At 71.3% G+C, this 45,039-nt stretch carries 36 protein-coding genes; 16 read left to right on the plus strand and 20 right to left on the minus strand.

The features are described 5' to 3' along the window. The 3 genes from ACWGKQ_RS42170 to ACWGKQ_RS42180 form a co-directional block, all read right to left on the minus strand. The coding region (locus tag ACWGKQ_RS42170; RefSeq protein ID WP_453297342.1) for a GvpL/GvpF family gas vesicle protein at positions 1-461 on the minus strand (461 nt) is incomplete at its 3' end. Between the two features lie 38 nt (positions 462-499). Next, a complete protein-coding gene (locus ACWGKQ_RS42175; protein WP_453297343.1) occupies positions 500-2,347 on the minus strand; it encodes a transketolase in 1,848 nt (615 codons plus the stop codon). Between the two features lie 268 nt (positions 2,348-2,615). Further along, positions 2,616-3,074: a phage holin family protein gene (locus ACWGKQ_RS42180; RefSeq protein ID WP_453297344.1), complete on the minus strand. Its 459-nt coding sequence runs from the start codon at positions 3,072-3,074 to the stop codon at positions 2,616-2,618. Between the two features lie 88 nt (positions 3,075-3,162). Here ACWGKQ_RS42180 and ACWGKQ_RS42185 point away from each other — a divergent pair, with 88 nt between their 5' ends. Then, positions 3,163-3,513, plus strand: coding sequence for a VOC family protein (locus ACWGKQ_RS42185; protein WP_453297345.1), 351 nt, complete (start codon positions 3,163-3,165; stop codon positions 3,511-3,513). Positions 3,514-3,526: 13 nt separating this feature from the next. Here ACWGKQ_RS42185 and ACWGKQ_RS42190 read toward each other — a convergent pair whose 3' ends face one another. The 6 genes from ACWGKQ_RS42190 to ACWGKQ_RS42215 all read right to left on the minus strand — a co-directional run bounded on the left by ACWGKQ_RS42190 (position 3,527) and on the right by ACWGKQ_RS42215 (position 11,232). Next, positions 3,527-5,443, minus strand: a complete 1,917-nt coding sequence (locus ACWGKQ_RS42190; RefSeq protein WP_453297346.1) for a DUF5107 domain-containing protein — start codon at positions 5,441-5,443, stop codon at positions 3,527-3,529. Positions 5,444-5,500: 57 nt separating this feature from the next. Further along, complete coding sequence (locus ACWGKQ_RS42195) at positions 5,501-6,064, minus strand: GNAT family N-acetyltransferase (protein WP_453297347.1); 564 nt, start codon at positions 6,062-6,064, stop codon at positions 5,501-5,503. 99 nt (positions 6,065-6,163) lie between these two features. Further along, the gene (locus tag ACWGKQ_RS42200; RefSeq protein ID WP_453297348.1) at positions 6,164-7,105 is read right to left on the minus strand and encodes a S66 peptidase family protein; all 942 of its coding nucleotides are present in this window, start codon (positions 7,103-7,105) and stop codon (positions 6,164-6,166) included. 5 nt (positions 7,106-7,110) lie between these two features. Next, positions 7,111-9,045: a S9 family peptidase gene (locus ACWGKQ_RS42205; protein WP_453297349.1), complete on the minus strand. Its 1,935-nt coding sequence runs from the start codon at positions 9,043-9,045 to the stop codon at positions 7,111-7,113. Between the two features lie 56 nt (positions 9,046-9,101). Continuing rightward, the gene (locus ACWGKQ_RS42210) at positions 9,102-10,406 is read right to left on the minus strand and encodes a M20/M25/M40 family metallo-hydrolase (RefSeq protein WP_453297350.1); all 1,305 of its coding nucleotides are present in this window, start codon (positions 10,404-10,406) and stop codon (positions 9,102-9,104) included. After that, a complete protein-coding gene (locus ACWGKQ_RS42215; protein ID WP_453297351.1) occupies positions 10,399-11,232 on the minus strand; it encodes a M55 family metallopeptidase in 834 nt (277 codons plus the stop codon). Before ACWGKQ_RS42215 ends, ACWGKQ_RS42210 begins: the two co-directional genes overlap by 8 nt. Positions 11,233-11,517: 285 nt before the next feature. On the opposite strand from ACWGKQ_RS42215, the gene ACWGKQ_RS42220 reads away from it, so the two are divergent. From ACWGKQ_RS42220 to ACWGKQ_RS42230, 3 genes are read left to right on the plus strand one after another with little or no spacing between them, the layout of a single operon-like run. Then, positions 11,518-11,745: a ferredoxin gene (locus ACWGKQ_RS42220; RefSeq protein WP_453297352.1), complete on the plus strand. Its 228-nt coding sequence runs from the start codon at positions 11,518-11,520 to the stop codon at positions 11,743-11,745. Beyond that, the gene (locus ACWGKQ_RS42225) at positions 11,742-13,136 is read left to right on the plus strand and encodes an NAD(P)/FAD-dependent oxidoreductase (RefSeq protein WP_453297353.1); all 1,395 of its coding nucleotides are present in this window, start codon (positions 11,742-11,744) and stop codon (positions 13,134-13,136) included. The genes ACWGKQ_RS42220 and ACWGKQ_RS42225 overlap by 4 nt, the downstream gene beginning before the upstream one ends. Before the next feature lie 13 nt (positions 13,137-13,149). Continuing rightward, a complete protein-coding gene (locus ACWGKQ_RS42230; RefSeq protein WP_453297354.1) occupies positions 13,150-14,370 on the plus strand; it encodes a cytochrome P450 in 1,221 nt (406 codons plus the stop codon). A 194-nt stretch (positions 14,371-14,564) separates the two neighbouring features. Here the strand turns inward: ACWGKQ_RS42230 and ACWGKQ_RS42235 are convergent, their stop codons facing one another. The 10 genes from ACWGKQ_RS42235 to ACWGKQ_RS42280 all read right to left on the minus strand — a co-directional run bounded on the left by ACWGKQ_RS42235 (position 14,565) and on the right by ACWGKQ_RS42280 (position 29,378). Then, entirely contained in the window at positions 14,565-15,593 is a 1,029-nt protein-coding gene (locus tag ACWGKQ_RS42235; RefSeq protein ID WP_453297372.1) for a cytochrome d ubiquinol oxidase subunit II, read from the minus strand. 11 nt (positions 15,594-15,604) lie between these two features. Beyond that, positions 15,605-17,077, minus strand: a complete 1,473-nt coding sequence (locus ACWGKQ_RS42240; RefSeq protein ID WP_453297355.1) for a cytochrome ubiquinol oxidase subunit I — start codon at positions 17,075-17,077, stop codon at positions 15,605-15,607. Between the two features lie 60 nt (positions 17,078-17,137). Beyond that, the gene (locus ACWGKQ_RS42245; RefSeq protein ID WP_453297373.1) at positions 17,138-17,932 is read right to left on the minus strand and encodes an SDR family oxidoreductase; all 795 of its coding nucleotides are present in this window, start codon (positions 17,930-17,932) and stop codon (positions 17,138-17,140) included. A gap of 185 nt (positions 17,933-18,117) precedes the next feature. Continuing rightward, positions 18,118-19,938 carry a glycoside hydrolase family 15 protein gene (locus tag ACWGKQ_RS42250; RefSeq protein WP_453297356.1) on the minus strand — a complete coding sequence of 607 codons (1,821 nt, stop codon included), beginning with the start codon at positions 19,936-19,938 and terminating at the stop codon, positions 18,118-18,120. Positions 19,939-19,993: 55 nt separating this feature from the next. Then, the gene (locus tag ACWGKQ_RS42255) at positions 19,994-21,580 is read right to left on the minus strand and encodes a GMC oxidoreductase (RefSeq protein ID WP_453297357.1); all 1,587 of its coding nucleotides are present in this window, start codon (positions 21,578-21,580) and stop codon (positions 19,994-19,996) included. Positions 21,581-21,755: 175 nt separating this feature from the next. Then, positions 21,756-22,685, minus strand: a complete 930-nt coding sequence (locus tag ACWGKQ_RS42260) for a cyclase family protein (protein ID WP_453297358.1) — start codon at positions 22,683-22,685, stop codon at positions 21,756-21,758. Between the two features lie 162 nt (positions 22,686-22,847). Further along, the gene (locus ACWGKQ_RS42265; RefSeq protein ID WP_453297359.1) at positions 22,848-23,573 is read right to left on the minus strand and encodes a class I SAM-dependent methyltransferase; all 726 of its coding nucleotides are present in this window, start codon (positions 23,571-23,573) and stop codon (positions 22,848-22,850) included. Between the two features lie 153 nt (positions 23,574-23,726). Next, a complete protein-coding gene (locus ACWGKQ_RS42270; protein WP_453297360.1) occupies positions 23,727-26,174 on the minus strand; it encodes an ATP-binding SpoIIE family protein phosphatase in 2,448 nt (815 codons plus the stop codon). Positions 26,175-26,388: 214 nt separating this feature from the next. Beyond that, entirely contained in the window at positions 26,389-28,779 is a 2,391-nt protein-coding gene (locus tag ACWGKQ_RS42275) for an MFS transporter (RefSeq protein ID WP_453297361.1), read from the minus strand. Between the two features lie 155 nt (positions 28,780-28,934). After that, on the minus strand, positions 28,935-29,378 hold the full coding sequence (locus tag ACWGKQ_RS42280; RefSeq protein WP_453297362.1) for an SRPBCC family protein: 444 nt from the start codon (positions 29,376-29,378) through the stop codon (positions 28,935-28,937). A 181-nt stretch (positions 29,379-29,559) separates the two neighbouring features. Here ACWGKQ_RS42280 and ACWGKQ_RS42285 point away from each other — a divergent pair, with 181 nt between their 5' ends. The 3 genes from ACWGKQ_RS42285 to ACWGKQ_RS42295 all read left to right on the plus strand — a co-directional run bounded on the left by ACWGKQ_RS42285 (position 29,560) and on the right by ACWGKQ_RS42295 (position 32,933). Further along, complete coding sequence (locus tag ACWGKQ_RS42285; protein ID WP_453297363.1) at positions 29,560-30,600, plus strand: Rv2578c family radical SAM protein; 1,041 nt, start codon at positions 29,560-29,562, stop codon at positions 30,598-30,600. Between the two features lie 155 nt (positions 30,601-30,755). Continuing rightward, a complete protein-coding gene (locus ACWGKQ_RS42290; RefSeq protein WP_453297364.1) occupies positions 30,756-32,324 on the plus strand; it encodes an alpha/beta hydrolase in 1,569 nt (522 codons plus the stop codon). A 57-nt stretch (positions 32,325-32,381) separates the two neighbouring features. Beyond that, a complete protein-coding gene (locus ACWGKQ_RS42295) occupies positions 32,382-32,933 on the plus strand; it encodes an N-acetyltransferase family protein (protein ID WP_453297365.1) in 552 nt (183 codons plus the stop codon). On the opposite strand, the gene ACWGKQ_RS42300 is transcribed toward ACWGKQ_RS42295, so the two are convergent. After that, complete coding sequence (locus tag ACWGKQ_RS42300; protein WP_453297366.1) at positions 32,920-33,495, minus strand: adenylosuccinate lyase; 576 nt, start codon at positions 33,493-33,495, stop codon at positions 32,920-32,922. The genes ACWGKQ_RS42295 and ACWGKQ_RS42300 overlap by 14 nt on opposite strands. Positions 33,496-33,875: 380 nt before the next feature. Here ACWGKQ_RS42300 and ACWGKQ_RS42305 point away from each other — a divergent pair, with 380 nt between their 5' ends. The 9 genes from ACWGKQ_RS42305 (at position 33,876) to pssA (ending at position 44,994) form a co-directional block, all read left to right on the plus strand. Further along, the gene (locus tag ACWGKQ_RS42305; RefSeq protein WP_453297367.1) at positions 33,876-35,681 is read left to right on the plus strand and encodes a 3-hydroxyacyl-CoA dehydrogenase family protein; all 1,806 of its coding nucleotides are present in this window, start codon (positions 33,876-33,878) and stop codon (positions 35,679-35,681) included. A gap of 118 nt (positions 35,682-35,799) precedes the next feature. Further along, positions 35,800-36,633: a TetR family transcriptional regulator gene (locus tag ACWGKQ_RS42310; protein ID WP_453297368.1), complete on the plus strand. Its 834-nt coding sequence runs from the start codon at positions 35,800-35,802 to the stop codon at positions 36,631-36,633. 589 nt (positions 36,634-37,222) lie between these two features. Further along, positions 37,223-38,566, plus strand: coding sequence for a crotonyl-CoA carboxylase/reductase (gene ccrA, locus ACWGKQ_RS42315; RefSeq protein ID WP_351707624.1), 1,344 nt, complete (start codon positions 37,223-37,225; stop codon positions 38,564-38,566). A gap of 17 nt (positions 38,567-38,583) precedes the next feature. Beyond that, positions 38,584-40,632, plus strand: a complete 2,049-nt coding sequence (locus tag ACWGKQ_RS42320; RefSeq protein ID WP_453297369.1) for a protein meaA — start codon at positions 38,584-38,586, stop codon at positions 40,630-40,632. Then, entirely contained in the window at positions 40,629-41,594 is a 966-nt protein-coding gene (locus tag ACWGKQ_RS42325; protein WP_453297370.1) for an HpcH/HpaI aldolase/citrate lyase family protein, read from the plus strand. Before ACWGKQ_RS42320 ends, ACWGKQ_RS42325 begins: the two co-directional genes overlap by 4 nt. Positions 41,595-41,599: 5 nt before the next feature. Continuing rightward, positions 41,600-42,112, plus strand: coding sequence for a MaoC family dehydratase (locus ACWGKQ_RS42330; protein ID WP_062667068.1), 513 nt, complete (start codon positions 41,600-41,602; stop codon positions 42,110-42,112). A gap of 3 nt (positions 42,113-42,115) precedes the next feature. Further along, positions 42,116-43,321: an acyl-CoA dehydrogenase family protein gene (locus ACWGKQ_RS42335; protein WP_453297371.1), complete on the plus strand. Its 1,206-nt coding sequence runs from the start codon at positions 42,116-42,118 to the stop codon at positions 43,319-43,321. A 169-nt stretch (positions 43,322-43,490) separates the two neighbouring features. After that, entirely contained in the window at positions 43,491-44,147 is a 657-nt protein-coding gene (locus ACWGKQ_RS42340) for a phosphatidylserine decarboxylase (protein WP_384039766.1), read from the plus strand. Between the two features lie 22 nt (positions 44,148-44,169). Continuing rightward, positions 44,170-44,994 carry a CDP-diacylglycerol--serine O-phosphatidyltransferase gene (gene pssA, locus ACWGKQ_RS42345; RefSeq protein ID WP_383699807.1) on the plus strand — a complete coding sequence of 275 codons (825 nt, stop codon included), beginning with the start codon at positions 44,170-44,172 and terminating at the stop codon, positions 44,992-44,994. Positions 44,995-45,039: the final 45 nt, after the last annotated feature.

Below are 45,039 nucleotides of genomic sequence, written 5' to 3' on the forward strand. Positions count from 1 at the left end.
GAGTGTCGTATATTTCGTCCATTTCCCGCGGGCCCCGGGGGCGCCCGGGCTGTTTGGTGGGCCTGATACATGGGCCCCCACCAACACCCCCGGCCTTCGAGCCGGTCGAGGGTCTGGAGGAAGTAGGCCTCGCGGGCCTCCATCATGGTCCGTACGCCGCTGTCGTCCCGGAACACCGTGGCCGGCCCGAGCGGGACCGGCGTGGTGACCGTGGTGAGGGCGTCGACCACGCCCTGATGGGCACGGGCGGTCGCGGCCAGCCACTCCGGATCCGCCAGACGGTTCCGCAGCGGCTCCTCGGCGAAGTCCCCCTCCGGGACCGTGCTGACGACGGCGACCAGGCCATGGTGCCTGACCAACCCCGCCGGGGCGCCGGCCACGCCGGTGAGCTGGGCCTGAAGGGCCGCCGCGAACGGACGGCAGACGGCGTACACGTACCGGAGCCCGCCATGTGCTGTCATCTGTCCTCCTCCTGACCCTGCGGCCGGCGTCCTGCGTCTCAGCGCACGACGGCCTCCTCCACCAGCAGTCGCCCGGCGGCCGCGATCGCGTCGGCGTCGATCCCCGCCGCGTGCAGCTGCTGGTCGGGCGCCGCCGAACCCGGCATGGTACGCACGGCGAGCCGGACCAGCCGCGGTACGGGCCTGCCGTCGGCGAACGCCTCCGCGACCGCGTCGCCGAGCCCGCCCTCCGCACGGTGGTCCTCGACGGTGAGCAGACAGCCGGTCTCCTCGGCGGCGCGGCGCAGCGTCTGCCGGTCGACGGGCTTGACGGAGTACAGGTCGACGACCCGGATCCGGATGCCGTCCTCGGCGAGCGCGTCGGCGGCCTTGAGCGCCTCGTGCAGGGTGACCCCGGCGGCGACCACGGTCAGCCGGTCCTCCTCGGAGGAGCGCAGCACCTTGCTGCCGCCGACCGGGAACTCCTCGTCCGGGCCGTAGATCACCGGGCTCGCACCGCGCGAGGTGCGCAGATAGCGGATGCCGTCGAGCCCGGCCATGGCCGCGACGAGCCTGGCGGTCTGGTTGGCGTCGCACGGGTAGAGCACGGTCGAGCCGTACAGCGCGCGGAACATCGCCAGGTCCTCCAGGCCCATCTGGGAGGGCCCGTCCTGCCCGATGGCCACACCCGCGTGCGAGCCGACCAGGTTGATCCCGCTGCCGCTGACGGAGGCCATGCGCAGGAAGTCACAGGCCCGGGTGAGGAAGGCGGCGAAGGTGGACGCGTACGGCACCCAGCCGCGCGCGGCCATGCCCACGGCGCCGGCGACGAGTTGCTGTTCGGCGATGTAGAACTCGAAGTAGCGGTCAGGGTGTTCCTTCCCGAAGAGCTCGGTACGGGTGGAGTCGCCGACCTCGCCGTCCAGCGCGACGACGTCGGCCCGGGCGTGGCCGAGCGCGACGAGCGCCTTGCCGAAGGCGTCCCGGGTGGCGACCTCGTCGCCCTGGTCGTAGCGCGGGAGTTCGAGTGCGCCGGTGGACACGGAGTGCAGCGCGCGGGCCGCCGGCGGCTCCTGCACATGAACGTGCAGGTCCCGCACTCCGCCGAGTTCGGCGATGGCCTCCTCGGGGTGCGGCAGCGGCTTGCCGTGCATACCCTCACGGTCCTCGACGGCGGCGACGCCCCTGCCCTTGCGGGTGCGGGCGAGGATCACGGTGGGCTGTCCGGCGGTGGCCGCGGCCTCGCCGCAGGCGCGGTCGACGGCGTCCACGTCGTGCCCGTCGATCTCCAAGGTGTGCCAGCCGAAGGCCTGGAAGCGGCGGGCGTAGGCGTCGAGGTCGTGGCCGTGCCGAGTGGGACCGCGCTGGCCGAGCCGGTTGACGTCCACGATCGCGGTGAGGTTGTCGAGGTGCTCGTACCCGGCGTGCTCGGCGGCCTCCCACACGGAGCCCTCCGCCAGCTCGCTGTCCCCGCACAGCACCCAGACCCGGTAGCGGCCGTGCTCCAGCCGCTTCCCGGACAGCGCGACCCCGACACCGACCGGCAGACCCTGCCCCAGGGAGCCGGTGGCGGTCTCCACCCACGGCACCCGGCGCGGGGTGGGATGTCCCTCCAGATGGCTGCCCAGCTTGCGGAAGGTGAGCAGTTCGGCGTCGTCGATGGCACCGGCCGCCTTGTAGGCGGCGTACAGCAGCGGCGAGGCGTGGCCCTTGGAGAGGATGAACCGGTCGTTGCCGGGGTGGTCGGGCCGCTCGAAGTCGTAGCGCAGATGACGGGCGAGCAGCACCGCCATCAGATCGGCGGCGGACATCGAAGAGGTCGGATGTCCGGACTCGGCCGCAGCGGCCGCCCGCACGCTGTCCACGCGCAACTGCTGGGCGAGTTCGACGAGTTCGGCGGTGTTCATGAGGCTCCTTCCGGGAGACGGTCCGCGAGGGATCGGGCGCGGTCACAGTCCGGGGTCGACGCGCCACGGTGTGCCTCCGGGAACACGCCGAGCCCCAGGGCCTCCCAGGTAACCGTAGGCTCGCCCCCGAAACACCGCGCGTCGAAAGACCTCCCGTCAAAGCGCCGCCCGCACAAGCGCGCCCCATGGGGGCGCGGGGAACTGCGCGACCAGCCCCCACCGGCCCGCGGCAGGCGACGACCGCAACGGAAACGGCGCTGACCGCAGGTCAACCCCGGTGATGAGGCGACTCCGGATCCGCACCCGGCATACCTGGCGCCCCCGGCGCCCCAGGCGGAGCCGCCGGCATGGGCGGATACGGCAACCCCAGCCCCAGCCCCCCGGGCGGCCCCGCAGGCGCCGTCCCCCCGACGACCCGGCGCGGTGCACGCGGCCTCCTCGGCCGCCCCGCCTGCCTCAGCGCACAGGCGACCACCCCCAGAATCACCGAGGTGACCAGCGCCGCGGCCCACCCCGGCAGCAGGATCGCCCACGCCAGCCCCACGGCCAGCGCCACGGCGGCCCCGGCGTACAGGGCGACCGCGCCGGACGCGCCGTACAGCACGGCGGCCCGCCGCCGCTTCCGGCCCTGCTCGCGCAGCTCGTCCCGGACGGTTTCGCGCGCGACCTGCGCCAGCTCGTCGACGAGGTCCTTGTCCAGATGTTCGAGATGATCCAGGTGTTCCATATCGTGCGGGTACCCGCACCGGAAATGCCATAACAGGAGATCACCGGAGGTGACACCATCCCGGCCCGCGGCAACTAGGCTCGTGCCCATGGAGATTCTGGGCGCCTCCCTGCGCATCTGCGTCGACGACATCGATACCGCGATCCCGTTCTACGAACGCCTCTCCGGCGGCAGAGCCCTCCGTTTCGAACGCGGCGGCGTCCAGGTCGCCGCGGTCGGCTCCTTCCTCCTGATGAGTGGACCGGAGGCGGAGCTGGAGGTGCTGCGCAAGGTGGCCGCGACGATCGCGGTGAAGGACGTCGACGCGGCCCGCCGGCTGCTGGACGAGCTCGGCGCCCGGGTCATCGCGGGGCCGGTGGCCACGCCCGTCGGCCGCAATCTGATCGCGATGCACCCGGACGGTTCGGTGTTCGAGTACGTCGACCAGCGCCAGGACTGATCAAGGACACAGATCAAAGGCTCTGCGGCCGCATCCCGAAGTCGTACCGGGCGGGCAGCGGCTCGTCGGCGAGCCGCGCCCACAGCCGGCCGATCGCCTCCGAGCCCTCCCGCAGGTCGGCGACCTCGAACCCGGCGTCGAACACGGCACGGGCCGCGGTCCGCCGGCCCTCCGCGAGGAGCAGTTCCGCTTCCAGGAGCCGGAAGCGGCCGCGCTCCCGGGTCGCGGGCAGCAGGGTCTCCCAGACGGCGCGGGCGTCCGCGACCCGCCGTACCCGCAGCAGTGCCTCGACGGTCTCGCGGCCGAGCGCCGCGCAGGCCGCGGTCCACGCCTCGCCGTCGTCGCGGCGCTCCCGGCACAGGTCGTCGAAGGCGTCGGCGTACCGCTCGGCGGCCCGCTCGTGGTGCCCGTACTCCTGGTCGGCGACGGCGAGACAGCGCAGCAGCGGCCAGAGGGACGGGGCGAGCGGGAGGGCCCGCTCCCAGCTGCGGACGGCCTGGGCGCGGTCGCCGGCGTGCCACTGGGCGACGCCGAGGTGGTACTCGGTGTGCGGGGTGGCGGGGGCCGTCTCCAGCATGTCGCGCCAGTGCGGGGCGACCAGGGTCGGTCCGGGCGGCCGTACCCGGCGGGGTTCGGGCAACGTGCCGGTGCGCAGCAGTTCCCGCCAGGGGGCCTGTTCCTCGGTCAGCGTCGGCTCGGCGAACGGCGTGCCGGGCAGCTTCCAGTCGGCGCGCAGCACTTCGAGGGCGCCCCAGCCCGAGCCGGTGGCGAGGAGTTCGCCGGGTTCGATGTCGGCGTACGGCTTCCAGGCGGCGTGCGCGGCATCGAACTCGGCGCGCGACAGGGCGAGTTCGAGCTCATTCTCGACGCTCTGCGGCGCTGCCGACAGCGGTCCGTACGCCTCCAGCCAGGACACCTCGCTCTCCGCGTCGAGGCGAACGTGTTCCAGCTGGGTGCGGGCCAGTCCGGCCTGGATCTCGCGGTAGCCGCCGGTGCCGGTGCCGCAGAGCCACTCCTGCCAGCGCCGGCCGCCGGGCCCCGCGCCCCACACGAACTGCTTCCGGCCGCGCAGTTCGTCGGTCGAGGTCTGCACCAGGCCGTGGCCGTCGGCGTCGAACGCGGCGATCCAGCGGCGCCGTCCGTCCGGGATGTCGTAGAACCAGTCGGCCGGGTACGGCTGTTGCGCGTCGTGGGCCGGGACGGGCGACCGGCGCAGCCGCCGCTCGTACCCGAACTCCCAGGCCTCCTCGGCCGGGACGACGACCCGGCGGTCCTGCGGTACGGCCGTGTTGGACCACCAGTAGACCGGCACCGGGTGTTCGTGCGGGTTGCGGACGCGGACGCCGGCGTACAGGAAGTCGGAACCGTCCGGCAGCCAGAGGTCGACCTGGAAGGGCAGGTCGCGCAGCCGCTCCCACTCCCAGAGCCGGAGCATCTCGCCGCCGTCGGGGGCGGGGACGCGGGCCGCGTGGAGCGGGGCGCAGGAGAGGGTGGTGTGGCCGGTGGCGCCGATGTTCCACTCGATGCCGCCGGCGTACCAGGCGCCGTTGAGGGCGAGGTCGGCGGGCTGGAACACCGGGTTGCGGTACAGGAGTTCGCGGCCGGTGGGCAGGTGGACGAGGGAGGCGATCCGGCCGCCGAGGCCGGGCAGCACGGTGGCGCGCAGCCGGTCGTTCTCGATCACGAGGGCGTCGAGATCGCGGGGTGTGCGCGCTCTGCCGTAGCCGTCGCGGACCCGGACCGGGAGGAGGCTGCGCAGCGGTTCGTAGCCGAGCTGGCGGGCCATGTCCCGCGGCAGGTCCTCCCGGTCGCGCTCGTCGACGTGGTGGATCTCTTCCAGGGGGCGGAGCGGCGGCAGCGGGTTGTCCGGGCCCAACTCCGCCGCGGGCAGGGTCAGTACCTCACGTCGGATCCTCGTCACGATCACCATGGAACCCGGCACCGGGTGAGCTGGCCAGGGGAGCTGCCGGTCAGGATTGCGCAAAGGTCAGCCGGTGGACCGCATCTCCGCCGTGATCGCCCAGCGTTCGTGGTCCCGCCAGGCCCCGTCGATGTAGATCATGTTCGGTGAGAAGCCCTCCAGCCGGAACCCGGCACCGCGGGCGAGCGCGATGGACGCGGCGTTGCCGGGCTGGGCATTGATCTCCAGCCGGTGCAGCCGCATCGGCCCGAAGGCGTAGTCCACGACCAGGCCCATCGCCTCGCGCATCAGCCCGCGCCCGGCGGCGTGCGCGAACACGCCGTAGCCGAGCGCACCGCACTGGAAGCCGCCCTCGACGATGTTGTTGATGTTGATGAACCCGGCGATCGCCCCGTCGTGCTCCCCGGTCCCCTTCTCGCAGACCAGGAACCCGGCCTTGCTGCGGTCCTCGATCAGCCGCCCCGCGTAGCCGGCGTAGGCCGCGTCCGTGGTGGGCGGGAACAGCCAGGGCTGGTGGAGGTCCTTGCTCTCCCTGGTCCGGGCGATGAACTCGGCGCCGTCCTCGTAGGTGAAGTGGCGGATGCCCACGCGGGGGCCCTCGGCGAGATAGCGGGAAGCGGTGTGCGGCATCCCGTCACCCTACGCGGGGCTGGCTCGGGAGTTTCACGAAATACGACCCGCAGGTCCGGAGGGCCGCGCCCGGCGGGCAGCGACCCTCCGGGTGGGCGCTCAGCGCAGGGCCGGTTCCAGCAGCGTCAGTGTGCCCGTGTCCGCGTCCAGCTCCGCGGCCACGCCGAGCGGGACGGTCAGGGCCGCCTCGCAGTGCCCGAACCCGAACTCCTCCAGCACCGGGACGCCGAGGCCGCCGAGCCGGTCGAGGAGCATCGCCCGTACCTGATCGTAGGGCCCGCACCGGTCCCAGGAGCCGAGCAGGATCCCGGCGACGCCGTCGAGCCAGCCGGACCGCAGCAGCTGGGTGATGCTCCGGTCGAGGCTGTACGGCGCCTCGCCGACGTCCTCCAGAAGGAGCAGACCGCCCCGGGCACCGGTGTGGGTGTGCGGGGTGCCGACGCCCGTGGCGAGCAGCCGCAGGCAGCCGCCGACGGTGACGCCCCTGGCGCGGCCGCCCACCAGCGCGGCGCCCCGGGAGGGGACGGTACGGACCGTCTCCGGGGCGAAGAGGGTGGCCCGCAGGTGGTCCTGTGCCTCGGTGCTCTTGACGAAGTCGGCGCCCGCGGCCACCGGCCCGTACAGGGTGGCGAGCCCGAGCCGGGTCGCGAACGCCTCGTGCAGTACGGTCGCGTCGCTGAAGCCGACGAACACCTTCGGGCCGGCCGCCCGCATCGCCTCCCAGTCGAGCAGGTCGACGAGGCGCTGTGCGCCGTAGCCGCCGCGCGCGCAGAGCACGGCGGACACGGACGGGTCGCACCAGGCCCGCTGGAGATCGGCCGCGCGGTCGGCGTCGGAGCCCGCGAGGTACCCCAGCTCACCGTCCGTGGCGAGCACATGGGGTGCCACCACCGGGTCGAGGTCCCAGCCGCGCAGGATGTCGAGGCCGGCCTGGAGCCGCTCCTCGACCACCGGCCCGCTCGTCGCCACCACGGCGACCCGGGCTCCGGCGGAGAGCCTCGGCGGTCTGGTCCGTGCGGTCACTTCGGTCGATACGGCCACTTCGGTCACTTCACCAGTTCCAGCTCGGGGATTCCGGGCACGTCGAGCCCGAACACCTGAGCGTAGAGGGCGAGCTCGGACTCCAGGGCTCGGACCAGGGTGTCCGCGCGCCGGAAGCCGTGGCCCTCGCCCGCGAAGGTGAGGTAGGCGTGCGGTACCGGGCGGCCGTCGAGCCGGGCGAGGAAGCGTTCGCACTGCGCGGGCGGGCAGATCACGTCGTCCAGCCCCTGGAGCAGCAGGAAGGGCGCGGTGAGCCGGTCGGCGTGCTCGCTGGGCGACCGCTCGACGTACCGCTCGGGCACCTCGGCCAGCGGTCCGATCAGGGACTCCAGGTACTGGGACTCGAAGTCGTGGGTCTCCCCCGCGCCCCAGCTGGTGAGGTCGAGGACGGGGTAGGAGATGGTGCCGCAGGCGTAGACGTCGGTGCCGGTCAGGGAGGCGGCGGCGGTCCAGCCGCCGGCGCTGCCGCCGCGGATCGCGAGCCGGGCCCGGTCGGCGGTGCCCTCCTCGGCGAGGGCGAGCGCGACGGCCGCGCAGTCCTCGACGTCGACCACGCCCCACTGCTCGCGCAGCCGCTCCCGGTACTCCCGCCCGTATCCGGTGGAGCCGCCGTAGTTGACCTCGGCGACCCCGATGCCCCGAGAGGTGAAGTAGGCGATCGCGAGGTCGAGGACGAGCGGAGTCCTGCTGGTGGGGCCGCCGTGCGCCCAGACGACGAACGGCGGCAGCTCGCCCTCGGGGGCGGTGTGGCCGGGGTGGTGGGGCGGGTAGATGTGGGCGTGCACCTCGCGGCCGCCGGGACCGGCGAAGGTGCGGACCTGCGGCTCGGGGTAGTGGGCGGGGTCGACCGGGTCCTGGTGCGGGGTGCCGACGACCCGGGTGCGGCCGGAGGAGGTGTCGAGTTCGACGACCTCGTGGGCGGTGCGCGGGCCGGCGCCGACGGCGAGGACACGGGTGCCGTGCACGGCGAGGGTGGCGGAGAACTCGGTCCACGGTCCGGCGGCGTCGGCGGTCTCGCCGGTTTCCGGGTCGAGTATCCCGAGTGCCAGCGGCCCGCGCCCGTGGAGGACGGCGATCAAGCCGTTGTCCAGCGGCGCGAACCAGTTCTGGCCGAGCCGCCAGAGCGGCCCCGCGAACTCCTCGTCGCGCGGGCACAGCGGTTCGTCGTCGCGGTAGAGGTTCCACCAGCCGCTGCGGTCGCTGGTGTACAGCAGCCGGTCGTCCGCGGACCACTCCACCTGTGCGACGGCCTCCGTGGGACCGCCGGCCACGGTGCGGACCGAGTGCAGGACACCGTCCGCGCCGACCTCGCCGACCAGCAGTTCGGTGCCGTCCCAGGGCATCCGCGGATGGTCCCAGGCGAGCCAGGCGGCCCGGCGCCCGTCGTGCGTCAGGCGCGGTCCGGTGACGAACCGGTGCCGTCCGTCGGTGAGTTCGCGTACGGCGGCCCGGTCGTCGGCGGCCGAGCCGTCCAGCGGTACGGCGGCGAGCACCCGCCGGACGTCGGTGGGTGCGGCGCCCGTGAACTCCTCCAGGACGCACCAGACTTCGCCCCGGTCGAGCAGCAACTGCGGGTCGGCCCAGCGACGTCCGGGCGGGGTCAGCGGCCGGGGTGCCTCGCCGGGCCGGTACAGGTACAGCCGCTGGTCGTCGAAGTGGACGAAGACCAGCAGGGGTTGACCGCCGTCGTCGGGTACGGCACCGGTCCAGGGCCGTCCGCCGTACTCGATGACCCGGCTGCGGACGTTCCACGGCGCGGGCAGCACGGACTCCCCGGTGCTGCCGCGTACCAGGGTCCTGCGGCCGCCCTCCGCCGGCCGGGGCTCGGTCCACCAGGGCTCGTCGCCGACGAAGCCCACCCATTCGGCGAAGCCGTCGTGCGCGGCGGCCAGGGCCGCGTCGATGGGTGAGGGCCAGGAGCCGTACGCCTTCGTCTCCACGTTCTCTCCTACTCGCCGATGCCGTGCCGCTCTGTGCTACTCCGTACTACTCCGTGCTATGCCGTGCGCAGGAAGCGCTCCAGGACCCGGACGCCGAAGTGCAGGGCCTCGACGGGGACGCGTTCGTCGACGCCGTGGAACAGGGCCTGGTAGTCCAGGTCCTCGGGGAGCTTGAGCGGGGCGAATCCGTAGCCGGTGATGCCGAGCCGGGAGAACTGCTTGGCGTCGGTGCCGCCCGACATGCAGTACGGCACCACGTGCCCGTCGGGGGCGAACTCCTCGACGGCGGCCCGCATCCGGGCGTACGTCGGTGCGTCCAGCGGTGCCTGGAGGGCGACCTCGCGGTGGTGGAACTCCCAGTCGACGTCGGGGCCGGTGAGGTGGTCGAGGGTGGCGCGGAACTCGTCCTCGGTGCCGTACAGATAGCGTCCGTCGACGAAGGCGACGGCTTCGCCGGGGATGACGTTGACCTTGTAACCGGCGTTGAGCATGGTCGGGTTGGCGCTGTTGCGGATGGTGGCCTCGACCAGCCCGGCGGCCGGGCCGAGCTTGTCGAGGAGCACGTCGACCTCGGCGAGGTCGGGTTCGATGCCGTAGAGCGCGGCGAGTTCGGTGAGGGCGGCGGTGACCGTCGGGGTGAGCCGCAGCGGCCACCGGTGCTCGCCGATGCGGGTGACGGCCGCGGCGAGGCGGGTGACCGCGTTCTCCTTGTTGACCTTGGAGCCGTGTCCGGCCCGGCCGCGTGCGGTGAGCTTGAGCCAGGCGGTGCCGCGCTCCCCGGCGGCGATGGGGTAGAGGTGCCGTCCGGTGCCGTCGTGGAAGGTGAAGGCGCCGGACTCGCCGACGCCCTCGGTGCAGCCCTCGAACAGTTCGGGGTGGTGGTCGGCGAGGAACCCGGAGCCGTCCTCGGCGCTGGCCTCCTCGTCGGCGGTGAAGGCGACGACGATGTCCCGGCGCGGCCGTACCCCCTCCCGGGCCCAGGCCCGCACCACCGCCAGGATCATCGCGTCCATGTTCTTCATGTCGACGGCGCCCCGCCCCCACACGACCCCGTCGCGGATCTCCCCGGAGAACGGGTCGACGCTCCAGTCGGCGGCCTGGGCGGGTACGACGTCGAGGTGGCCGTGGACAAGGAGCGCGTCGGCGGCGGGGTCGGTGCCCTCGATGCGGGCGACGACGTTGGTGCGCCCCGCGGTCCGCTCGAGAAGGATCGGCTCCAGGCCCGCCTCGGCGAGCCGCTCGGCCGCGTACTCGGCGGCGGGCCGCTCCCGGCAGTCGCCGCCGCCGAAGTTGCTGGTGTCGATCCGGATCAGCTCGGAGGTGAACCGGACGACCTCGTCCAGTGCCTGCTGGTCAGCCATACTGCTCCTCCACCGCGGCGGAGACGATCGTGGTGACCGCCTTGAAGGTGCGGATGCCGTCGTACATGGTCCCCTCGGTGTACGCCACCTTCCGCTCGCCGACCTGCTCCACGCCGGGGACGACGGTGGCGGCCAGGGCGAGGTGCTCGGCGTCGACCTCCAGGGCGATGGTGAACGGTCCGCCGGCCACGGGTTCGTGGCGCACCGCGAGCCGGGCCGCGTCCTTGGCGGCGGCGCGGATGTCGGCGGCGGTCCGGGCGGGGGTCCGGCACACGGCCGCGTACCGCGACACGTGGTCCTTGACGGCGACCTTGAACGCCTCCGGCGCGTAGCCGAGGGCGTCCTCGCAGGCCAGGTCGTCGCCGGTGACGAGGACGACCGGGACGCCGTACTCGGCGACGACGTGCGCGTTGAGCAGGCCCTCGCTGGCGCGGACGTCGTTCAGCCAGACGCCGGTGACGGAGTTGGGCAGGTAGGTGTGGGCGAGGACGCCCTCCATGCCGGCGCCGGTGTGGTAGCCGACGAAGGCGACGCCGTCGACGTCGCCGTGCTGGACGCCCTCGACCATGGACAGCGTCTTGTGACGGCCGGTGATCATCTCGGCGCGGTCGTCGAGCTGCTCCAGGAGCAGGTTGCGCATGCTCCAGTGGGCCTCGTTGATGAGGACCTCGTCGGCGCCGCCGTCGTAGAAACCGAGGACGGCGGCGTTGACGTCGGAGGTGAACATCGGCCGGCACCGCTCCCACTGCGGCGCGCCGGGCAGCACGTCGCCCGGCCAGGTCACCCCGGTGGCGCCCTCCATGTCGGCGCTGATGAGGATCTTCATGGTGCCTCACGTTACGCGTCGGCAAGGGAACTTCCTACAAGGCCGCGAGGAGGTTGCCCCCTCTGCCGGGACGGCTTCGGTACCAGATCGGCAGGACACTCCTTCCCCGGGTGCCGGTGAGGTACCCAGGGCCTAGGCTTTTGACTGCGAGGTCACGTTCTCCGGGCGGTTTCGCAGACCGCGGTCGCGTCATTCGCGACGATCCGTTCTTTCTGTGGAGACCCGACGAGCCTCCCTTCGCCCAGGCTTCAGGATCCACAGCTCGCAGTCCCTGTGGAGGTCGGGATGAGAATTGTCGTGGACCTTTCCCGATGTGAGGGGTATGCGCAGTGCGCGTTCCTCGCTCCGGACGCGTTCCGGATGCACGGCGAGGAAGCGCTGATGTACGACCCGAGCCCCGACGACGCCCAACGCGACCGGGTGCTGCGCGCCGCGGCCGCCTGCCCCGTCCAGGCGATCCTGGTCGACCGGCTGGAGGAGCAGAACGCACCGGCGGAGGCGTCGTCGTCATGACCAGCGCCGACAACCTGCAAGCGTTCAAACGCGACGGCCGCATCGTGATCGTCGGTGCGTCGCTCGCGGGACTGCGGGCGGCGGAAGCTCTGCGCGGCGAGGGGTTCACCGGGTCGTTGACCATGATCGGTGACGAGCTGGGCGAGCCCTATGACCGGCCTCCCCTGTCCAAGCAGGTCCTGACCGGGTGGGTGCCGGCCGGAGACACCACGCTGCCGCGGCGCCGTGACATCAACGCGGAGTGGCTGCTCGGCGTGCCCGCCACCGGGCTGGACCTGGCGGCCGACCAGGTGCGACTCGCCGACGGACGCGAGATTCCCTTCGACCGGGTACTGATCTCCACCGGCGTACGGGCCCGGCCCTGGTTCGTCGAGTCCGAGGCGGCCCTGGACGGTGTGTTCGTCGTGCGGACCCGTGAGCATGCCGAGGGCCTGCAGCGGGCGCTGGCCGCCGGGCCCTCCCGGGTGCTGGTGATCGGTGCCGGCTTCACCGGCTCCGAGATCGCCTCCATCTGCCGCGAGCGGAACATCCCGGTGACCGTCGCCGAACTCGCGCCGGCCCCGCTGGTCGGGGCCCTCGGCGCCATGATCGGCGAGGTCGCGGCCGACATGCAGCGCGCCCACGGCGTCGACCTGCGCTGCGGCGTCAAGGTGACCCGGCTGGAAGGGGACGCACAGGGGCACCTCCGCCGCGCGCACTTCGACGACGGCAGCACGGTCGACGCGGACGTGGCGGTGGTGGCACTGGGCGGGATCCGCAACACCGAGTGGCTGCGGGGCTCGGGCCTGGCGGCCGGCGTCTGGGGAATCGCCTGTGACACGGGATGCCGCGCCCTCACCCTCGACGGCCTGATCACCGACGACGTCTTCGTCGCCGGAGACGTGGCGCGTTGCCCGAACCCCGTCTACGAGTACCGGCTCATCTCGCTGGAGCACTGGGCGAACGCCGTGGAGCAGGCCGAGGTCGCGGCGCACAACATGGTCAGCGGCCAGGCGGACCGCTGGCCCCATCTGTCCATCCCGCTGTTCTGGTCGATCCAGTTCGGCGTCAACATAAAGTCCGTCGGCGTGCCGACCTTCGCCGACGAGGTGGCCGTCACCCAGGGGTCGGTGTCCGACCACCGCTTCGTCGCCGCGTACGGCTATCAGGGCCGCGTCACCGCCGCGGTGAGCTTCAACAACGCGAAGTGGCTGGACCACTACCGGCGGTTGATCGAGACGGCCGCTCCGTTCCCGCCGCCCTGCCCCACACCGGACCAGCCCGTCGACATGAAACCGGTGCCGGTCGACTTCCCCGGCCCCACCCTGCTCGCCCAGGGCGCCACCGTGGTCGTCACCGGTCACGACCCGGGTGAGCGGCGCGTCACGGCCGCGCAGCAGCACCGCCGGTAGGAGGGAAGGCGAGATGACCACGACCGAGATGCCCGACACACTGCACCGGATCCTCGACTACTCCTCCCGGGCCGACCCGTATCCGCTCTACGCCGAGCTGCGCAGGACACCGGTGGCCCGGCAGGAGGACGGCAGTTACGTCGTCAGCACCTACCGCGAGATCGCGGACCTGCTGCACGATCCGCATCTGAGCTCCGACGTGCGCAATCTGTCGCGGCCGATGTCCGTGGCTCAGGGCGAGAGCACGCCCGCGTTCATCAACATGGACCCGCCCGACCACGACCGCCTGCGGCGGATGGCGATGCGGCACTTCGGCCCCCCGCACACCCCGGGGCTGGTGACGAGCCTGGAGCCCGCGCTGTCCGAGACCGTGGGCGGTCTCATCGACGACTTCGCGGGCAAGGAGCGGATCGACATCGTCGACGACTTCGCCTACCCGTTCCCCGTCGCCGTGATCTGCCGCCTGCTCGGCGTGCCGCGCGAGGACGAACCGAGGTTCAGCGTCTGGGTGAACGACGTCGTCAACTCGATCGACTACGACCCCAGGACCGACCCGAAGGAGAAACTCGACAGGGGTGTGCAGGCCCGCAAGGACCTGCGTGAGTACCTCGGCGGGCTGCTGGAGCAACGCCATGGCAAGCCGGGCGACGACCTGTTGTCACGGCTGGCCCACGACGACGGGCCGGACGGGCAGATGGCCGACGAGGAGATCGTCGCCACCGCCAACCTGCTGCTGATCGCCGGCCACGAGACCACCGTCAACCTGATCACCAACGGCATGCTGACGCTGCTGCGCCACCCGCAGGTGCTGCGGCGGCTGCGCGACGACCCGGACCTGGTCGTGCCGCTGGTCGAGGAACTGCTGCGCTACGAGCCCCCGGTGCACATCATTCCCTGGCGGGCGGCGTACAGCGACATCCCCGTCGCCGACACCGTCATCCCCAAGGGCTCGCAGATCATGCTGATGCTCGCCTCGGGCAGCCGCGATCCGAACCGGTTCCGGGATCCCGACCGCTTCGACCCCGATCGCCCGGAGAACCAGCACCTCGGCTTCGGCAGCGGCATCCATCTGTGCTTCGGCGGCCCGCTGGCCCGGCGGGAGGCCCAGATCGCGCTGACCGAGCTGGTACGCCGCCTGGACCGGCCCGGACTGGTCGCCGACCCGCCGCCGTACCGGCGCAGCCCCGTGCTTCGGGGTCCGATCCATCTGCAGATCGAGCAGGCCGCCGCTTGACCAGTACGGTCGGCGGTTCACGAGTGGTGATCGTGATCGGCGTGTCGTCGTCCGGCAAGTCGTCCACCTCGCCCTGGATCCGCTGGAGGCCGACGAGCCGGGCGTCACCATCGACGCGTCCGGCGACCGGGAGCAGGTCCCGGCGACGGCGCTGCGTGCGGTGACCGAGGCTCACCGGTGGTTCGCCGCCAGGGTCACCCCTCCTCACCCGTCGTGCCGCCGCGCCGCAGCTCGGCGTCGGTGAGCTCCTCCAGCACACCATGGGTGTCCAGCCAGTAGAGCAGGGCGACCGCGGGAAAGATCAGCACGACGGCGACGAGGGTGACGAGACCGAGCCAGCGCAGAGTCGTGTGCGCGCCCGCTCCGTCGGCGACGGTGAGCGAGGTCGGGATCAGGTAGGGGCGCTGGGCCATGCCCCAGGCGAGGACGGCCGACGCCACCACGCCGACGGCCGTGACCCGCGACCAGTGCGCGGAGGGGCGGGTGAGCAGCCATCCGGTGGCGAGCGTGGCCAGTGCCGACACGATCACGAAGACGAGCCCCACGCCGTGGGTGAGCCCGTGCCACACATGGGGGGCGTCCCCGTGCGTGACGACCAGGGTGATCACGGCGAGTACGGCGACGACCGCCAGGGCCGCCAGGGCCCGCCGCCGGAAGTGGCCGTCGAGGTCCGGCGCGGCGAAGCGCCGGGCGTCCGCGGCCAGGAACACGGCACCGAGCAGGGCCGTGGTCGCCACGGCGAGCAGGCCGAACAGCAGCGAGGTGGGGTTGGCCCAGGCGTCCGTCGACGCCGTCGTGGCCGCGGTCACCCGGCCGGAGGCCACTCCCCCGGCCGCGGCGCCCAGGAAGAACGGCGTGAGCAGCGAGGAGACGGCGAACATCGCACCGTACAGACGCCGGCCGGCCAGCCTGGTCAGGGGCCTGCGCAGGGCGAAGCCGGCCCCGCGGAGCACCGTGCCGACGGCGGCGAGCGCCAGCGGCAGCCACATCGCCGTGAACACCCGCTGGAAGAACCCGGGGAAGCCCGTCCACATGATGACCAGTACGAAGATCAGCCAGACGTTGTTGACCTCCCAGACCGGAGCCATCGCCTGGTCGATCAGCCGACGCGCGCGCCTGCCGCGTTCCGCCCCGCCCGCGGTCAGGTCCCAGAATCCGGCTCCGTAGTCGGTGCCCCCGCCGCAGGCGTAGGCGGCGACCGCGAGCAGCAGTACGACCGCCATGACTCCGGCGATCACCTCCGGCCTCCGGTGGACGAGGCGCCTGCGTCGCCCCCGGACCCGGCCGTGGAGCGCGGCCCGTACGGCGTGTCCGTCTCCGGTGCCTCCTGCGGAGCCGGGGCCTGCGGTCCGCCGCCCTCGTCGGCGAGCCGCCACCGCGTGCGCATCTTGAGCAGCACCACCAGGAACGACCCGAAGACGACGACGTACACCACGACCACCAGCCCGAACATGATCCACAGGCTGGTCGCACGGGTGGTCGTCACCGCTTGCGCGACGCGCATGTTCTGGTACACGATCCACGGCTGGCGCCCCACCTCGGTGGTGATCCAGCCGCATTCGACGGCGGCGACGGCGGCCACGCCCGCGCACGCGGCACCGCGGTAGAACCACGGGGAGACCGGCAGCCGACGGCGGCGCAGCCATACCAGGGCGTACCAGAGCGCGAGCAGGAGCAGCAGCGAGCCCAGGCCGACCATGGTGTCGAACGCGAAGTGGGTGATGGTGGCCTCGGCGGTCGTCGGCCGGTCGCCGGCCGGCACCGCCGTGAGGCCGGTGACCTTGGTGTCCGGGCGGAAACCGGCGAGGATCGAGTCGAGTTGGGGGATCCTGATACCGCCGCGGATCGTCCCGTCCGGCTGGAGCCGGCCGAACAGGTACTCCGGGACATGGGTGTCGGTCTTCCAGACGATCTCCGTGGCCGCGAACTTCACCGGCTGCTTCTGGAAGACCTGCCGGGCGATGGAGTCACCGAGCATGAACTGCACCGGTGTGCACACCGCGGCCAGCGTGAAGGGGATCGTGAAACCGAGGCGGTGGTACCGGTCCCGGCGTCCGCGCAGCCATCCGACGGCGTAGACGCCGGCCACGACATAGCCCGCCGTCACGAACATCGCCATGACGAAGTGCCAGTACTGCGGGCCGAACATGGGGGTGAAGACCGCCTTCCAGATCTTCACGTCGACCGGGTTGCCTGCGGAGTCGAGGGTGAAGCCCCGCGGGGTGTTCATCCACGAGTTGGCGGCCAGGATGCCGAAGGCGCCGAGCAGGGCCGCGAGGGGCAGGGGCAGTGCGAGCAGGAAGTGGGTGCGGGCGGGCAGCCGTCGCCAGCCGTAGAGGTAGACGGCGATGAGGACGGCCTCCAGGAAGAAGGCCCAGGCCTCGACCCCGAAGCCGATGCCGAAGACGTCGCCCCAGCGGCCCATCATGCCCGGCCACAGCAGCCCGAACTCGAAGGAGAGCACGGTGCCGGTGACGACGCCGATGGCGAACTGGACCGCCATCACCGCCGACCAGCGGCGCGCCAGCAGCAGCGCGGTCTCGTCACCGCGGCGCAGGCCGTAGCCGTGCATGATCAGTGTGATCAGCGGCAGCGCCACGCCCAGCGGTACCAGGATGATGTGGGAGGCGAGGGTGAAGGCCATCTGGGATCTGGCCGGGAGCATCTGCGCCGGCGTGTCCGCCAGCAGCGTGACCGTGAAGTGCATGGGCGTCTCTCGGTGGGCCGACGGCTGGGCCGGCAGATGGGCCGACGGGAACGGGGCGGGTCAGCCGCCGGTGGCGAAGCCGGGGAAGAGGGTCATCCCGCCGTCCACGTAGAGGGTGGTGCCCACGACGTAGTCCATGAGGTCGGAGGCGATGCCGACGACCGCGTAGGCGATGTCCTCGGGGTCGCCGACCCGGTCGTAGGGGATCAGCCGCAGGAGGTCCTTCTGGGCCTCCGGGGTCTCCCAGGCGCTGCGGTTGATGGGGGTCTTGATGGCCCCGGGGGCGACCGCGTTCACCCGGATCTTCTTCGGGGCGAGTTCCTGGGCGAGGGTCTCCATCATCATCTGGACGCCGCCCTTGGAGGAGGCGTAGTTCACGTGTCCGGCCCACGGGATGATCTGGTGCACCGAACTCATGCAGATGATCTTTCCGGCGGCGCGCGAGACCTCGGGTACGACACCGCGCCGGACGAACTCCTTCGTCGCCTCGCGCGCGCACAGGAACTGACCCGTGAGGTTGACGTCCAGCACCTTCTGCCACTGGGCGACGGTCATCTCGGTGAACGGGGCGTCGCGTTGCAGTCCGGCGTTGGCGACCAGGATGTCGATCGTGCCGAACTCCTGGACCATGCGGTCCATCATCGCCACGACCTGGGCCTCGTCTGACACGTCCGCCTCGTAGGCCGCCGCCCGCACGCCGAAGGAGGTGATCTCCTCGACGACCTGCTCGGCGTCCTCGCGTCCGGCCACGTAGTTCACGACCACGTCGGCCCCGGCCCGGCCCAGGGCGACGGCCGTGGCCCGGCCGATCCCGGAGTTGGCGCCGGTGACCAGCGCCTTCTGCCCCTTGAGCAGATGCGCGGGGATCACGTTCCGCGGCGCGACCTCGGTGGCACTCACGATGTCTGTCTCCTCCACTGCGTGGCCCGGATCAGCCGGGCCGTGACCCGGAGGTTCAGGCGCCACCCAAACACCGTGGACGGGGAGCGGCGTCGCGGACGAGTCCGCGTTGGGCCGACCGGCCGAGGATCTTCGCCCGATCAGCGCTGCCAGAGCCGGTCGAGCGCGTCATTGAGTGTCGTGGCGGCCATGATGAGGGACAGATGGGTGAAAGCCTGCGGGAAATTCCCGAGTTGTTCTCCGCTCGGGCCGATCTCCTCGGCGAACAGGCCGACATGGTTGGCGTACGTCTGCATCTTCTCGAAGGCGTACCGGGCCTCGGCGAGCCGCCCGGCGCGGGCGAGGGCGTCGACGTACAGGAACGTGCAGAGGCTGAACGTTCCCTCGGTACCGCGCAGTCCGTCGGGAGACGCCTGGGGGTCGTAGCGGTAGACCAGGCTGTCGGAGACGAGGACGCGGTCCATGGCGTCCAGGGTGGTGAGCCAGGCGGGGCTTCGGGGGGAGATGAATCCGACCCGGGGCGCGAGCAGGAGGGACGCGTCCAGGACGTCGCCCCCGTAGTACTGGACGAGGGCCTGCTCCTTGTCGTTCCAGCCGCGTTCCATGACCTGGTCCAGGATCTCGTCCCGGGCGCGGGTCCAGCGCACGGTGTCGGCCGGCCTGCTGAACTCGGCCGCCAGCTTCAGGCCGCGGTCGAAGGCGGTCCAGCACATCACCCGGCTGTAGGTGAAGTCCTTGCGGCCGCCCCGGGTCTCCCAGATCCCTTCGTCGGGCCGGTCCCAGGAGTCGGCGAGCCAGTCCAGGGTGGCCGCGAGGCCCTTCCACCCGTGATAGCCAGCGTGCTCGCCGACCTCACGGCCCTCGGCCAGGCCGTACAGGGCCTCGCCGTAGATGTCGAGCTGCAGCTGGTCGGAGGCGGCGTTGCCGGCCCGGACCGGGTACGAGCCGCGGTACCCCTCGAAGTGCTGCAGGATCTCCTCCGTCAGATGCGGGTCGCCGTCCACCCGGTACATGATCTGCAGGGGTTCGCCGTCCCGTCCCTCGTGGGCGTGCAGGCGGTCGCCGAGCCATCGGATGAAACTGGTCGCCTCGTCCACGAAGCCGAGATCGAGCAGGGCCCGGATCGACAGGGACCCGTCCCGGACCCAGGTGTACCGGTAGTCCCAGTTGCGCTCGCCGCCGACCTGCTCGGGCAGCCCCATGGTGGCGGCGGCGACCGGTGCGCCCGTGGGGGCGTAGGTCAGGAGCTTGAGCGTGATGGCGGAGCGGTGCACCATGTCCGTCCAACGGCCGCGGTAGCGCGAGGTGCGCACCCACAGCTGCCAGAAGTTGATGTTGTCCCAGGCGTCTTCGGTGATCCGCTCGGTGGTGAGGGGCGGTGGCGCCTGTCCGCCCGGCGGGCACATGGTGAACACCGCGGCGGCCGCCTCTCCGGCGTGGAGCGTGATGGTGCCCCGGACGTCCTGCCCGTCCTGTTCGAACGGGATGTCGCTCTGCAGGTGCGCGGTCGCGCCCGGGGCGTGGAACGTCGCCCGCTCCGGTGTCAGGTCGAGCCGGTGGCCGGCCCGCGCGTAGTCGAACCGCGGCCGGCAGACGAGCTCGAATCGCACGGTGCCGCGCACCGTGCGGGCGACACGCACCAGCTGGTGCCGGTCGGTCGCCTTCGAACCCGGCTGGACCGGCATGTAGTCGAGGATCTCGCCGACTCCGTCGGGTGACATGAAGCGGGTCACCAGGAGGGCGGTGTCCGGGTAGTAGAGCTGTTTCCAGGTCCCTTCGGGGTGCTCCGGCGCGAGCAGGAAGTAGCCGCCGCCGTCGTGGTCGAGCAGGGCGGCGAAGACGCTGGGCGAGTCGAAGCGCGGCGCCGCGAACCAGTCGATCACGCCGTGGGACGACACCAGAGCGGTGGTCTGCAGGTCCCCGATGAGGCCGTGGTCGGCGATGGGCGGGTAGCGGTCCATTGCGGTCTCCTTGCTGGTCCCCTGCTCGGGGTGGAGTCGGCCCGGGGGCGGGGGGTCATTGCAGTCGCTCCGCGATGTGGTCGCCGACCCGCAGGGCGTTGGCCATGGCGGTCAGCGAGGGATTGACCGCTCCGATGCTCGGGAAGAAGCTCGTGTCGACGACGTAGAGGTTGTCGAGGTCGTGGGCCTTGCAGTTGACGTCCAGGGCCGAGTCGGCGGGGTCGCTGCCGAAGCGGACCGTGCCCGCCTGGTGCGCCGTGGCGCCGATGGGCATCCCCTTGTGCAGGTAGATGCTGCGCGACAGAAGCTGGTGTTCGTGCATGCCCAAGTGGCTGAGCAGGCCCTGCAGTTTGTGCCGCAGGCGCTCCAGCCCGGCGATGTTGTTCTTCTCGTCGAGGGCGAGGTGGATCTGGTCGTCCCGGTCCAGGGTGACCCGGTTGCCGGCGTCCGGCAGGTCCTCCCCGCACAGCCAGAAGTCGACCGCGTGGTGGGCCAGCACCTCGAACGGCATGTCCGGCGCGACCGCCCCGGCCCAGCGGGGCGCTTCGCCGTGGATCTGCTCGGAGTCGGACTTGCCGAGCATCTGGATCCCGCCCAGGGGGTAGTCCCAGTCGTCGGATCCCAGGTACCAGTCGTGCAGCGCCAGGGTCTTCTGGAACTTGGTGTCGTTGGGTTCCCTGGACACGGCCATGAGAGCCATGTTGTTGTGCCGCATGTAGTGCCGGCCCACCACGTCGGAGCTGTTGGCCAGCCCCCGCGGATGCCGGTCGTCGGCCGAACGCAGCAGCAGGACGGCGGAGTTGACGGCACCGCAGGCCACGATCACGATGTCGGCGCCGAACTCCACGGTGGCGGGGTCCCCGTCCCCCACGGTGGCGACGACCTTGGTGACGCTCCGGCCGTTCGCATCCGTCTCGAGGCGCCGTACGTCCGCATGCGTGACCATCTCGACGTTGGGGTGTTCCAGGGCGGGGTCGACGCAGATGACCTGGGCGTCGGACTTCGCGCCGAGCAGACAGGGGAAGCCGTCGACGCGGTCGCAGCGGATGCAGGCGCTGGTGCGGACGGCCCGGCCCCGGTCGTCCTGGGTGAGATTCACGCCGATCGGGAGGTGGAAGGGGTGCAGCCCCTGCTTCTCCAGGTCGTGGCCGAGCTGCTCGATGCGCGGCTCGTGCTGGACCGGCGGACAGGCGTACTGGGCACTGGTGGGGCCCTCGGTGGGATCCTCGCCGTGCCGGCCGTGCACGAGGTAGAGGTGTTCGGCCTGCGTGTAGTAGGGCTCGAAGTCCTCGTAGCGCAGTGGCCAGGCGGGGGAGATGCCGTCGTGGTGACGGATCTCGCCGAAGTCCTCCGGGCGCAGGCGGAAGAGGGCGGCGCCGTAGAACTTGGTGTTGCCGCCGACGTAGTAGTTGACCTCGGGCGGAAATCGGTCGCCGTTCCGGTCGAACCAGAATTCCGGAGCTCGGTACTTGCCCTTGACGAAGACCGCGGTGGAGTCCCAGTTGTCGCGTTCACGGGGCAGATAGCCGCCGCGTTCGAGAAGGAGGATCCGCTTTCCCGTGCCCGCCAGCCGGTGCGCGATGGTGCCGCCGCCGGCACCGGTACCGATGACGATGACGTCGTAGTGCTGCGCTTCGGTCATACCGGCCACCGCCCTCGGAGCCTTGTCCGGTCCTGCCGGGGTGGCGGAGACAGCCGCTCCCGGCCGGTGTCCGTCCCCGTTCACCAACGTATCTCCGGGCGGTATGCCCGGCGAGTTGGGCCATGCGGGTGCGCCGGGGACCGCGCGCGCACGGACGGGCGCGCGGGGTCACCCGTCACAGGACGGCGAGCGGATTGACCGGGGAACCGGTGGCCGAAGCCAGCCGCAGCGGAGCGATCACGCAGAGGAAGGACCAGCGGCCCTCCCGCGCGCAGACCGGCGCGAGATCCTCGAACCGCAGATAGTCGAGCAGATGCAGTCCCAGCGCGTGCACGGCGAGCACATGCACGGGGAACTCGACCCCCTGCACGGCGCTGGGGGCCGTGTCGTTGTTGCCGTCGCTCCCGAGCACGGACACCTCCCGCTCCGCCAGGAACGCCATGGCGTCCGGATGGAGCCCGGCACGGCCGGCGGACACGTCCCAGGGGCCGAGTTCCTCGCGCCGCAGACGGTGTCCGACCCGCACGAGAACGATGTCGCCCCTGCCCACCCGGACCCCCTGCCCGGCCTCCGCGGCGACGAGGTCGGCGGCGGCCACCCGCGACCCGGGTTCGAGCCAGGGGACGCCGTGCAGCCGGGGAATGTCGAGGAGCACCCCGCGGCCCACGATGCCGTCGCGGGCCAGGTCGACGGAGAGGGCGCCGGCGCCGTCCGGTGAGAGCACGTCCGCGGCCGGCAGGCCGCCGTGCAGCGTGCCGTCGTAGATGACGTGGCACAGCGCGTCGAGGTGGGAGTCCACGTCGCCGTGGATGTTCATGGCGAGACGGTCACGTGCGAAATCCAGGCCTCGGGCACGGGGGTGGCCACCGGCCGGAGCGATCAGCCGGTGCTCGGCCGGATCCGGGTCATCCGGCGCGGTCCGCGTGTTCACGGGGGCCGCCAGCGACACCGCACGTCCGGACCGCACCTCGCGGACGGCCGCCAGCACCTGCGCCCCGGTGATCGTCTCCAAGGCGCTCCGGTGCGCGCCGCCGGGCGCCGACTCCCTCAGCCGCCGGTACAAGGACCGGAAGTCCGCCTCGCTCATCACATCGGACGTCCGCATCTCCCCACCATCCGGCAGCGGCCGGACTCCCGCACACCGAGCCGCCCGCACCGGGACCACCGGGCTGCGCCCTGCCGCCCCGGACCCCTTCCCGGCGGGCGGCTATCCACCGCTCGACGCCCGATCCTGCTCCGCGCCGCGGGTCACGGCACCATCCGTTCCTCAGCTCTCGCGGCCCGCCAGCACCCACTTCGACGGCAGAACGATCAGCTCGCCGTCCGGTGTGGACTCGGTGGTGGTCAGGGGAAGTTCGCCGCTCGCGAGGACGGTGAGGCCGGCGTTGCGCAGGTACTCGGGGACCGCGGCGTCGTCGACCTCGCCGGGGGCGATGCCGTGCCGGAAGACCGGGGCGAGCTTGGGGGGCGGTCCCGACGGGCTCTGGGCGAGGCCGCCGAGGACGGGCCGGGCGGCCTCGGAGAGCTCGACGAGGAAGGCCCGGCCGCGGCTGCCGACGAGGGTGGCGATGGCGTCGATCACCGGCTGCCGGTCGTCGGGTTCGCACTGGTGCAGGACGCCCCGCATGTAGAGGTTGGCGTCGCCGAGCTCCGCGTGCAGGGCCTGGGCCTCGCTCTTCTCGGCCGCGTCGAGCAGCCGGTAGCCGGCCTGTCCGCCCGGGTCGGCGTGCCGGGCGTGGTCCAGGGCGGCCTCGGCGATGTCGGTGCCGAGGACGTGCGGGAAGCGCTCTGCGAGGAAACGGGTCTGGGTGCCGTTGCCGCAGCCGAGGTCGACCAGGGGCAGGCCGGGGTCGGTGAGGTGGGGTTCGAAGAGGGCGACATGGACGGCGGCGGTCACGGCCGGTTCGGCGTCCCAGAACACCGCCCCCGGTTCTTCGGGCGCCTCGCGCCAGAAGCCCTCCCAGGCATTCCGGTATCTACTCGTCACGCTCATGGCCCAACTCCCCAGGATGCAGCCGCGTATGACCCGTCGTAAGTGACGGGCCAGTACGGTTTACCCTGCGCAGGTTTCGGCCACAAGCGCCCGGCGCGTTCCTTCACCCCGCGTTCGACGGATGTGCGCCCCCGGAGCCGCGGCGCGCCCGGGTCAGCGGCGCCGGGCGGTGAGTTCGAACCAGACGGTCTTCCCGGCGGCCGTACGGCTGGTGCCCCACTCCCGGGCGAGGGTGGAGACCACCCGCAGTCCGCGTCCCGCCTCGTCGCCGGGTTCGGCGCTGAGCAGGGTCGGCAGGGTGTGGTCGTCGTCATCGACCTCGCACAGCAGGGTCTCGCCGCGTATCAGCCGGAGCTGGACCGGGCGGCTGTGGGAGTGCCGGACGGCGTTGGTGACGAGTTCGCTGACCATCAGTTCGGCGGGGTCGGCGAGCCGGGCCAGGCCCCAGTCGTGGAGCTGTTCGCGGACGGCGGCGCGGGCGCGGCGGACCTCGGCCGGGTCCAGGGCGAGCCGCCATTCGGCGACGTCCTCCGGCTCGATGCCGTTGAGGCGGGCCATCAGCAGGGCCACGTCGTCCTTGCGACCGCCGCGGGTGTTCAGGGCGCGGATGATGGTGTCGCAGGCGTCGTCCATGGAGGCGGCCGGGTGGGCGGCGGACTCGCACAGGGTGGCGAGGCCGACGCCGATGTCCTCGCCGCGCATCTCCACCAGTCCGTCGGTGCACATGACCAGCCGGTCGCCGGGGTCGACGCGCACCCGCAGCGACTCGAAGGCGACCCCGCCGACGCCGATGGGCGCCCCGGTGGGCAGGTCGAGGAGTTCGCTGCGCCCGTCGACCGCCCTCACCAGCACCGGGGGGATGTGGCCGGCGTTGGCGAGGTGCAGTTCGCTCTCGATGGGGTCGTAGACGGCGTAGAGACAGGTGGCGAGGTAGCTGTCGCCGAGGCGCTGGGCCAGGTCGTCGAGGTTGCGCAGGAGCTGGGCGGGCGGCAGGTCCAGGGCCGCCATCGTCTGGACGGCGGTCCGCAACTGGCCCATCATCGCGGCCGAGTTGAGGCCGTGGCCCATCACGTCGCCGACCACCAGGGCGGTGCGGGCGCCGGGCAGTTTCACGGAGTCGAACCAGTCGCCGCCGACGCGGCCGAGCAGGGTGCCCGGCAGGTAGCGGGTGGCGATGTCGCAGCCCGCCATGCGCGGCGGGATGTGCGGCAGCATGCTGTCCTGGAGGGTCTCGGCGACGCTCTCCTGGTAGGTGTACATGCGCGCGTTGTCGAGCACGAGCCCGGCGCGGGCGGCGAGTTCGGCGCCGGTGACCCGGTCCATGTCGTTGAACATCTCGCGCTCGGGGTGGCGCAGCAGGATCATGAAGCCGAGCACGACATTGCGTGCCTTCAGCGGTACGACCAGCATCGAGCGGCCGGTGATCAGCGGCCGGATGTCGCGCTTCTCGAACTGGGAGGCGATGGCGTGGCCCATCTCCACGCTGATCCGCGGCACCAGGACCGGCTCGCCGGTGGTCATGCACTGGAAGAACGGGGTGTGCGCCGGGAACGGCATGGCCTCGCCGACCGGGACGACGTCGTCCCAGCGGCCGGGTTCGTCGGTGTGCTCCAGGGCGACCCGGTGCCACATGGTGGTGGTGTCGGGCACGCCGTCCGCGAACTCCTCGCCGGCGACGACCTGTTCGCGCAGATAGGTGCCGGCGACATCGGTGAAGCGGGGTACGACGGCTCTGCTGACCTCGACGATGGTGCGGGACAGGTCGAGCGAGGTGCCGATCTTCCCGCTGACCTCGTTGAGGAACTCCAGGCGCTCGCGGACGGCCGCGTACTCCAGGTCCTCGCCCTCGTCGTCGGCGAGTTCGACGGGCACCGGCAGGCCCTGGGCGGCCACCCGGGCGGCCCGCTCGCGGCGGGCCATCCGCTCGGTGCGCCGGGCGACGCCCCAGTCGGGGGTCACGGGCACCCGGTCGTTCTGACTGAACTCCAGGATGGGGTAGCCGAGTTCGAGGACCTGGGCGACGATCCGGGCGCTTTCGTCGACGCTCATGCTGGGCAGGATCTCGGGGAGCCTGCGGGCCAGTTCCTCGGCGCCGGGGAAGTCGGTGTGCAGGGCGAAGCCGGGCGCGATGCGCTCGAAGGCGATGCCCTCGTCGTGTTCGGCCCGGCGCAGCCGCTCGGCGTCGGCGGCGAGCACCAGCAGCCGTTCGTCGCCAGGACCGACCAGCGGGTAGGCCCACCAGAGCACATCGGCGCGGTCCTGGTCGGGCACGGTGATCCGGGCGCGGCCGGCGGCCGGGAAGTTCAGCCGTCCGTCGAGGGAGGACTCCAGGTCGGGTCCGAGGCCGTCGTACGCCGCGTAGGCGCCGTACGGGGTGATCTCGTCGTCGTCGGGCAGCGCGCCGGAGACGGGCAGCAGGTCGAGGACGGAGCGGCCGATGGCGTCTTCCTTGGCGGCACCGAAGAGCCGCCGGGCGCCGGTGCTCCAGTGGGAGACCCGGCCGTCGCGGTCGACGACGACCACGGCCAGGGGGATGCGGCCCGGAGCGCCGTCCCCAGCACCGAGGCTGGGATGTGCGTCCCGCTCGCTGCCATGGTCCATGGCCCAGGCCCTCTCTCCCCACGGCTCCGCAAAAGATCTGTGCCGCCCGTCACTACCGTACGGTGGCCGCCGGTTGCGATGTGTGGCAATCCTGGAATTGGTTTCACCGGATCGCCCGGGTGCGCAGGTCGGCGCCCCCGAGCGGCGCGCGGTTCCCTCCTCTTCCCTCCTCTTCCCTCCTCTTCCCTCCTCTTCCCTCCTCTTCCGTGCTCTGTCAGTCCTCGTGGCCGAGCTGGAGATCGCGTTCGGTACGGCCGCCGCCCGCGACCTGGAGCACGGTGGCGACCGGCGGGTAACCGGCGGCGATGACGGTGTACTCGCCGGAGGACAGGTCCACGAACCGGAACGTTCCGTCGGCACCGGTGGTGAGGGTGTCCACCACGTTCCCGGCGGCGTCGAGCAGCGTCACCCGCGCGTCCTCCACGGGCCGGCCGCCGCCCGCCCGGACGGTGCCCTTCAGCACGGCGCCGCCCGCGAGTTCGACGTTCTGCCGGGTCTCCCGGGAGGCCTGGACGGTGACCGGGAGGGCGGCCGGGCGGAAGGCGGGGGCGCTGCCGGCGAGGGTGTACTCGCCGGCCACCAGCTCGCTGATGACATAGCCGCCCTCACGGCCGCTGCGGACACTGGCGACGACCTCGCCGTGCACGTTGGTGAGGGTGACGGTGGCGTCCCGTACCGGAGTGCCGTCGGCGGTGACCACGCTGCCCGCGAGCCGCCCGGCACCGCCGAGGACGACGTCCAGCTCGACGGGCCGCTCGCCGACGGTCACCGTGACTGCCTGCGGCTGGTGCCCGCCGGCGGCGGCGATCAGGACGTACGACCCGGAGCCGGGCGTGGCCAGGGCGTAGCGGCCGTCCTCGGCGCTGGCGCCCCGGCCGATCTGCCGGCCGACGGCGTCGATGAGGGTGAGCGCGGCACGGGGCACCACGGTCCCGTCGGGGTGCTGCACCGTGCCGCAGACGGGGATCCCGGCGCCGGTGTGCGGCGACCGGGTCTGCGGGATCGGGGCGTTCACGGCTTCGGATCCCGTTTCTGCGATGGGATGGGACACCAGCGGTTTCTCCTTGAGGAAGCAGGCCACGAGCAGGCCGAGGACGAGCACCGGGACCAGGTAGAGGAAGATCCGGGGCATGGCGTCGGCGTAGGCGCGGATGTAGGCGTCGCGCAGCGCCGGGGGCAGCGCGTGGACGAGCTGCGGGGTGATGGACTGGGGGTCGGGCAGGCGGGCGCCGGCCTGGGCGGGGAGACGTTCGTGCAGGGCGTCGGTGAGCCGGTCGGCGAAGAGGGTGCCGAAGACGGCGGCGCCGACGCTCCCGCCGATCTGCCGGAAGTAGTTGTTGGCGCTGGTGGCGGTGCCGAGGTCGGCGGGGCGTACGGAGTTCTGCACGGCGAGCACGAGCACCGGCATCACCATGCCGATCCCGGCGCCGAGGACGGCCATCCAGATGCTGTACTGCCAGCGCGGGGTGCCGACTTCGAGGCGGGACAGGAGCCACATGCCGACGACCGACACTCCCCCGCCGAGCACCGGGTAGATCCGGTAGTGCCCGGTGTGACTGATGAGCTGTCCCGCGACGACCGAGGCGCCGACGATCCCGCCCATCATGGGCAGCATCAGCAGTCCGGACCCGGTCGCCGAGGCGCCGTCGACCATCTGGAGGAAGGTCGGCAGATAGCTGGCGGCACCGAACAGGGCGACGCCGATGACCAGTCCGACCAGGCTGCTCACGTTGAAGACGGAGTCCCGGAACAGCCGTGGCGGGATGAGGGGTTCGACCGCGTGGTGCTCGACGACGAGAAACAGTCCTGCGGCGACCGCCGCGCCGGCCCCCAGCCCGATGATGACGCGCGAGCCCCACGCGTAGTCCGTGCCGCCCCAACTGGTCAGCAGTACCAGGCAGGTGGAGGCGGCGGCGAGCAACAGCGCGCCCAGCACGTCGAAACGGGCGCGGGCCCGGTGCCTCGGCAGCTTCAGTACGAGGGTGACGACGGCCAGGGTGACCAGCCCGAAGGGGACGTTGACGTAGAAGCACCAGCGCCAGGACAGGTGGTCGGTGAAGTATCCGCCGAGCAGCGGTCCGGCGACGGAGGCGAGGCCGAAGGCGGCGCCGATCAGGCCCATGAAGCGGCCACGCTGCCGGGGCGGCACGATGTCGGCGATGATCGTCTGCACGCCGATCATCAACCCGCCCGCGCCGACTCCCTGGACGGCGCGGAAGGCGATCAACTGGTCCATGCTCTGCGCCCGTCCGGCCAGCGCGGAGCCGACGGCGAAGACCAGGATCGCGAACTGGAAGACGCCCTTGCGGCCGATGAGGTCGCCGAGCTTGCCGTAGACGGGGAGGCCGATGGTGGCGGTGAGCAGGTAGGCGGTGATCGCCCAGGACATCTTGTCGAGGCCGTGCAGTTCGCCGACGATCTTCGGCAGCGCGGTGGCCACGATCATCTGGTCCAGCGCGGCGAGGAGCAGGGCGAGCATCAGCCCGCAGAACACCAGCCGGGTGCGGCGCGGCCCGAGTCCGGAGACCGGGGCGGGTTCCGGTACGGGGGCGTCCACGGGTGCCGCGGCCGGTTCCTCGTACTGCACCAGCGTCGTTCCGCCCACGTACCGCTCCCCTCGTCGCGCCTGCGCACAATTGCCGCCTTATTTCCCGTAGGGCGACAACTGCGAGCAAGCACGACGAGTTACGGCACGAGACCGGTCGGACCGGAGATCCACTCGAACCGGTGAGGGGCCAACAGGCCTGGATTCCCGGGAGGTTACTTCTCGACCTCGGTGGCGAGTTTGTCGAGGATCCCGTCGTAGATCCGGCCGAGGCCCTTGGGCGCGAAGGTCTTCTCGAAGAAGCCGCCGATGCCGCCGGCGCCCTGCCAGGTGGTGTGGACGACGACCTTGGCCTTGCCCTCACCGGCCGGGGTGACGCGCCAGGTGGTGACCATGGAGGAGTTGCGGTCCTTCTCGACCAGCTCGCCGTCGGTGGGCTCGCTGACCTCCAGGAGGCAGTCCCGGACCCGCTTGCTGGTGGCCTGGAGCTTCCAGTGGACCAGGGTGCCCTCGCCGTCGCCGCCCTCGCGCACCTCGTACTCGCTGAAGTGCTCCGTGAGCAGGTTCGCGCGCGTGCCGCTGTAGTCGGCGAGGGTGTCGAACACCTTCTCCGCGTCCGCGGCGACGACCCGTTCCGTAGTGGCCTCGACCTGCGCCATCGCTTTCCTCCAGCACCTGAGTTCTCGGGGTTGCGCCAAGCCAACCACCCCGCCGCCCGGCCGCCCAAATCGGGGTGCCGGAAGCGGTCGGAAACGGTGTCCGCGCGGTCTCCACAGATCGTTCGCACGATCATGGGAACAGATGTTCTATTCTCTGGGGCAGTGCTACCGAGGAGGCGTCATGCGCTGGGAGAACCTCACCGAGGAGACCGGACCCGGCCGGACCGGCACCGCGCTGTTCGGCGCGGACGCGGTCACGACCCGTACCTTCGACACGCCCGAGTTCCGTGGGATCACGTTCCACGAGGTGCGGGCGCGGTCGATCATCAACCGGGTGCCAGGGGCGTCGCGGATGCCGTTCGAGTGGACGGTGAACCCGTACCGGGGCTGCACGCACGCGTGTGTGTACTGCTTCGCCCGCAAGACCCACAGCTATCTGGACCTGGACACCGGGATCGGTTTCGACACCCAGATCGTGGTCAAGGTGAACGCGCCGGAACTGCTCCGCCGGCAGCTGGGTTCGCGCCGCTGGCTCGGCGACCACGTCGCGATGGGCACCAACGTCGACTGCTACCAGCGCGCCGAGGGCCGCTACCGGCTGATGCCGGGCATCATCTCCGCCCTCACCGAGCACGCGAACCCGTTCTCGATCCTGACCAAGGGCACCCTGATCCTGCGCGACCTCGACCTGCTGCGCCGGGCGGCGGACGTCACGGACGTCGGCATCTCGGTCTCGGTCGGCTTCGTCGACCCCGAGCTGTGGCGCACCGTGGAGCCGGACACCCCGGCCCCCGAGCGCCGCCTGGACGTCGTACGCGCCCTCGCCGAGGCCGGTGTCGGCTGCGGGGTCCTGATGGCGCCGGTGATCCCCTTCCTCGGCGACCACCCGGCCCAGCTCCGGGCCACCGTGCGGGCGATCGCGGCGGCCGGGGCCACCTCGGTGACACCCCTGGTGCTGCACCTGCGGCCCGGCGCCCGCGAGTGGTTCATGAGCTGGCTCGCGGCGCATCACCCGCATCTGGTGCGGCGCTACGAGCGGCTGTACGCGGAGGGCGCCTACGCGCCCAAGTGGTACCAGCGCCGGATCACCCGCCAGGTCCACGAGCTGGCCCAGGAGTACGGCATCGGGCCGAACCGGTCGGTCACCCCGCGCCGGATCCCGGTACCGGCGGCGGTCGAGGAGCCCGTCGTGCCGGAGCCGACCCAGCTCACGCTGCTCTGAGCGCGTTCGCGACCGCGGGGGGGCGTTCGGGCGCAAGCCGCGGACCAATTGGGTCATTAATCGTCAGAACGGGTTCTTCCGGGGGCCGTTGCCGGGACGATGCGGCGAGGACCGTGGCACGTGCGGTCCGCGACCCTCCGTCCTGGGAGGACCCCATGCGAACACGCGCAGCCGTGCTGTGCGCCGCAGCCGCTGTCGTGGCCGGTTCGGTCACCGCCCTGCCCGCGAGCGCCACCGCCCGAGCCCCCGTCCAGGTGTCCCCGGTGACCTGGAAGAAGTGTGGCACCACCGACTACCCGACGCTCCAGTGCGGCACGGTCAGGGTGCCCCTCGACCACCGCAACCCGCGCGGGAAGCAGATCACCCTCGCCCTCTCCCGCGTCCCGCACACCGCGTCGGCCTCGCAGGGCCCGCTGCTGGTCAACCCCGGCGGCCCCGGCGGCAGCGGGCTGGCCCTCGCGGGCTTCGTGGCGTCCACGCTGCCCAAGAAGGTCGCCGCCCGGTACGACGTCATCGGCTTCGACCCGCGCGGGGTCGGCAGGAGCACTCCGGCGATCGACTGCGCGCCCGGCCACTTCAAGCCGGTGCGTCCCGACTCGGTCCCGGCCACCCCCGCCCTCGAACAGGCGAACCTCAAGCGGGTGCAGTCGTTCGCGGCGGCCTGCGGCAAGAAGTACGCGAACCTGCTGCCGTACCTCGACACGGTCAGCGCGGCACAGGACATGGACTCGATCCGCCAGGCCCTCGGGGCCCGGCAGATCAGCTACTTCGGCTACTCCTACGGCACCTACCTGGGCGCGGTCTACGCGAAGCTGCACCCGGACCGGGTCCGCCGCCTGGTGCTGGACTCGATCGTGGACCCCACGGGCGTCTGGTACGACGACAACATGAGCCAGGACTACGCGTTCAACGACCGCCAGCGCGCGCTGATGGCGTGGATCGCGAAGTACGACTCCACGTACAAGCTCGGCACCGACCCGGAGAAGGTCGAGGCCGAGTGGTACGCCATGCGGGCCGCGCTGGCGAAGAAACCGGCGGGCGGCAAGGTGGGCGCCGCCGAGCTGGAGGACACCTTCATCCCCGGCGGCTACTACAACGGCTACTGGCCCTACCTGGCCGAGGCGTTCTCCGCGTACGTACACGGCAAGAAGACGGCGGCGCTGGTCGAGGCGTACGAGAACTTCGCCGCCGTCGACGCGTCCGGCGACAACGGCTTCAGCGTCTACGCGGCCGTGCAGTGCCGGGACTCCTCCTGGCCGCGGGACTGGAACCAGTGGCGCAAGGACAACTGGGCGGCGTACGAGAAGGCGCCGTTCATGGTCTGGAACAACGCCTGGTACAACGCGGCGTGCGCGTACTGGCCGACGAAGACGCTGCGGCCGACGGACATCGCGGGCGGCAAGCTCCCGCCGGTCCTCCTCTTCCAGGCGACGGACGACGCGGCCACCCCCTACCAGGGCGGCGTCACGGTCCACCGGCTGCTGGCCGGCTCCAGCCTGGTCGTGGAACAGGGCGGCGGCAACCACGGCATCACGCTCAGCGGCAACACCTGCCTGGACACCTACCTCGCCGCCTACCTGGCCGACGGCACGGTCCCGCACGGGGACGGCACCGCCGACGCGGTCTGCAAGAAGACCCCCGACCCGAAGCCCCTCACCACCAAGGCGGCCTCGACCTCGTCACGCGGCTCGATCCTGCACGGCCTGCTGGGATTCCGCGGCTGAACCGGCCCTGACGGCCCGTCGGGAGCGTTGGCAGACCCGTGGTCCTAGGGTGCCGCCATGAACGCCGAAAGCTCGCCCCGCGGCCCCTCCCTCCGAATCCGCCCCATGACACTGGACGACTGCGACCGCGTCTCGGAGATACGCGTCCGGGGCTGGCAGTACGCCTACCGGGGGCTCATGCCGCAGCCGTTCCTGGACGGACTCAGTGTCGAGGGGGACGCCGAGCGGCGGCGGACCCGGTTCCTTGACGGCGGGGACGGGGTGACGGAGCTGGTCGCCGAGCGGGGCGGCTCGATCGTGGGGTGGGCGGCGCACGGGCCGTACCGGGACGGTGAAGTGCGCACCGGCGACGCCGAGTTGTACGCCATCTACGTGGATGCCGCGCACCTGGGTACCGGCGCGGGGCGGGCGCTGCTCGCGACGGTCCTCGAGCAGTGCGCCGGGTACGCGCGCGTGTACCTGTGGGTGCTGAAGGGGAACGCGCGCGCCCGGCGGTTCTACGAGATCGCGGGCTTCACGGCCGACGGCGCCGAGGAGCCGTACGAGGTCGACGGGGTGGCGGTGCCCGAGGTGCGGTATGTCAGGGAGCTCCGCGTCACCTCTGCCTAGGGATGCGGGCCAGGGCCTGGACGGCCGCCTCGGCGAGGGTGGGGTGGGCCAGGGCCTCGCTCAGGACGCGCCGGGCGCGGGTGTCGCCGAGGGTGCCGAGGCCGTCCACACAGGCGAGGGCGACCTTGCGGTAGGGATCGTGCGGGCGCAGGCGGCGCTCCAGGGTGGTGATCAGGGCGGGGACGGACTCCGGGGCCCGGAGTTCGACCAGGAGGCGGACGGGGTGCAGGGCGTAGGCGACGCGGAGTTCGTTGGTGGCGAGGGCGGCGGCCGCGCGGGCGGTCCGCGGGTCGTGCAGGCGTGCGAGGGCGTAGGCGGCGGAGGCGCAGCGGGGCGGGTCGCGGTGGTTGAGGAGAAGCACCAGGGTCTCGAAGGCCCGCCGGTCACCGGCCGTCCCCAGCCGGAACGCCGCCAGCTCCCGGGCCCACAGGGGCTGCCCGGCGGCGGTGAGCACCTCCGCGAGTTCGTCATGGTCCTCGGTGGCCAGGAGCCGGTCGTAGGCGGCCGTCCCCTGCGACTCCTGCCGCAAACGCTCCGTGAGTGATCGCAACTCTTCGTCCACGAAGCCCAGCGTAGAGGGGTTGCGGGAGGAGGGGGACGTACATCACAAAGTCGGGGGGCTGGCGCGCTCGTTACCCGCCGGTTAAGCTCAATCGAGCGAGTCACCCACTCGCAGTAACGTTCACGTCGGTTTGGTGACGCAGCCGCCGTGAGCATCAAGTCGGTTCGGTACCTCGGTACCGCAGTACGACTCGGCTTTGGGACAGGGCCGGTCGGAATCCGCCGCTCCCGGGCGTGTGCACGCCCGCGGCAGCAGCAACCGGGCGTGTGCGCTCGCAGCCCGGCGACACCCGCATTCACGCAGCTCTCTCCGCACCCGGTGCGCCCCTCGGCGCACCCGGGCGCGTTTCCAGTCGTCACCCTCATTCCTGGAGTCCCGCGATGGCCACTCCCCAGTCCGACCCTTCCCTGTCCCCGCTCAAGACGGTCGCCGTCGTCGGCCTCGGCACCATGGGCACCGGTATCACCGAGGTCCTCGCGAGGGCCGGCCGCGAGGTGATCGGCATCGACGTCAGCGAGGCCCAGGCCGCCCGGTCCGTCGCCGCGCTGGAGTCCTCCACCGCCCGTGCCGTGGCCCGCGGCAGGCTGACCGAGCAGGAGCGCGCCGACGTCCTCGGCCGGGTCCGCACCGGCACCGACCTGACGGCCGCGGCCGACGCCGACCTCGTCATCGAGGTGGTCCCGGAGTCGTACGACATCAAGCACCAGGTCCTCCGCGAACTGGACGGCATCGTCCGCCCGGAGACCATCCTCGCCACCGGCACCAACGCGCTCTCCGTGACCCGGCTGGCCGCCGACTCGGCCCGCCCCGAGCGCGTCCTCGGCCTGCACTTCTTCAATCCGGCGCCGGCGATGAAGCTGGTCGAGGTCGTCTCCTCGGTGCTCACCGCGCCGGGCGCCGTCGCCACCGTCACCGACCTGGCGATCGAGCTGGGCAAGGAGCCGGTCGCGGTCGGCGACCGCCCCGGGTTCGTCGCGGACGGCCTGCTGTTCGGCTACCTCAACCAGGCCGCCGCGATGTACGAGGCGAAGTACGCCTCCCGCGAGGACATCGACGCGGCCATGCGGCTCGGCTGCGGCCTGCCGATGGGCCCCCTCGCCCTGCTGGACCTGATCGGCATCGACACCGCGCGGACGGTCCTGGAGGCCATGTACGCCGAGTCCCGCGACCGGCTGCACGCCCCTGCGCCCATCCTCAAGCAGCTCAGCGAGGCGGGCCTGACCGGCCGCAAGTCGGGCCGCGGCTTCTACACCTACGAGGCCCCGGGCAGCGCCGGCGTCGTCCGCGACGCGCTCACCCCGCTGGACGGCGCCGCGCTCACCCCGGGCCGTACGGTCCGCTCGGTCGGCGTCGCCGGCTCCGGCACCATGGCCTCCGGGATCGCCGAGGTCTTCGCCAAGGCCGGGTACGAGGTCGTCCTCGCCGCCCGCAGCGAGGAGAAGGCACAGGCCGCCAAGGCCCGCATCGGCAAGTCCCTGGACCGCTCCGTCGGCAAGGGCCGGATGACCGCCGAGGCGGCCGCGCAGACCCTGGACCTGATCACCCCGGCCGGCTCGTACGACGCCTTCGCGGACGTCGACCTGGCCGTCGAGGCGGTCGCCGAGGACCTGGAGGTCAAGCGGCAGCTGTTCGCGGCCCTGGACAAGGTCTGCAAGCCGGGGGCGGTCCTCGCCACCACCACCTCCTCGCTGCCGGTCGTCGCCTGCGCCCGCGCCACCTCGCGGCCGCAGGACGTGATCGGCATGCACTTCTTCAACCCGGCGCCGGCCATGAAGCTGGTCGAGGTCGTCCGCACCGTGCTGACGGCGGAGGACGTCCACGCCACCGTCCGCGAGGTCTGCGCGAAGATCCGCAAGCACGCGGTGGACTGCGGCGACCGGGCCGGGTTCATCGTCAACGCCCTGCTGTTCCCGTACCTGAACAACGCGATCAAGATGGTCGAGGAGCACTACGCCTCGCTCGACGACATCGACGCGGCGATGAAGCTCGGCGGCGGCTACCCGATGGGCCCGTTCGAGCTCCTCGACGTGGTCGGCCTGGACGTCTCGCTCGCCATCGAGAAGGTGCTGCACCGGGAGTTCCGCGACCCGGGCCTGGCGCCCGCGCCGCTCCTGGAGCACCTGGTGGCCGCGGGCTGCCTCGGCCGCAAGACCGGCCGTGGCTTCCGCGAATATGCCCGCCGCTGACGGCGTCGGCGACTGGTTCCGGGACGAGAAGGAGTGGGGCGGACTGCTCGACCCGGGGGACGGTCCCCCGCCCTTCGCGGGCGGGGGAAACCCCGGACCTGCGCATCAAGCTGCGCACATGCAGTACGTTCGGGTCATGCCCCAGCCCGCCAGGTCCTCACGCACCCCCGCCACGCCCGACGCCCCGGAGAGCGCCGCGGGCAGCCGCGCGGCGGCCCAGCGGCTCAAGATGCGCCGGGAGCTGGCGGCCGCCGCGATGGAGCTCTTCGCGACGAAGGGGTACGAGGCGACCACCGTCGACGAGATCGCGGCCGCGGCCGGGGTCGCCCGCCGCACCTTCTTCCGCCACTTCCGCTCCAAGGAAGAGGCGATCTTCCCGGACCACGACGACACGCTGATCCGCGCCGAGGCCGTGCTGAACGCGGCCCCGGCCCATGAGCACCCGCTCGACACGGTGTGCCGCGGCATCAAGGAAGTCATGAAGATGTACGCGGCCCGGCCGGAGATCTCGGTCGCCCGCTACAAGCTCACCCGTGAGGTGCCCACCCTGCGCGAGGCCGAGATCGCGTCGGTGGCCCGTTACGAGCGGCTCTTCACCCGCTACCTCCTCGGCCACTTCGACGAGCACGCCCACGCGGACGACGCGAACGACGACCCGCTGCTGGCGGAGGTCGCGGCGTCGGCGGTGGTCACCGCCCACAACCACGTGCTGCGGCGCTGGCTGCGGGCGGGCGGCCAGGGGGACGTGGAGACCCAGCTGGACCACGCCTTCGCGATCGTCCGGAAGACGTTCGGGACGGGGATCGGGGCGGGCCGGGAGGCCGCGCCCCGCCCGGCCGCGCCGGCCTCGGTGGCGTCGCAGGGCGAGGTGCTCGTGACGGTGGCCAGGACCGATGCACCGCTCGACGAGGTGATGCGCACGATCGAGCAGGCGCTGAAGGAGCGGTCGTAGCGTGACCGTCGTGGCGGGCCGCGGTCACCGAACCGCGGCTGTGCCGCTCGTCCTCAAACGCCGGACGGGCTGAGTCATGGGTTGCGGGCCGGCCTGAAAAGTGCCGCCGGACCGCCGCCCTCCCCCGTCGCCGACAGCACCCCGGGAGTACCGAGGCCGCCGAGTCGGCCTGCCTGGCGGAGCTGCCCTGGCGCGTACGTCACGCGGTTCGTGTGACCCACGCCTCGCCGCCCGCCTCCGACATCCGAACGACTCCCACAAGACGGGCCATTTTCCCCTACCCGCCAGTAGGTTTGATCGATCATCGCTCATTTGTTACGTAAAGATTTCATCTGAGAGCGATTACTGGCACTCAGTGCCTTGCCACCTGACACGCGGTGTCATACCTTCAAGGTGTCCGGCCTGTCCCGGTGAGCCCATCGGCCCACCCGCCGGACGCCTGCGTCACAGGCAACCTCCCGCGCCACAAAGCGCTGCCGAAGCACCACCCCCGCCGAACCGACGGCATCTTTCCCAAAACCCTCAGCAGCACCGACGTAACCCTCAACGCCCCTTCCCTCAAGGGGCGCGCATCGCCGGAGGCAACACCGTGACCACTCAGGCCATTCTGGACGCGATCCAGTCGCCGGAATCGACGCCGGCCGACTTCGCCGCCCTGCCGCTTCCCGAGTCGTACCGCGCGATCACCGTGCACAAGGACGAGACGGACATGTTCGCGGGCCTGGAGACCCGCGACAAGGACCCGCGCAAGTCGATCCACCTCGACGAGGTCCCCCTGCCCGAGCTGGGCCCGGGCGAGGCCCTGGTCGCCGTCATGGCATCGAGTGTCAACTACAACTCGGTGTGGACCTCGATCTTCGAGCCGCTGTCGACCTTCGGCTTCCTGGAGCGCTACGGCCGCCTCAGCGAGCTCACCAAGCGGCACGACCTGCCGTACCACATCATCGGCTCCGACCTCGCCGGCGTCGTCCTGCGCACCGGCCCGGGCGTCAACGCCTGGAAGCCCGGTGACGAGGTCGTCGCGCACTGCCTGAGCGTGGAGCTGGAGTCCAGCGACGGCCACAACGACACCATGCTCGACCCCGAGCAGCGCATCTGGGGCTTCGAGACGAACTTCGGCGGCCTCGCCGAGATCGCCCTGGTCAAGTCCAACCAGCTGATGCCGAAGCCGAACCACCTCAGCTGGGAGGAGGCCGCCGCCCCGGGCCTGGTGAACTCCACCGCCTACCGGCAGCTGGTCTCCCGCAACGGCGCCGGCATGAAGCAGGGCGACAACGTGCTGATCTGGGGCGCGAGCGGCGGACTCGGCTCGTACGCCACGCAGTTCGCGCTGGCCGGCGGCGCCAACCCGATCTGTGTCGTGTCCTCGCCGCAGAAGGCGGAGATCTGCCGCGCCATGGGCGCCGAGGCGATCATCGACCGCAACGCCGAGGACTACAGGTTCTGGAAGAACGAGCACGAGCAGGACCCGCGCGAGTGGAAGCGCTTCGGCAAGCGCATCCGTGAACTCACCGGCGGCGAGGACGTCGACATCGTCTTCGAGCACCCCGGCCGCGAGACCTTCGGCGCCTCGGTCTACGTCACCCGCAAGGGCGGCACGATCGTCACCTGCGCCTCCACCTCGGGCTACAACCACGAGTACGACAACCGCTACCTGTGGATGTCCCTGAAGCGGATCATCGGCTCGCACTTCGCCAACTACCGCGAGGCCTGGGAGGCCAACCGGCTGATCGCGAAGGGCAAGATCCACCCGACGCTGTCGAAGGTCTACTCCCTGGAGGAGACCGGCCAGGCCGCCTACGACGTGCACCGCAACCTCCACCAGGGCAAGGTCGGCGTGCTCTGCCTCGCCCCCGAGGAGGGCCTCGGCGTGCGCGACGGGGAGATGCGTGCCAAGCACCTCGACGCCATCAACCGCTTCCGCAACATCTGAGACACCCGAGGTCATAGATGACTGAGCGTCAGATCGCCGACGGAGCACGTGTGAAGGACCGGCCGTGGCTCATGCGCACGTATGCCGGGCACTCCACGGCCGAGGCGTCCAACGAGCTGTACCGGCGCAACCTCGCCAAGGGCCAGACGGGTCTGTCGGTGGCGTTCGACCTGCCGACGCAGACCGGCTACGACCCCGACCACATCCTCGCCCGCGGCGAGGTCGGCCGGGTGGGCGTGCCCGTCTCGCACCTCGGTGACATGCGCCGGCTCTTCCAGGACATCCCCCTGGAGCAGATGAACACCTCGATGACGATCAACGCCACGGCGATGTGGCTGCTGGCGCTCTACCAGGTGGTCGCGGAGGAGCAGGGCGCGGACATCACCAAGCTCCAGGGCACGACCCAGAACGACATCGTCAAGGAGTACCTGTCCCGGGGGACGCACGTCTTCCCGCCGGGGCCGAGCCTCCGCCTGACGACGGACATGATCGCGTACACGGTCTCCCACATCCCGAAGTGGAACCCGATCAACATCTGCAGCTACCACCTGCAGGAGGCGGGCGCCACTCCGGTCCAGGAGATCGCGTACGCGATGTCCACCGCCGTCGCCGTCCTCGACGCCGTCCGCGACAGCGGCCAGGTGCCGCAGGAGCGCATGGGTGATGTCGTCGCCCGCATCTCCTTCTTCGTGAACGCGGGCGTCCGGTTCGTCGAGGAGATGTGCAAGATGCGCGCGTTCGGCCGCATCTGGGACAAGGTCACCCGCGAGCGGTACGGCATCGAGGACCCCAAGCAGCGCCGCTTCCGGTACGGCGTCCAGGTCAACTCGCTCGGGCTGACCGAGGCGCAGCCGGAGAACAACGTCCAGCGGATCGTCCTCGAGATGCTCGCCGTGACACTGTCCAAGGACGCACGCGCGCGTGCCGTGCAGCTGCCCGCGTGGAACGAGGCACTCGGTCTGCCGACGCCCTGGGACCAGCAGTGGTCGCTGCGCATCCAGCAGGTGCTCGCCCATGAGAGCGACCTGCTGGAGTACGAGGACATCTTCGAGGGCTCGCACGTCATCGAGGCCAAGGTCGCCCAGCTGGTCGAGGACTCCCTCGCCGAGATGGACCGGATCCAGGAGATGGGCGGCGCGATGGCGGCCGTCGAGTCCGGCTATCTGAAGTCGCAGCTGGTGTCGTCCCACGCGGAGCGGCGGGCCCGGATCGAGTCCGGCCAGGAGAAGATCGTCGGCGTCAACATCTTCGAGACGACCGAGCCGAACCCGCTGACCGCCGACCTGGACACCGCGATCCAGACCGTCGACCCGGCGGTCGAGGCGAGGGTGGTGGCGGCGATCGGGCACTGGCGCGACACGCGCTACCAGCCGCCGTTCAACCACCCGCGGCCCTGCAAGGCCCTGGAGCGGCTGAAGGAGGCCGCCAAGGGCACCGACAACCTCATGGAGGCCACCCTGGAGTGCGCCCGCGCGGGCGTCACGACCGGCGAGTGGGCCGGGGCCCTGCGCGAGGTGTTCGGCGAGTTCCGGGCGCCCACCGGGGTCTCCTCGGCGCCCATCGCGGTTCCGGTGGAGCCGGGCTCGGCGCTGGCCGAGGTGCGGGCCCGGGTGGACGCCACCGCACATGAGCTGGGCAGCGGCAAGCTGCGCTTCCTGGTCGGCAAGCCCGGCCTCGACGGGCACTCCAACGGCGCCGAGCAGATCGCCGTGCGCGCGCGGGACGCCGGCTTCGAGGTGGTCTACCAGGGCATCCGGCTCACCCCCGAGCAGATCGTGGACGCGGCCCTCGCGGAGGACGTGCACGCGGTCGGCCTGTCGATCCTCTCCGGCTCGCACGCCCAGCTGGTCCCCGATGTCCTGGAACGACTCCGTGTGGCCGGTGCCACAGATATACCGGTGATCGCCGGTGGCATCATCCCGAATGGTGACGCCGCGCAGCTCAGGGAAGCCGGAGTGGCCGCGGTCTTCACCCCGAAGGACTTCGACATCACCGGAATCATCGGCCGCATCGTCGACGAGATCCGGAAAGCGAACAAGCTCGACCCCCTGGAGGTCCCCGCATGACCACGCCCGTCAACCGGCTCCGCCCGCGGCGCTCCTGCCTGGCCGTGCCCGGCTCGAACCCCCGCTTCCTGGAGAAGGCGCAGGGTCTCCCGGCGGACCAGGTCTTCCTCGACCTGGAGGACGCGTGCGCGCCGCTCGCCAAGCCCGGGGCGCGGCACACCATCGTGAAGTTCCTCAACGAGGGCGACTGGACCGGCAAGACGCGCGTGGTCCGGGTCAACGACTGGACGACCGAGTGGACCTACCGTGACGTCGTGACCGTCGTCGAGGGCGCCGGCCAGAACCTCGACTGCATCATGCTGCCGAAGGTCCAGACGGCCCAGCAGGTCGTCGCGCTGGACCTGCTGCTCACCCAGATCGAGAAGACGATGGGCTTCGAGGTCGGCAAGATCGGCATCGAGGCGCAGATCGAGAACGCGCAGGGCCTCAACAACGTCAACGAGATCGCGCAGGCCTCCCCGCGCGTCGAGACGATCATCTTCGGCCCGGCCGACTTCATGGCGTCCATCAACATGAAGTCGCTGGTCGTGGGCGAGCAGCCGCCCGGCTACCCGGCGGACGCCTACCACTACATCCTGATGAAGATCCTGATGGCCGCCCGCGCCAACAACCTCCAGGCGATCGACGGCCCCTACCTCCAGATCCGCAACATCGACGGCTACCGCGCGGTCGCGCAGCGCGCCGCGGCCCTCGGCTTCGACGGCAAGTGGGTGCTGCACCCGGGCCAGGTCGAGGCGTCCAACGAGATCTTCTCGCCGTCGCAGGAGGACTACGACCACGCCGAGCTGATCCTGGACGCGTACGACTACTACACGTCCGAGGCGGGCGGCAAGAAGGGCTCCGCGATGCTCGGCGACGAGATGATCGACGAGGCCAGCCGCAAGATGGCCCTGGTCATCTCCGGCAAGGGCCGGGCCGCCGGCATGCAGCGCACGTCCAAGTTCGAGATCCCGGAGGCGTGACCGCGATGCAGTTCGGACGCACGTACGAGGAGTTCGAGGTCGGGGCGACGTACAAGCACTGGCCCGGAAAGACGGTCACGGAGTACGACGACCACCTGTTCTGTCTCCTCACCATGAACCACCACCCGCTCCACATGGACACCAACTACGCCGAGAAGACGACGGACTTCGGCAAGAACGTGGTGGTCGGGAACTACATCTACTCGCTGCTGCTGGGCATGTCCGTGCCCGACATCTCGGGCAAGGCGATCGCCAACCTGGAGATCGAGTCGCTCAAGCACGTGGCGCCGACCTTCCACGGCGACACGATCTACGGCCAGACGACCGTGCTCGACAAGTGGCCCTCGAAGTCGAAGAACGACCGCGGGATCGTCTACGTCGAGACCAAGGGCTACAAGCAGGACGGCACGCTGGTGTGCGTCTTCCGCCGCAAGGTGATGGTGCCGACCGAGACGTACATCAAGGAGCGCGGCGGCGAGCAGCCGGGCCGCCCCGAGCTGAAGGAACAGGGGAAGTAAGCGATGGCCCGTCTCGCCCAGACCGCCGGTCTGACCGACATCCAGCAGGAGATCCTCTCCACCGTCCGCGACTTCGTGGACAAGGAGATCCTCCCGGTCGCCACCGAGCTGGAGCACCGCGACGAGTACCCGCAGCAGATCGTCGACGGCCTCAAGGAGCTCGGCCTGTTCGGCCTGATGATCCCCGAGGAGTACGGCGGCCTGGGCGAGTCCCTCCTGACGTACGCGCTGTGCGTCGAGGAGATCGCCCGCGGCTGGATGTCCGTCTCCGGGATCATCAACACGCACTTCATCGTGGCCTACATGCTCAAGCAGCACGGCACGCAGGAGCAGAAGGAGCACTTCCTGCCGCGGATGGCGGCCGGCGACATCCGGGGCGCGTTCTCGATGTCGGAGCCGGGCCTCGGCTCGGACGTGTCGGCGATCACCTCGAAGGCGGTGCAGGACGGCGACGAGTACGTCCTGAACGGCCAGAAGATGTGGCTGACGAACGGCGGCACGTCGTCCCTCGTGGCCGTCCTCGTGCGAAGTGACGAAGGACACCCCGAGGGCACGGCCCCGCACAAGTCGATGACGACCTTCCTGGTCGAGAAGGAGCCCGGCTTCGGCGAGGTCCGCCCCGGCCTCACCATCCCGGGCAAGATCGACAAGATGGGCTACAAGGGCGTCGACACCACCGAGCTGATCATGGACGGGCTGCGGATCCCGGCCGATCGGGTGCTCGGCGGGGTCACCGGCCGAGGTTTTTACCAAATGATGGACGGAGTCGAGGTCGGCCGCGTCAACGTGGCGGCGCGTGGCTGCGGTGTCGCCCAGCGTGCGTTCGAGCTCGGTGTCCGGTACGCCCAGCAGCGTCACACTTTCGGCAAGGCGATCGCCCAGCATCAGGCCATCCAGTTCAAGCTGGCGGAGATGGCCACCAAGGTCGAGGCGGCCCATGCCATGATGGTCAACGCCGCACGCAAAAAGGACTCCGGGGAACGAAACGACCTGGAGGCCGGGATGGCGAAGTACCTCGCCTCCGAGTACTGCAAGGAGGTCGTGGAGGACGCCTTCCGCATCCACGGCGGCTACGGCTTCTCCAAGGAGTACGAGATCGAACGTCTCTACCGTGAGGCGCCCATGTTGCTGATCGGCGAAGGTACCGCCGAGATCCAGAAAATGATCATCGGGCGAAGGTTGCTCGAAGAGTATCGATTCCAGGGCTGATTGTCCGTGTACGGGGTGTTTTCTTCGAGAAGAAGATCACACCCCGTCAACGGTCTTCGGCCGCCGACTCGGCTTCCTGGCTTGCCCAGTTGCGGCCCCCGACCGGTACGATCCCGGAAAGCCGCCGTCCCCATTTCCTGCGCGGCATCATCCGCTACGAAGGTCATCCATGCCCCACAGCCAAACCTCTGCACATCGAGACAGCCTGGCCGGCGTACGCCTCGCGCGCGGAGCATCGCCGTGGCTTCTCCCGACCGTCGCCACCGCAGCCGTCAGCCTCCTCCGCGCCCGTCGCTCCGGCGCCGCGAAGGCCGTCGCCCTGCCCGCCACCGCACTCGCGGCGGGCATGCTGTGGTTCTTCCGCGACCCCGAGCGTGAGATCGCCCAGGGCCGTGTCATCTCGCCTGCCGACGGTGTGGTGCAGAGCATCATGCCGTGGAAGGACGGACGCACCCGCGTCGCCATCTTCATGAGCCCGCTCAACGTCCACGTCAACCGCGCGCCCCTCTCGGGCCAGGTGACGTCGGTGGAGCACATCCCCGGTGGCTTCGTTCCCGCCTTCAACAAGGAGAGCGAGAACAACGAGCGCGTAGTCTGGCATTTCGACACCGAACTCGGCGACATCGAGATGATCCAGATCGCCGGTGCGGTAGCCCGCCGTATCGTGCCCTACGTCCCGCAGGGCACGAAGGTCGAGCAGGGCGACCGCATCGGGCTGATCCGCTTCGGCTCGCGCGTCGACATCTACCTGCCCGAGGGCGTGGAGGTCGCGGTCGAGGTCGGCCAGAAGACCGTGGCTGGGGTGACTCGCATTGACCGTGATTGATCCTGAGACCCAGGCGGGCTGGGTGCCCGAGGCCGACGAGATCGGCGAGGACGAGGAGGAGATGCCGCTCTCTCTCCGCCTCTCGATAGCGGACACCCTCACGCTCGGCAACGCCACGTGCGGCTTCATGGCGGTGTACTTCACCACCACCGGCATCCTGATCCCGCACCTCACCGGGGACGACCAGTCGGCCGGCATGGCGCGCCACAGCGCCGCGACCGCGGTCATCCTCATGCTCTGCGCGGCCGTCTTCGACCTGTTCGACGGCCTGGTGGCACGGAAACTGCGCTCCTCCCCCATGGGCGCGGAACTGGACAACCTGTCCGACCTGATCAGCTTCGGCCTCGCGCCGGCGTACTTCGTGCTCGTCTACGGCATGGTCGCCGACGACGCGTACCAGAAGGTCGCCGCCGTCGGAGCGGTCGTGGTGCTCCTCGCCGTGGTGCTGAGACTCGCCCGCTTCTCGTGCGTGACACCGCGGAACGGCATGTTCCAGGGCATGCCGAGCCCCTTCGGGGCGCTGACCGTGGTCTCGATCGTCCTCCTGGAGCTGCCGTTCTTCGCGACGCTCCTGGCGATCCTCGGCACCGCGTGGCTGATGGTGAGCCGGGTCGAGTACCCGAAGCCGCGCGGCCGCCTCGCCGGGGCGATGCTGGCCTGGATCGTCCTCTCGATGGGCCTCCTGGCGGCCTGGGCCTTCGACGCCCCGGGCGGCCAGCTGCTCCTCCAGACCGGCTGCGCCCTGCAACTGGTGATGGGTGCGGTCATCCCGCTGTTCGCCACGGCCCGCCGGGTGAACAACTTCCGCGACAACAGGCGCGAGGCGCGGGCGGCGCAGCTGCCCTGACCCTCGTGCCGACGTGAAACGGGTGTGGCCCGAGCCTCTCAGGCT

It is taken from the genome of Streptomyces sp. NPDC054770, from assembly GCF_053611985.1.

What these genes read in the sequence shown, in the direction of transcription:
- ACWGKQ_RS42175 (WP_453297343.1), bottom strand. Translation starts at nt 2,347, where the DNA reads ATGAACACCGCCGAACTCGTCGAACTCGCCCAGCAGTTGCGCGTGGAC.
- ACWGKQ_RS42180 (WP_453297344.1), bottom strand. Translation starts at nt 3,074, where the DNA reads ATGGAACACCTGGATCATCTCGAACATCTGGACAAGGACCTCGTCGAC.
- ACWGKQ_RS42185 (WP_453297345.1), top strand. Translation starts at nt 3,163, where the DNA reads ATGGAGATTCTGGGCGCCTCCCTGCGCATCTGCGTCGACGACATCGAT.
- ACWGKQ_RS42190 (WP_453297346.1), bottom strand. Translation starts at nt 5,443, where the DNA reads ATGGTGATCGTGACGAGGATCCGACGTGAGGTACTGACCCTGCCCGCG.
- ACWGKQ_RS42195 (WP_453297347.1), bottom strand. Translation starts at nt 6,064, where the DNA reads ATGCCGCACACCGCTTCCCGCTATCTCGCCGAGGGCCCCCGCGTGGGC.
- ACWGKQ_RS42210 (WP_453297350.1), bottom strand. Translation starts at nt 10,406, where the DNA reads ATGGCTGACCAGCAGGCACTGGACGAGGTCGTCCGGTTCACCTCCGAG.
- ACWGKQ_RS42215 (WP_453297351.1), bottom strand. Translation starts at nt 11,232, where the DNA reads ATGAAGATCCTCATCAGCGCCGACATGGAGGGCGCCACCGGGGTGACC.
- ACWGKQ_RS42220 (WP_453297352.1), top strand. Translation starts at nt 11,518, where the DNA reads ATGAGAATTGTCGTGGACCTTTCCCGATGTGAGGGGTATGCGCAGTGC.
- ACWGKQ_RS42225 (WP_453297353.1), top strand. Translation starts at nt 11,742, where the DNA reads ATGACCAGCGCCGACAACCTGCAAGCGTTCAAACGCGACGGCCGCATC.
- ACWGKQ_RS42230 (WP_453297354.1), top strand. Translation starts at nt 13,150, where the DNA reads ATGACCACGACCGAGATGCCCGACACACTGCACCGGATCCTCGACTAC.
- ACWGKQ_RS42235 (WP_453297372.1), bottom strand. Translation starts at nt 15,593, where the DNA reads ATGGCGGTCGTACTGCTGCTCGCGGTCGCCGCCTACGCCTGCGGCGGG.
- ACWGKQ_RS42240 (WP_453297355.1), bottom strand. Translation starts at nt 17,077, where the DNA reads ATGCACTTCACGGTCACGCTGCTGGCGGACACGCCGGCGCAGATGCTC.
- ACWGKQ_RS42250 (WP_453297356.1), bottom strand. Translation starts at nt 19,938, where the DNA reads ATGGACCGCTACCCGCCCATCGCCGACCACGGCCTCATCGGGGACCTG.
- ACWGKQ_RS42255 (WP_453297357.1), bottom strand. Translation starts at nt 21,580, where the DNA reads ATGACCGAAGCGCAGCACTACGACGTCATCGTCATCGGTACCGGTGCC.
- ACWGKQ_RS42260 (WP_453297358.1), bottom strand. Translation starts at nt 22,685, where the DNA reads ATGCGGACGTCCGATGTGATGAGCGAGGCGGACTTCCGGTCCTTGTAC.
- ACWGKQ_RS42265 (WP_453297359.1), bottom strand. Translation starts at nt 23,573, where the DNA reads ATGAGCGTGACGAGTAGATACCGGAATGCCTGGGAGGGCTTCTGGCGC.
- ACWGKQ_RS42270 (WP_453297360.1), bottom strand. Translation starts at nt 26,174, where the DNA reads ATGGACCATGGCAGCGAGCGGGACGCACATCCCAGCCTCGGTGCTGGG.
- ACWGKQ_RS42280 (WP_453297362.1), bottom strand. Translation starts at nt 29,378, where the DNA reads ATGGCGCAGGTCGAGGCCACTACGGAACGGGTCGTCGCCGCGGACGCG.
- ACWGKQ_RS42285 (WP_453297363.1), top strand. Translation starts at nt 29,560, where the DNA reads ATGCGCTGGGAGAACCTCACCGAGGAGACCGGACCCGGCCGGACCGGC.
- ACWGKQ_RS42290 (WP_453297364.1), top strand. Translation starts at nt 30,756, where the DNA reads ATGCGAACACGCGCAGCCGTGCTGTGCGCCGCAGCCGCTGTCGTGGCC.
- ACWGKQ_RS42295 (WP_453297365.1), top strand. Translation starts at nt 32,382, where the DNA reads ATGAACGCCGAAAGCTCGCCCCGCGGCCCCTCCCTCCGAATCCGCCCC.
- ACWGKQ_RS42305 (WP_453297367.1), top strand. Translation starts at nt 33,876, where the DNA reads ATGGCCACTCCCCAGTCCGACCCTTCCCTGTCCCCGCTCAAGACGGTC.
- ACWGKQ_RS42310 (WP_453297368.1), top strand. Translation starts at nt 35,800, where the DNA reads ATGCAGTACGTTCGGGTCATGCCCCAGCCCGCCAGGTCCTCACGCACC.
- ACWGKQ_RS42320 (WP_453297369.1), top strand. Translation starts at nt 38,584, where the DNA reads ATGACTGAGCGTCAGATCGCCGACGGAGCACGTGTGAAGGACCGGCCG.
- ACWGKQ_RS42325 (WP_453297370.1), top strand. Translation starts at nt 40,629, where the DNA reads ATGACCACGCCCGTCAACCGGCTCCGCCCGCGGCGCTCCTGCCTGGCC.
- ACWGKQ_RS42330 (WP_062667068.1), top strand. Translation starts at nt 41,600, where the DNA reads ATGCAGTTCGGACGCACGTACGAGGAGTTCGAGGTCGGGGCGACGTAC.
- ACWGKQ_RS42335 (WP_453297371.1), top strand. Translation starts at nt 42,116, where the DNA reads ATGGCCCGTCTCGCCCAGACCGCCGGTCTGACCGACATCCAGCAGGAG.
- ACWGKQ_RS42340 (WP_384039766.1), top strand. Translation starts at nt 43,491, where the DNA reads ATGCCCCACAGCCAAACCTCTGCACATCGAGACAGCCTGGCCGGCGTA.